Origin of the sequence: Nitratireductor sp. XY-223, assembly GCF_004959855.1 — a bacterium.
Classification (GTDB): Bacteria; Pseudomonadota; Alphaproteobacteria; order Rhizobiales; family Rhizobiaceae; genus Hoeflea_A.
This window is the reverse complement of record NZ_SPNT01000003.1, coordinates 1-56,798: the sequence shown is the minus strand read 5'-3', so window position 1 is coordinate 56,798 and position 56,798 is coordinate 1. Positions and strand designations below refer to the sequence as shown.

Genomic DNA, 56,798 nt, shown 5'->3' with positions numbered 1-56,798 from the left:
TTGTGAATAGAAAAAGAACGGCTTTAGCCGGCTGACAAAAAAAGCCCCGGCGCGGCCGGGGCTTGGAGACTCGAATATTGTTCGTGCTTAGGCGGCTTCATAGAGCTCAAGCACATAATCCCAGTTGATCAGGCTGTCGACAAAGGCCTCGAGATATTTCGGGCGCTCATTGCGATAGTCGATATAGTAGGAGTGTTCCCAGACATCGACGCCGAGGATCGGGGTCGCGCCGTGGACCAGCGGGTTTTCGCCGTTCGGCGTTTTCATGATTTCCAGCTTGCCGTCCTTGACCGCGATCCAGGCCCAGCCGGAACCGAACTGCGTCATGCCGGCATTGATGAAATCGGCGCGGAACTTGTCGTATCCGCCAAGGTCGGAATCGACGGCGGACGCAAGCTTTCCGGGCAAGGCGGTGCCGCCGCCGCCCTTTTTCATCCACTGCCAGAAATGCACATGGTTGTAGTGCTGGGCGGCGTTGTTGAAGAGACCGGCATTGCTGCCGAAGGACTGGCGCACGACGTCCTCGAGCGGAAGGCCGTCCATGCCCGCCTCGGCGGCCAGCTTGTTGCCGTTGTCGACATAGGCCTTGTGGTGCTTGTCGTGGTGATATTCCAGCGTCTCGCGCGACATATAAGGCGCCAGCGCTTCGTAGTCGTAGGGAAGATCCGGAAGTTCAAAAGCCATGTCGCTCTCCTTTTCAGGCCATCGGCCGGTTGTTGGTTTGGCGTGGAACATATGTCCGGCGGGCGTGTACGGCAAGGCAATGCCGGCGAAATTTCCGGCCGGGCGGACGATTCATATCTTCGGGCCGGCGTGCGCCCAGTCCCAGTAGAGCTCCCGCGCCCGACGGGCCACGGGCCCGGCCTGCAGTTCGCGGTCCTCGATGCGGATGATCGGCACGACCTTGGAATGGTTACCGGTCGAAAAGATTTCGTCCGCGTCCATGAAATCGTCCACATGCAGGCGGCTCTCGACCACCTCGTGGCCATCTTCCTTCAGCAGCTTCATGATGCGCTGGCGGGTGATCCCGGCAAGGAACGTCCCGTTCGGAACGGGTGTGAAAACGACGCCGTCCTTGACGAGAAAGACGTTGGAGGTGCCCGTCTCTGCGACATTGCCGAGCATGTCGAGCACCAGCGCGTTGTCGAAGCCGCGGGACTTGGCCTCGAGGATCGCCCGGCCGTTGTTGGGATAGAGGCAGCCGCTCTTCGCGTTGGTCGGCATGGTCTCCAGGGAGGGCCGGCGGAAAGGCGAGACGGTGACGGAAAAGCCGTTCGATGGGATCATCGGCGCCTCGTAGAGGCACAGGCAGAACCGCGTCGAATCGGGATCGGCGGGCACAGACATGTAGCCGCCGTGTTCGGCCCAGTACATCGGTCGTATGTAGACGGCCGTGTCGCCGCCGAACTTCTTCAGCCCGTCCTGCGACAGGCCGTGGATTTCCTCGGCCGACATGGTCGCGTTCAGACCAAGCGCCCGCGCCGAATCGTTGACGCGCGCGCTGTGCAGGTCGAGGTCCGGCGCGACGTTCTCGAACCAGCGCGCGCCGTCAAACACAGAGGTTCCCAGCCACATGGCGTGCGATCGCGGACCCACCAGCGGCACGTTTCCCTGATGCCAGTCGCCGTCGACATAGGTCCATGTCTCCGATTGAACGCTTGAAACGACTGTCATGGAAAACCCTCCGGCTGCTCGGCACCAAAACCTCCGGCCCACTGAAATCGATCGCGACCGCGAGGTCAATATCAGTCGATCGCCCGTGCGCTCTTGACGAACCGGACAAGCAGGCACATGCTGCAGCGCAAAATGAAAGGACGACTGCAATGCCTCCCGCAAACGGATATGCGGCTTATGTTTTCGACGCTTACGGCACTTTGTTCGACGTGCACGCTGCCGTGCGCCGCCATGCGGCCGATGTCGGCCCCGAGGGCCAGCTGCTCTCCGAGATCTGGCGCAACAAGCAGCTGGAATACTCCTGGGTGCGAGCCCTTATGGGAGCCTATGCCGATTTCTGGCAGTTGACGGAACAGGCGCTCGACTTCGCGCTGGCCCGGGTTCCGACGGTCGATCCGAAACACCGCGATGTGCTTCTCGAGGCCTATTGGAAGCTCGACTGCTACGAAGAGGTGCCATCGGTCCTCAAGGCGCTGAAGGACCGCGGGGCAAAGCTGGCTATCCTGTCGAACGGCTCGCCCGAAATGCTGGATTCCGCGGTGCGGAACGCGGCGCTCGATTCGGTGCTGGACGATGTCTTTTCCGTCGACGAACTGAAGACATTCAAGGCGACGCCCGCCGTTTACGAGATGGTGACGACCGCCTACCGGCTCTACCCGGACGCGGTCTCCTTCCAGTCATCCAACCGCTGGGACATTGCCGGCGCCAAGAAATTCGGCTTCCGAACCGTGTGGATCAACCGCGCCTCCAATCCCGACGAATACCGGGACTATTCGCCGGATGTCGTGCTGCCGAACCTGCAGCAGCTCTGACACAAAGCGCCGCCCTGTCCCGAAGCGCGGAGAATCAGATAAGGATTATCCGCAGGATTCGGGATGACGGATTTGGCGGGGAACAACAAACGAATATCCGGGCTGTCACGCCGCTCTTTTCTCATGGCGGCGTCATTGGCGCTCGCCGGATGCGTCGACCGCATGTCGCCGGAGGGCTTCGGCCAGGAAACCGCCCCTTCCCGGCAGCTCAACTATCCGATCGAACCCTACGACATCATGTACGGCGACGTGCGGGACGGGGAATACAAGGTCCGCCCGGTCCCCTACCGGCGGCTCAATCCCGACGATCTGAGACAGATCGTCCACGACCGCACGCTGGAGCCGGTCGGCACTGTCGTCATCGATACGCGGCACCGCTTTCTCTATGTGATCCTGGACGACCGGAAGGCAGTGCGCTACGGCATCGCAACCGGGCCCGGTTTCTCGGGCACGCGGGAAACGCTGATCGTCAATGGACGGGAAAGCTGGCCGGTCTCGCAGGACGTCCGCAAGACCGGATCGAAACCGGAGAAGACGGCCGGTCCGAACAGCCTTTACGGCGCGCGGGCGCTCTATCTCGGCAACGGCGTCGTCATCCACGGCACGTCCCATTGGCGGGAAATCGGCACGTCGGCCGAGGCCGGCGGCATCGCCATGCTCAATCAGGACGTGATGGACCTGGACCGGCGCGTCAAGCCCGGCGCACGCGTGGTTATCCTATAGACCCTTCTTCAGGCTTCCGAGGATACCGCGCACCAGGGCGCGGCCAAGCGAACTCGCCACGGAGCGGGCGGCGGATTTCATGGCCGCCTCGGCGACCGACTGGCGACGGCTGCCCGAGCGGCGGCGACGCGGGCGCTTCCTCCTCGACGAACGCTTGCGCCCGCGGTCATCGTAATCGTCGTCGTCATCGTCGTCCGGATCGCCGAAGCCGGGCAAGGTCCAGCGGCGGCTCTCCTGCAGTTCCTCGTCGTCCTCCTCCTCACGCCGGCGCCGTTCCTCCTCGGCCTTGGCGGCATCCTCGGCACGCTTGCGCAGGATCTCGAAGGCCGAATTGCGGTCGAGATCCTCGTCATAGACGCCCGCAACGGGACTCAGATCCATCGTGTTGCGGCGCTCGCCGTCCTTCAGCGGGCCGAGCCGCGAGGATGGCGGACGGATCAGCGTCCGCTGCACGATCGAGGGGACGCCCTTCGATTCAAGTGTCGAAACCAGCGCCTCGCCGACGCCCAGCTTCGTAATCGCCTCGAAACAGTCGAAATCGGGGTTGGGCCGGAAGGTCTCGGCGGCCGTCTTCACGGCCTTCTGCTCGCGCGGCGTATAGGCGCGCAGCGCGTGCTGGATGCGGTTGCCGAGCTGCGACAGCACCGATTCCGGCACGTCGAGCGGGTTCTGCGTGACAAAATAGACGCCGACCCCCTTCGAGCGGATCAGCCGGACCACCTGCTCAACGCGCTCGACCAGCACCTTCGGCGCCTCGTCGAACAGCAAATGCGCCTCGTCGAAGAAGAAGACCAGCCGCGGCTTGTCCGGATCGCCCACCTCGGGCAGTTCCTCGAACAATTCGGACAGCAGCCAAAGAAGGAATGTGCCGTAGAGGCGCGGGTTCATCATCAGCTTGTCGGCGGCCAGGACGCTGATGGCACCGCGCCCGTCGGGGGTGGTGCGCATCATGTCGCTGATCTTGAGCGCCGGCTCGCCGAAGAACTTCTCGGCGCCCTGCTGCTCGAGCACCAGCAGATCGCGCTGGATGGCGCCGATCGACTGTTTCGAGACATTGCCGTACGTGCTGGACAGTTCCTTGCTGTGTTCGCCCATATAGGAGAGCATCGCCTGCAGGTCCTTCAGATCGAGTAGCGTCAGACCACCCTCGTCGGCGATCTTGAAGGCGATGTTCAGAACGCCTTCCTGCGCATCGGTCATGTCCATCAGCCGGGCGAGCAACAGCGGTCCCATCTCGGTGAGCGTCGTGCGGACGCGGTGCCCCTTATCGCCGAAGAGGTCCCAGAAGATGACCGGAAACTCCTGGAATTCATAAGGATCGAGGCCGATTGTGGTTGCCCGCTTTTCCAGAAAGTCCTTGTATTCGCCCATGGCGGCTATGCCGGAGAGATCGCCCTTCACATCGGCGCAGAAAACCGGGACGCCGGCATTCGAGAAGCCTTCCGCGAGGATCTGCAGGGTCACGGTCTTTCCCGTGCCGGTCGCCCCGGTGATCAGCCCGTGCCGGTTGGCAAAACCGAGATCGAGATATTCGCCCTTGTCAACCGAATCGTCCGGTTTGCGGCTGGTTCCGATATAGAGTTTGCCATCCTCAAGCATGTCGCTGCCCCGTCCCTCATGTTCAAACCGTCTATTTATAGGAGGGCCGCGAACCGGGGACAATTGCGCAATTGATACACGAGCGCGATAATCGGCCGGCATACATGAAGCGTGTGGCAGGCTCCGCAAACCGGGGGGCCGTCCAAGGCCAGTATCAGGGAGAACGATCGATGGAAAAGGTGGTTGGTATTGGCGGTCTCTTTTTCCGGTCAAGGGACCCGAAGGCGCTCGCGGTGTGGTACGCGCAGCACCTGGGGGTCGACGAGGTACCGGGCAGCTACGATGAGGAATGCTGGCAACAGGAAGCCGGCGCAACGGTGTTCGCACCGTTCAAAGAGGACACCGAGTATTTCGGCCGTCCCGAGCAGCAGTGGATGATCAATTTCCGCGTCAGGAACCTTGATGCAATGGTCGACCAGCTGCGCGGTTCCGGCATCGCGGTGGAGGTGGACGGCGAAACCTATCCGAACGGCCGCTTCGCGCGGCTCCATGATCCGGATGGCAATCCAATCGAGCTTTGGGAGCCGGCCGACGCCAGCCTGCCGTGAAGGTGCTAGCGCAGACCTTCCAGCAGCGCCGGCAAATCGGCGACGGTGTCAATGATGTGATCGGCACCGGCGTCCTTGAGTCGGCGTGAAGCAACGGCCCGCAGTGTCGCCACCTCGTCCTGATCCAGCGCCGCCAGTTCCTCGACGGTCTTGCCGACATAGTTTCCCGACATCGCGACGCCCACGGTCAGGCATCCGGCGGCAACACCCTCGGCAATGCCGGGCTCCGTATCGTCGACCTTGACGATCTGTTTCGCGTCGGCGATGCCGAGATCCAGGCAGCATTTGTAGATGCCCATCGGCGTCGGCCGGCCGAAGGGAAGATCGTCCGAGCAGACGAGATTGTCGGGGCTGTAACCCTGTTGCGCGGCGACCGGCAGCACATGTTGCATGATGGAGCGTGTGTAGCCCGTGGTCGATCCGATCTTCAGGCCCCTGGCGCGCAGCACCGCCACCGCCTCGCCCGCGCCCGGCACCAGCGTGGCATAGCGCGCCGCGACCCGTTCGTTCATCGGCAGAAATTCGCGGTACAGGGCGTCGATTTCACCCTCCCCGGCCGGTCTTCCGTGAGCCTCACGCCAGGCCCCGGCAATGCGCGGGTTGTCCAGCATCGCCTTGATGTGATCGCGCTTGGGCAGGCCCATCGGCGCCCGCGCCTCATCGATGCTGACCTCCAAGCCATTGGCGGCGAACAATTCGGCAAATACGCCCATCGGCGCAAAGGAGCCGAAGTCCACCATCGTCCCCGCCCAGTCGAACACCGCTGCCTTGTAGTCCGCGCCCAAGGTTTCCTCCGGGAGATTGTCCATGGTCTGTTTACACTCCAACGGTAGGCTGCGCGATAGGCCCAGACGACCGCAATGCGCAGGACATCATGAAAACCACCCGTCGCTTCCTGCTGAAAGGTGCCGCAACGGCGCTGCTCGCATCGCCGGCGACGGCGCGCGCCCAGCTCACGGACAATCTGTTCGCCGAGCTGCGCGGTTCGCTCGACGCGGTCGATCTCGGCATGCGTCCGGGTGTTTCGGACGATCAGAGCAAGATGCTGGAGGCCATCCTCAAGGAGGCTTCGGCGGAGCGGAAGCCGGTATTTCTTCCCGCCGGAACCTATACGGTCTCGAACCTCAACCTTCCCGACTTCGTCAACCTGACCGGCGTTGCCGGGGCGACGCGGCTTGTCTATGGCGGCGGCGGGCACTTGCTTTCGGCGGAGAATGCGGAGCGCATACAGCTTACGGGGCTGACCATCGACGGCGACAATCGCTGGCTCGCCGACTATGCCGAGGCGATCGTGCAGATCGGCGGCACGGATGAGGTCGTCATCAGCGACTGCGCCATCGCCGGCAGCCGCAAGCACGCCATCGCGCTCACCGGGTGCGGCGGTTCGGTCACGCGATCGACGATCTCGGGCGCGGCGCTCGCGGCAATCTATTGCCTTGAGAGCAAAGGAATGAGATTTGCCGACAACGACATCCTCGACTGCGCCAACGGCGGAATCCTCGTACACCGCTGGAAGGCCGCCTATGACGGCAGCATCGTCACCGGCAACCGCATTGCCCGCATCTCGGCGCAGGCCGGCGGTACCGGGCAGTATGGCAACGGCATCAACGTTTTCCGGGCCGGAAACGTCCTGATCGCCAACAATTCGCTGAGCGACTGCGCATTCTCGGCCATCCGCTCCAACAGCGGCTCGGACGTCCAGATCATCGGCAACCAGTGCCACAACAGCGGCGAGACGGCCGTCTATTCGGAATTCTCGTTCCAGGGCGCGGTGGTCGCCAACAACCTGATCGACGGGGCCGCCAACGGCATCTCGATCGCCAATTTCAACGAGGGCGGCCGGCTGGCCACCGTCAGCGGCAATATCATTCGCAATCTCAGCACCGAGGGACCTTACATTCCGGACGGTTTCGGCTTCGGCTGGGGCATCGGCGTCGAGGCCGACATCGCGGTGACCGGCAATGTCATAGACAACGCACCGCGCGCCGGCATGCTGATCGGCTGGGGGCCCTATCTCCGCGGGGTCGCGGCCACGGGCAACGTCATCCGCGACAGCGCCATCGGCATCGCTGTCTCGGTCGTCGAAGGCGCAGCGGCCACGCAAATCAGCAACAATATCTTCCAGAACACGCCCCGCGGCGCCGTCATCGGCTACCGCTGGCAGGATGCGGTCACCAGGGATCTGACGCAATCGGGCGCCCGGGAATTCGCGCACTTGACAGTGTCCGGCAACTCGGTCCTTTAAGCCCACTTCCGACGTGTTCTAGACGCCCGCCACGCGGATCGTCGCCACCTCGATGCCATTCCAGTTCTTCAGCGTCCTGTTGGCCTGGGCCATCAAGGCGGCACGGGTTTCCCCGTCGGTATCAAGATAGCGTGCGATCAGTGCCGCGACCGTTGCGTCGACCGCGCGCTTCGTGCCGTCCTCGCATTTGACGGCAATGGAGATGCCCTCCTGCGGCAACACGGCGCAAAAGACGCCTTCCGCACCGGTCTTTGCGAAAATCCGTCCCGGCAGTGTTTTCATGAGCCGAGTGCAGGTCCGTTTGGTGCCGGCGACGAAAAACGGCTCGGCCATGCAGGCATCGATCAGCCGCGTGGCCGCCTTGGCGCGCAACGGCTCCAGCCCTTTTCCGGACGCCATTTTCGCAAATCCGCCCGCCAGGGCGGTCAGCGGAATGGCATAGGTCGGGATCGAGCAGCCGTCGGTGCCGCAATTGTCGACGCCGAAATGCGCGCCGGTGAGGTCCGCCATGACGTCCCGGATCATGCCCTGGATGGCATGGTCGTAATTGATGTAGCCGGCGTGATCGATGCCGAGATGGCAGGCCGCGCAAATGAAACCGGCGTGCTTTCCCGAACAGTTGTTGTGGAGCTGGCTGGGCTCCGCCCCGGTCTTTGCCAGCGCGATCATGGCATTCTGGTCCATGGGCCAGTGGCATCCGCACTCGAGCGCCGGTTCGCCCCTGTCCGCCGCCGCGAGCATCGACGCCGCCAGATCGGCGTGCTCGGGTTCGCCCGAATGGGAGGCGCAGGCGAGCGCCAGTTCCTTGTCGCCGAAACCGAACGCGTCGGCCGCACCGCTCTCGACCAGCGGCAGCGCCTGCATCGCCTTCACGGCGGAACGCGGAAACACCGGGGCGTCGACGTTGCCAAGCGAAAGCAAGGTCTTGCCATCGCTGTCAACGAACACCGCCGATCCGCGGTGCCTGCTTTCCACGCGCCCGCCCCGGGTGACTTCAACGATCACGGGATTTGTCATCAAATCGCCTCAAAGTCTGCATCCTGTTTTCAATAGCGGTTGTGGGACTCGCTGACAATCGCCCAATTGCCGGTGCTTGAACCACCGTCACAATCGGGCGCTACACCGGTATGCCGCATAAGGGCGATGCGCTGCGACCGGAGCAGAATACGCGTTGGCCGCGACCGATCCGGTGTGTGGACATCGCATGGCAATTGAAGTGTATTGTTAGACGGAAACTCAACCTGGAGGAAATACGCATGTACAGACTAACCGCCCTCGTCGGCGCTGTATTCCTTGCCTTTAGCCCCGGACTTGCCCAGGCCCAGCAGCCCGTGCCGGCGGCACCGGCGCCGTCCTATGAATATGTCCAGCAGGCAAGCTCGCTGCAGTTCGACGGCACCACGCTGACCCTCCAGGGCGTATCGCCCTCAACGGTCTTTTTCACCGACCGGCCCTACCGCCTAACCGGACTGGTCTCGACCGGGCAGTTCGCCGAACTGTGGAACGCGCCGGACGGCCCGTTCGCCTCCAATCCGCCCAATGCCGCAGTGTCCGTGCTCGGCAATATCAAGGACGCACCGGCGATCGTCGAACTGACCAGCGCCGAGATGGACGGCGTGCAAGTCAAATACGGCGTCAAGGTGCTGTCCGGCGAATTGCCGGAATCGGCCGATAATGTCGCGCTGTTCGTCGACCACGGTCCGAACCCGCACCGGCAACCGGTGTCCGGTCGTCACGTCGGCTACTATCCGTATCACCCGATCCCCGGCCCCTATTGCTATCACGCACCGCAGGATCCGGAGTGCCACTACCACCCCTACCATCCCTATCCGCCCTACCCGCCCTATCCGTACCACCCGTACTACTATCCGGGCGCGGCCTTTGCGGCAGGCGCGGCAGTGGGTGCAGCCGCGGCAAGCCAGCCGCAGGCAACCTATATCTACCCGATTCCGGCAGGTCCGATCCCGGCGCATTGCTACATCAACAGCGCCCACACCCGGATGATCTGCTCGGTGCCGATCAATTAGCGGCAACCACAGGAACGCAGGAACAGGGCCCGCGCGAGCGGGCCCTTTCATTTTCGGCTAGGTGTTGCGGCGGCTCAGCGCCTCTTCCCATTTAAGGGCATGGGTCACGATCTTCTCAAGATCGTCGTAACGCGGTGTCCAGGCGAGGCTTTCCCGGATGCGGTCGGCATTGGCGACAATGGTCACCGCATCGCCGGCACGGCGATCCGCCATGCGCACCTCGAAGTCCGAACCGCTGACGCGCTTGACCACGTCCACCACCTCAAGCACGGAATGGCCGTGGCCGTAGCCGCAATTGGCGACCAGGTTGTCGCCGCCCGAACGCAGATGCTGCAGGGCCAGATAATGGGCCTCCACCAGGTCGGTCACGTGGATGTAGTCGCGGATACATGTGCCGTCCGGCGTCGGATAGTCGGCGCCGAAGACCTGCATAAAGGGGCGCTTTGAGAGCGCCGCCTGCGTCGCAACCTTGATCAGATGGGTCGCGTCGCGGGTCGATTGCCCGGTGCGCCCCGCAGGGTCGGCGCCCGCAACATTGAAATAGCGCAGGCAGGCATAGGTGAGCGGGTGCGCGGAGGCCGCGTCGCGCAGCATCGTCTCCGTCATCAGCTTGGACGTGCCATAGGGTGACTCGGGATGCAGCGCGGCATCCTCCGACACGGTTTCCGCGGTTTCGGGTGTTCCGTAGACCGCAGCGGTGGAGGAGAAGATGAAATGCGGGACGCCCGCATCGACGCAGGCCTCGATGAGGGCGCGCGATTTGACCGTGTTGTTGAGGTAGTAGCCGAGCGGGTCGGTCACGGATTCCGGCACGACGATGGAGCCGGCGAAATGAAACACCGACTGCACGGCGTGTTCGCGCAGCACCGCGCCGACCGTATCCGGATCGCCGATATCGCCAACCACCAGATTGGCCTCCGAGGGCACAGCCCAGTCAAACCCGGTGGAGAGCCGGTCGATAACCACGACTTTCTCGCCGGCGTCGAGCAGGCGCCAGACCATATGGCTGCCGATATAGCCGGCGCCCCCGGTTACGAGCACGGACATGCATTCACCTCATCGCAGACAATTTCGAATCGTCGCGGCTACTGGTTAGCACAGGCAGCCGCCGGGCCGCGAGAGGCGTGGTCGAAGATCGGGTGCGCTAGCGCACCCGTTCCATGATGGAGACATAGTTGGCGACCGCGGCGCCGCCCATGTTGAATATGCCGCCGAGGGTCGCGCCGTCGACCTGGATGTCGCCGGCCTCGCCGCACAGCTGCATCGCGGTGAGCGCATGCATGGAAACGCCGGTGGCGCCAATCGGGTGTCCCTTGGACTTGAGGCCGCCGGACGGGTTGACCGGCAGGCGGCCGTCCTTGGCGGTCTCGCCCGACATTGCAACCGCCCCGCCCTCGCCGCGCTTGGCAAGGCCCATCGCCTCGTATTCGATCAGCTCGGCGATGGTGAAGCAGTCGTGGGTCTCGACGAAGGACAGGTCATCCAGGGACACGCCGCTGGTCTTGAAGGCGCGCTTCCAGCCCTCCTCGCAGCCGTCGAAAAGCAGGATGTCGCGCTTCGACATGGGCAGGAAATCCTGGACATGCTCGGCCGCGCGGAACATGACGGCGCGCGGCGCTTGCATCGCAGTCTCGAGTTCGGTCAGCACGATCGCCGCGGCGCCGTCGGAGACGAGCGAGCAGTCCGTGCGCTTCAGGGGGCCGGCGACGAATGGGTTCTTTTCGCTCTCGTTGCGACAGAAGTCGTAGCCGAGGTCCTTGCGCATCTGCGCATAGGGATTACCAACGCCGTTCTTGTGGTTCTTGGCGGCAAGCATCGCCAGCGCGTCGGACTGGTCGCCGTGGCGCTGGAAATAGGCGTGGGCGATCTTTCCGAACACGCCGGCAAATCCCGCCGGGATCTCGCCGTCTTCGGGAAGATACGAAGCCTTCTTCAGGTTCTCGCCGATTTGCGGACCCGGCGTCGTGGTCATCTGCTCGACGCCAACGACGAGGACATTACGGGCGCCGCCCGCCTTGATGGATTTCATGCCCTGATGAATGGCCGCCGAACCAGTGGCGCAGGCGTTTTCGACACGCGTTGCCGGCTTGAAGCGTAGCCTGTCATCGGCCTGCAGCACGAGGCTCGCGGTGAAATCCTGCTGGCTGAAACCGGCATTGAAATGGCCGAGCACGATCTCGTCGATGTCCTGCGCCTCAAGGCCGGCGTGCTCGATGGCGTTGGACGCGACGCCGACGATCAGGCTTTCAACCGTCTCGCCCTCCAGTTTTCCGAACTTCGAGTGCGCCCATCCGGTGATGCAAGCTGTCATGTCGCCGTCTCCGCCTGATGCCCGGGTTTGGTGTCCGGGCCGTTGATCCTGTCCGCCCATCATGATCCATACGGGCGGCCGCTTCAAACACAATAGGCCGTTCAAGGTCCTACCGGCCTATATTGTTCAAGGCTTAAAAATATCAAGGGGCGTTTGCAACCGAAATGTTGCAGCGCACACAGCGGTGACCTCGGGTTTGTCACTTTGGTTCGCAACCGATACCGTTTTTGTCCCGGTCCAGACCGTAGATATCCTTGCCGATGACCCTGACCGGCCCTTTGACATAAGCCGGACCGTTGCCGTTGCCGTCAGCGCAATCGACATCCGATGCTATCGGGACACAGGGCGTGTAGTTGGGATCGCACTCGTCAGTTTGAGCCGTTGCCGAGTTCGCAAGCAAGGTGAAGGCTACGATGCAAAATCGCGAAAACACTTATACAACCTCAGGTGCCGCAGTATGACGCCCTGAGGTTGTTGCGTAAAGCGATGCACCCGTCGAGGGTTAAGCAAACCTTCGCGAAATGCAAAGAATCAGCGGCTCAGTAGCCGCTGATCGCCTTCACTTCGAGGAAGTCTTCGAGGCCCCAGCGGCCGCCCTCACGGCCGTTGCCGGACTGCTTGTAGCCGCCGAATGGGCTGCCGGCGGGACGCTGGGCTCCATTGATCTGCACCATGCCGGCCCGCAACTGTTTCGCAACCCGCCTCGCCTTGGCCTGATCGGCCGTCTGCACATAGGCGGCAAGGCCGTAGGGCGTATCGTTGGCGATCGCGATCGCCTCTTCCTCGGTGTCGAACGGGATCATGGCAAGGACCGGGCCGAACACCTCTTCGCGTGCGATCGTCATGCCGTTGTCGACGTCGGCAAACACGGTCGGCCTGACAAAATAGCCTCTGTTGAGGCCATCGGGGCGGCCGGGTCCGCCGGCAACCAGGCGCGCGCCCTCGTCGATGGCCGTGTTGATGAGACCCTGCACCTTGTTGAACTGCGCTTCCGAGACCAGCGGGCCGATATGCCGGCCTTCCTGCGTCGGATCGCCGACCTCGACCTTGCCCGCATATTCGCCCGCCAGCCTGACGGCATCATTGTAGACGGAACGCTGAACCAGCATGCGGGTCGGCGCGTTGCAGGACTGGCCGGTGTTCTCCATGCAGCCGAATACGCCCTTCTTGATGGCGGTCTCGAGATCGGCGTCCTCGAAGACGATGTTCGGCGACTTGCCGCCGAGTTCGAGGGTCACGCGCTTCACCGTTTCGGCGGCGGCGCGCGACACGGCGGCGCCGGCTCTGGTCGAGCCGGTGAAGGACATCATGTCGATGTCCGGGTGGCGGGACATCGCCTCCCCGACCACAACGCCCTCGCCATTGACCAGATTGAAGACACCTTTGGGAAAACCGGCAGCGTCGATCATCTCGGCAAAGACGATGGCCGACAGCGGCGCGATCTCGCTCGGCTTCAACACGCATGTGCATCCAACGGCCAAGGCCGGCACGACCTTGAGCGCGATCTGGTTGACGGGCCAGTTCCACGGGGTGATCAGTCCGCACACGCCGATCGGCTCATGGACGATATGTTCGCCCTGGCTGTCGAGGTCTTCCTCGAAATGGTACTGCGACAGCGCCTGCAGGAAGCCCTCGACATGGAAGGGGCCGGAACCCGCCTGCCCGCCGCGCGCCAGCTTGATCGGCGCGCCCATCTCCACCGACACCGCCTGGGCCATCTCCTCGTTGCGCTCGTGCATGATCTCAAGCAGCCTCTCGATCAGCCTGATGCGTTCCTCGAGAGTTGTTTTGCTGAAGCTTTCGAACGCACGCCTGGCCGCGGCGACGGCGCGGTTGACGTCCTCTTCCGACCCGAGTGAGATCACCGCACAGGCCTCCTCGGTCGCGGGATTGATCACCTCGCAATCGTTCGGCCGGGCCGGCGCCACCCATTCACCGTCGATGTAGAATTCCGTTTTCCTCATCATGGCTCGCTTCTCCTGCGCTCCTCAATTTTCTGCGCCAAGGCTTAGCGCCTCCGCCACCAAAATCAATCAAATAAACAGCACCCATTTTCCGGTTGACCGAATTTTTTTTGATTCTCAGCCCGGATTATCCCGATATTGTCTCATGCTTGCACGAGCAGCCAAACCGGGAGAGCCTACCCGGACTGCAAATCTTCAGGCGGACGCCAGATTTTTATTGAATGAACGACCAATTAAAAATAAATACTGACCTTGCAGGGACACCACCAAGGCCGCGGATTGAAACGTCCGCCGGCACCGGGCTCCGGAATGCGCCGCAGAAATCCGGCGCGGCAACGGCGGAACTTCCGGACGCCGCCTAATAGGGGATCGAAATGCGCGACAGTCCAAACATTTTGATCATCATGGTCGATCAGCTCAACGGCACGCTGTTTCCGGACGGCCCTGCCGAATGGCTGCACACACCGCATCTTGACGCGCTGGCGGCGCGCTCGGCGCGCTTCGCCAACAACTACACCGCCTCTCCGCTTTGCGCGCCGGGACGTGCGTCCTTCATGTCCGGGCAACTGCCGAGCCGCACGCGGGTCTATGACAATGCGGCTGAATTTTCGTCAGACATCCCCACTTTTGCGCATCACCTGCGCCGCAACGGCTATCAAACCTGCCTGTCCGGCAAGATGCACTTCGTCGGACCGGATCAGTTGCACGGTTTCGAGGAGCGCCTGACGACGGACATCTACCCGGCCGATTTCGGCTGGACACCGGACTACCGCAAGCCCGGCGAGCGCATCGACTGGTGGTACCACAATCTGGGATCGGTGACCGGCGCCGGGATCGCCGAGATCAGCAACCAGATGGAATATGACGACGAGGTCGCCTTTCACGGCGTGCAAAAGCTCTACCAGCTGGCCCGGACCTCGGACGATCCCGCGGCGCGGCCCTGGTGCCTGACCGTCTCGTTCACGCATCCGCACGATCCCTATGTCGCACGCCGCAAATACTGGGACCTTTACGAGGACTGCCCGCACCTGGAACCCGCGGTCGCCCCGATCCCGTTCGACGCGCAGGACCCGCATTCCAAGCGCCTTTATCTCGCCAACGACTACAAGAATTTCGACATCACGCCGGAGGATGTGCGGCGGTCGCGGCGCGGCTATTTTGCCAATATCTCCTATCTGGACGACAAGGTCGGCGAACTGATCGGCGTGCTCGAGGCGACGCGCATGCTTGAGAACACGATCGTCATGTTCTGTTCCGATCACGGCGACATGCTGGGCGAGCGCGGGCTGTGGTTCAAGATGAGCTTCCTCGAGGGCGCATCGCGGGTGCCGCTGATGATCGCCGGCCCCGGCATCGATCCCGTCCTTGTTAAGGACCCGGTATCGAATCTCGATGTCGTTCCGACCCTCGCCGATCTTGCCGGGGCGGATCTCGAAGCGGTTCAGCCGTGGACCGACGGCGTGAGCCTCCTGCCGATACTCTCGGGGAAATCCCGCGGCGCGCCGGTTCTGATGGAATATGCGGCCGAGGGCTCCTACGCGCCGCTAGTCTGCATGCGGGACGGCCGCTTCAAATTCGTCCATTGCGAGCTCGATCCGCCACAGCTCTTTGACCTCGATGCCGATCCGAACGAACTGAACAACTTGGCCTCCGATCCGGAGCACGCGAGCGTTCTGGACGACTTCAAGTCCCGGGCCATGGCCCGCTGGAACATGGAGCGGTTCGACGCGGCGGTGCGCGAAAGCCAGGCACGGCGCTGGGTGGTCTACGAGGCGCTGCGCAACGGCGCCTACTATCCGTGGGACTACCAGCCGCTGCAGAAGGCCTCGGAACGGTACATGCGCAACCACATGGATCTCAACGACCTGGAGGAAAGCCAGCGCTTTCCCCGCGGCGAATAGAGCGAGCAGGCAATCATGAAAGCACAACCGGAAGCATCGCATTTCATCAACGGCGCCTTCGTGGAAGACACGGACGGCGCGGTCATCGAATGCATCTACCCGGCAACCGGCGAGGTCATCGCGCGGCTGCATTCGGCAACGCCGGCGATCATCGAGCAGGCCGTCAGCGCAGCGGTCGAGGGACAGAAGGTCTGGGCCAAGATGACCGGAACAGAACGCGGCCGCGTCCTGCGCCGCGCCGCCGACATCATCCGCGAACGCAACCAGGCGCTTTCGGAACTCGAGACCCACGACACCGGCAAGCCGCTGCAGGAAACGCTCGTGGTCGATGCCACGTCCGGTGCAGATGCGCTTGAATATTTCGGCGGGCTGGCTGCGGCCATCAACGGCGAATATATCGATCTCGGTGGCGATTTCGTCTACACGCGGCGCGAGCCGCTCGGCGTGTGCGTCGGGCTTGGCGCCTGGAACTATCCGACCCAGATCGCCTGCTGGAAAGGCGCCCCGGCCCTCGCCTGCGGCAACGCCATGATTTTCAAGCCGTCCGAGACGACGCCCCTGTGCGCCCTCGAAATTGCCGAGATCCTGCATGAGGCGGGCCTGCCGGCCGGCGTCTACAACGTCGTTCAGGGCTATGGCGACGTCGGCGCGGCGCTCACCACGCACCCGAATGTCGACAAGGTGTCGCTGACCGGGTCGGTTCCGACGGGCGAAAAGGTCATGGCCGCCGCAGCCGCAGGAATCCGGCATGTGACCATGGAACTCGGCGGCAAGTCGCCACTGATCGTCTTCGACGACGCCAATATGGACGATGCCGTCGGTGGCGCTCTGCTCGGCAATTTCTATTCGAGCGGCCAGGTGTGCTCCAACGGCACCCGCGTCTTCGTGCAGCGCGGCTGCATGGACGCGTTCATGGACAAGCTGATCACCCGCACCGAAGCAATCAGGATCGGCGATCCCCAGGACGAGGCGACACAGATGGGGCCGCTGGTCAGCGCCGCGCAGCGCGACAAGGTGATGGACTATATCGAGATCGGCAAGGCCGAGGGCGCGCGCCTGGCGACCGGCGGCAACCGGCTGACGCTGCAGGGCATGGAGAACGGTTTCTTTGTCGAGCCGACCGTTTTCGCCGACGTGACGGACGATATGCGCATCGCGCGCGAGGAGATCTTCGGACCGGTGATGAGCGTGCTCGCCTTCGACGAGGAAGACGAGGTCATCGCCCGCGCCAACGACACGGAATTCGGTCTTTCGGCGGGTGTTTTCACAAGCGACCTGTCGCGCGGCCACCGGGTGATCGCCGACATCAAGGCCGGAAGCTGCTGGATCAACACCTACAACCTGGCGCCGGTGGAGGCGCCCTTCGGCGGCTACAAGCGCTCCGGCGTGGGGCGCGAGAATTCGCGCGCGGCCATCGAATATTACAGTCAGATCAAGAGCGTCTACGTGGCCTCAGGGCCGGTCGACAGCCCCTACTGAAGACGTCGGGAAAGACACTGAGAATGCAAGCGGACTTTGTCATCGTCGGTTCGGGATCAGCGGGTTCGGCCATGGCCAGCCGGCTGTCGGAGGGCGGCCGGAACTCCGTCATCGTCATCGAATATGGCGGCTCCGACGTGGGGCCGTTTATCCAGATGCCGGCGGCGCTTTCCTATCCCATGAACATGGGGCTCTACGACTGGGGCTATCAGACAGAGCCGGAACCGCATCTCGGCGGTCGGCGGCTGGCAGCGCCCCGCGGCAAGGTGGTGGGCGGCTCGTCGTCCATCAACGGCATGGTCTATGTGCGCGGGCATGCGGAGGATTTCGACTCCTGGGAAGCCGAGGGCGCCGACGGCTGGTCCTATGCCGACGTCCTGCCCTATTTCCAGAAAATGGAGACGTCGCATGGCGGCCAAAATGGCTGGCGCGGCCATTCCGGGCCGCTGCACGTCCAGCGTGGCGAACGGCTCAACCCGCTGTTCCAGGCCTTTATCGAGGCCGGCGCGCAGGCCGGCTTCGAGCTCACCGACGACTACAACGGCGAGAAGCAGGAGGGCTTCGGCCCGATGGAGCAGACGATCTATCGCGGCAAGCGGTGGTCGGCGGCCAACGCCTATCTGAAGCCGGCGCTCAAACGTCCCAACCTGCAGCTCATCAGAGCCCTGGCGCGACGGATCGTCATCGAGGACGGTGTCGCGACCGGCGTTGAAATCCAGCGCGGCGGCAAACGCGAGACAATCCAGGCGTCCCGCGAGGTCATCGTCGCCGCATCGGCGTTCAACTCGCCGAAACTGCTGATGCTCTCCGGGATCGGCCCCGGCGTGCAGTTGCAGGAATTGGGCATCGACGTTGTCGCCGACCGGCCCGGCGTCGGCACCAACCTTCAGGACCACCTGGAACTCTACGTGCAGCAGGAATGCACCCAGCCGATCACGCTCTATTCGAAGATGAACCTGATCTCCAAGGGACTGATCGGGGCGGAGTGGCTGTTCTTCAAATCGGGCATCGGCGCGTCCAACCATTTCGAGGCGGCGGCGTTTCTAAGGTCCCGCCCGGGCGTCAAATATCCCGATATCCAGTACCATTTCCTGCCCGTGGCCATCCGTTACGACGGCACGGCACCTGCCAGGGCCCACGGCTTTCAGGCCCATGTCGGGCCGATGCGGTCAAAATCGCGCGGCCATGTCGCGCTGCGTTCGGCCGACCCGGCTGAGGCACCCGTCATCCGTTTCAACTATATGAGCGATCCTTCGGACTGGGAGGATTTCCGCCACTGCATCCGGCTCACCCGCGAGATTTTCAGGCAACCCGCCTTCGACGGCTATCGCGGCCGCGAGATCTCGCCCGGGGTCGACGTGCAGTCGGACGCGGAACTCGACGCCCACATCGCCGAACATGTCGAGAGTGCCTACCATCCGTGCGGCACCTGCCGGATGGGCCGGGCCGACGATCCGATGAGCGTCGTCGACCCGCAATGCCGGGTGATCGGCGTCGACCGGCTGCGTGTCGCCGATTCATCGATCTTCCCGACGATCACGAACGGCAATCTGAACGCACCGTCGATCATGGTCGGCGAAAAGGCCTCCGACCATATTCTCGACGTCCAGCCCCTGCCCCGTTCGAACCTGCAGCCGTGGATCAACCCGAACTGGGAGATTTCTGACCGGTAGGGAGCATCGCCCGCACGCCGGCAAGAAAGCCTTAACCATATTGGGGCAACTGTCGCTGCAGTGTGGTCGGCAACCTGCCGCATCGGGCGGCGAAAACCGGCAAGTGGCGGGATATCGATGACGATCGCGCATCACCAGCAGCACGCGGTGCCCGATGCCGCGCAGATCGACGGCATCAAGCGCACGGCCGCGAACGTGATCGCTTTCGCCGCGTTCTGCCTTCTGATGCTTTCGCTGCGGCCGTTTTTTTCCGTCAGCCAGATCCATCTCGTTCGGCAAGACGGCGACTCGCTCAACCAGATCGGCTTTCTGATCGCCGGTTTCGTGGCCGTGGCTGCGCTGCTCACGCTCGTCAATCGCCGTCTGTTGACGATCTTCGCCGCACCCGGCTGGATCGGCATCCTTTCGGTGCTGGCCATCTCGGTCGTCGTCGCACCGTTTCCGGAGGTGGCGCTGCGTTCCGTGCTTCTCACGCTCATCGGCATCATCATCGCCTCCAGCATTGTCCTTTTGCCGCCGGACGAACGCTCCTTCCAGCGCGTGTGCGCCGCCGCGATCCTGACGGTGCTTGCAGTCAGCTACCTCGGCGTCCTCCTCGCACCCGAGCTCGGTGTGCATGAGGCCGGCGGCGACGAGAGCCAGCATGCCGGCCTGTGGCGCGGTCACTTCACCCACAAGAACATTGCTGGTCCCGTCATGTCGGTGTTCGCCATGTTCGGCATCTATCTGTGGCGGTCCGGCTATCGTTTCCTCGGGCCGGCCATCACGCTGCTTGCGGTGTTCTTTGTCATCCAGACCGGGTCGAAGACCACCAACGGGTTGCTCCCGGTCTCGGTTTTCGTCGTGCTGGCGGGCCGCGCCTTCGGGCTGCCGCTGCTTACGATCTTGCTCTGGGCGGTCTCGGCGCTTTTCATCGCCCTGATCACCGTGGGGACGGTCTATTCTCCGATACTGGCGGAAATCATGAAGACATTCCTCGCCGATCCGAGCTACACCGGCCGGGTGACCCTGTGGGAGTACGGCATCGAGAACGTCACGAACAGTCCCCTGTTCGGCACGGGGTTCGACAGCTTCTGGGGCACGCCGGCGGTTACCGGGATCGAAAAGCCTTTCGAGCGGGGCTGGGATTTCCGCGGCATCGTCCACGGTCACAACAATTATATCGACATGGCCCTGACCACAGGGCTGGCCGGTTTCGCCGTTCTCATGTGGGCCCTTTACATCGCGCCGGCGGTGAATTTCGTGAAATCCTACAGGCTGCCGGGCAACCGCAACCTGGCCGACCTGTTCATGATGATCATCGTCTTCATGACCCTGCTCTCCTTCCTGGAGACATTTTTCCTGCGGCGCGTCGACCCGATCTGGCTAACCTGGGTAGTCGCAATCGTCGGCCTGCAGCTGACTTCGCGCTACCGGGCCACCTGAGCAACTCCGGGCCGGGGGTCCTCGTGTTTGAGCATGGTGAGGACGGCGGTTAAAATAACACGCCAGACGCTTGAATTTCCCACCGGAGATGTTAAGTGCAAGGCCCGGTCGCGACGACGCTTCGCGGCCCCGCTGGGGCGTAGCCAAGTGGTAAGGCAGCGGTTTTTGGTACCGCCATGCGCTGGTTCGAATCCAGCCGCCCCAGCCAGTTTTCCTCACTTCAGGACAGGATGTCCGTCGCACGCCTGCGACAGGCAATGATAAGGCTACCGTCCCCTGATCCTGGGATCGAGCGCGTCGCGCAGGCCGTCGCCGATATAGTTGACGCTCAGCACGGTCAGCGAAATCGCCAGGCCCGGCCACAGCACACGCTCGGGATATTGCTGCAGGTAATCGGTCGAATCGAACAACAGACGCCCCCAGGTCGGGAAGTCCGACGGAAAGCCGAGCCCGAGGAACGACAGCGCCGATTCCGTGATGATCGCGTTGGCGATGCCGAGGGTTGCGGAGACCGTGATCGGCGACAGGACATTCGGCAGGATGTGGCGCAGGATCATGCGGCGCGAGGGTGTGCCGATGGACCGCGAGGCGATGACGAACTCACGCTCTTTCAGCGCCAGCACGTCCCCGCGCACGATGCGCGCCGTCTGCATCCAGGAGGTGATGCCGATGACGAAGACAATCAGCATGAAGATGCCGGTCTCCGGGCCGAAGGCCGCGCGCAAGGTATCGCGGAACAGCATGATGATGACGAGGAGCAGCGGCAGCAGCGGCAATGCCAGGAACAGGTCCGTCAGGCGCATCAGCGGCCCGTCCAGGCGCTTGAAATAGCCGGCGACAACGCCGATCGCGGCGCCGAGGACGAGCGCCAGCAGCATGGCGGTGATGCCCACCGCCATCGACACCTGCCCGCCCTCCAGGACGCGGGCCAGCGTATCGCGGCCGAGCTGGTCGGTGCCGAGTGGATGGGCAAGGGTTGGTCCCGAGTTGCGCGCCCTGATGTCGATGTACTGGGCGTCGATCGTCCAGATATAGGGTCCGAGGGTGACCGCCAGCACCACGAAGATGAAGAATCCCATGCCCCAGACAGCGCCGCGGTGGGTCTTGAACTGGTCCCAGACGTTTCGCCACTGCGACTGGGGCGGCCGTGCCGCGGCAAGTGAATCGGGTGTCACGTCAGTCATAGCGGATCCTCGGGTCCAAGATGCCGTAGAGCACGTCGGCGACCAGATTGAAGACGATGATGAGCACGGCGAAGATGAAGGTCAGTGTCTGGACCGTCGGCAGATCGCCGCCCTGGATGGAGATGATCAGCAGCTGGCCGAGACCGTTCACCTTGAAGACCTGCTCGGTGATGATGGCGCCGCCGAAGATCTGCGGCACGCCGAGCGCAATCACGGTGACGACGGGGATCAGCGAGTTGCGCAATACGTGGATCATGACGACCGTGCGTTCGCGCAGACCCTTGGCGCGCGCCGTGCGCACATAGTCCTGGTTGAGATTGTCGAGCATCGAGGCGCGCATGAAACGGCTGATCTGCGCCGCGTTGAACAGCGCCAGAACGGCGACCGGCATGATCATCTGGCGGACCTGGAAGAGGAAGCTCTCCCAATCCGTCACCTGGTGGGTGGTGTCGTATATGGAGGGGAACCAACCGAGCCAGACGGAAAAGATGACGATCACCAGGACGCCGGTGAAGAAGGTCGGCACCGAAAACCCGACCATGGAGACGAAGGTACCGATCTGGTCGAACCAGCTGTACTGGCGATAGGCGGAAATAATGCCTATGGGCAGCGCGATCAGCACGCCGACGACATAGGACATGCCGACGACCCAAAGGGTCTGCGGCATGCGCTCGACGATGAGGTCCACGACCGGGGAGCGCGTCTGCCAGCTGAGCACGCGCAGGCGGTCGCCCGAACCCCAGCCGAACCACTGCTCGAGTATGTTGAGCGGCTCGTTGACGAAGAACTGCTTGCACCACAGGAGATAGCGGATGTAGATGGGATCGCCCAATCCCAGGGACTGCCGGATCTTCTCACGTACTTCCGGCGGGATCGTCAGCGGCAGGTTGGCTGTCGGATCGCTCGGCGCCAGGTCAAGCAACAGGAAAATAATAAGGCTGATCGCGATCAGCGTCGGTATCGCCAGCAGCAGCCGGCGAATGGAGTAGTTCAGCATCGCATTCGATTCTCAGTTCAAGGGCCGAAAGCCGCCCCGGCAGTGCCGAGGCGGCGTATGACCGTTACTGGGTCTTGGTGCGATACCAATCAGCAACATTCCAGAGCTCGGAGTCCCAGACATTCAGAACCACGCCTCCAAGCGTGTTAGAATGGGCCGAGACACGGCCGCGGTCGACGAGCGGAAGCATGATGTATTCCTGCATCAGCTTGTCGTTCATGGCCTTGGCGAGTTCGGCGCGCTCCTCGAGCTTGCCGGTCTGTGCCATCTTGGCCACCAGGGCATCGTATTCCTCGCTGCAATAGCGCGGCATGTTGTTGCCCTGCCACTGGGTTTCAGGCGTCGGTGCCTGTTTGCACTCCCAGTTCGCCATGTAGGCTTCGGGGTCGGTTCCGTCGAAGTTGTTGGCGTACATCTCAACATCCGCAAAAAACTTCTGGAACGTATCGGGGCTTCCCGGGTCGCCGCCGAAGAAGACCGACGCGTCGATGTTGCGCAGCTCGGTCTCGACACCGATCTCGGACCACCACTGCTTGATCAGCGCCTGGAAGTCCTGGCGCACGGCGTTGGTCGAGGTCTGGTAGAGGATCGACAGGCGGACACCGTCCTTGGCACGGATGCCATCGCCACCGGGCACCCAGCCGGCATCGTCGAGCAGCTTCTTGGCGCCCTCGATATCCTGGACGAGGCAGCCGTCATTGGCCGTCGACTTATAGATCGCCGGTGCCGGAAGCACGTTACAGCTCGGCTTGCCGGCAGCGCCGTATCCGATCTCGACGAGCAGCGCCCGGTCAATCGCCATGGACAGGGCCTGGCGGACGGCCGGATCCGATAGGAACGGATGCGGATGTGCCTTGGTGGACCGCGCGTCGCCGAGTGCCGGGCTCGGATCGGTCAGGTTGATCATGATGCGTTCGACCAGCGTGCCGAATGCGGAAACGACCGTGCCTTTGCCGGCGGCTTCCATGGCGCCGAGCACATCCGGCGCCAGCTGCATGTTCCAGGCGTAGTCGAACTCGCCGGTTTCAAGCACCGAGCGGCCGGCCGAGGCCGTGTCGCCGCCGCCCTTGAACGTGACCGTCGCAAAGGCCGGCTTGTCCGGATCGCGGTAATTCGGATTGGCTTCGAACGAAATCACGTCGTTCGGACGAAATTCGGTGACCCGGAACGGGCCGGTGCCCATCGGTCCGAAATTGGCGTCGGTGCATTCCGGCGCCTTGGCGCCGAGGCAGTCGGCGAACTGCGCGGCCTGGATGATCGGAGCCTGCGCACCGACGAACGGGCCGTAGGGGAACGGTTTCGGCACGCCGAACGTCACCGTCACGGTGAGGTCGTCGACCGCCTTGACGTCGGTCACGTCATTGTACTTCTCGCTCTGGGCGCAACCGCCAGCCGGGTCCGCGCAGTATTTCCAGGTGAAGACAACATCAGCCGACGTGACCGGGCTGCCGTCGGACCAGAGCAGGCCCTCCTTCAATTTCCAGTTGATGGTCGTGAGGTCCGCCGAGACGCCGCCATTGTCGACCGTCGGCACGGATTCAGCCAGCCACGGCACCATATTGCCGTCCTGGTCGTAGCGGGCCAGCGGCTCGACGACCAGCGATGCGGCCTCGAGTTCCTTGGTGCCGCCCGAAAGATAGGGATTCATCGTCGAGGGCGCCTGCCAGTAAATGATCTTCACCTCGCCGTCTGACCCGCGTTCGGCGAGCGCGGCGGGCGCGATCGCCACCGCGGCGGCCGCCCCAAGCAATAATGTTCTTACTCTCATTTTTCTTCCCCTTACACTCATGGTTTAACTGTTTCGCCGACGGTTGGTTCCGCGGTCTTTATCGCTGTATCTCCGACAAAGTGGCAGGCCGTATAGCGGCCCTTGTCCACCTGCCGGAATTCCGGTTCGATTTCATGGCAGATCTGCTCGGCCCTTGGGCAGCGCGTGCAGAAATTGCAGCCGACGGGCGCGTTGGACGGCGACGGAACATCGCCGGTCAGGATAATGTGCTTGCGCTGGCTCTCGCGCACCGGATCGGGTTCCGGAACGGCTGAAAGCAGGGCCTGCGTATAGGGATGCAGCGGCGCACCGTAGAGTTCGTCGCGCGGCGCCAGCTCGACGATCTTGCCGAGATACATCACCGCCACGCGATCGGCGATGTGGCGCACCATCGACAAGTCGTGGCTGATGAAGAGATAGGTCAGCCCGAACTGTTCCTGCAGGTCCTCCAGCAGGTTGACCACCTGTGCCTGGATGGAAACGTCGAGCGCGGCGATCGGTTCGTCGCAGACGATGAATTTGGGGTGCAGCGCGAGCGCCCGCGCAATGCCGATGCGCTGACGCTGGCCGCCGGAAAACTCATGCGGATACCGGTTTGCGAAACTGCGGTTGAGGCCGACCGCATCCATCAGTTCGTAGACGCGCTCGAGCCGCTCGGCACGCGAAAGGGACATATGCTCGACCAGCGGCTCGCCGATGATGCCGGCAACCGTCATGCGCGGGTTGAGGCTGGCCTGGGGGTCCTGGAAGATCATCTGCATCTTGGGCCGCAGGTGACGCAGTTTCTCCTTGTCGATGTCGCTGATGTCGGTGCCGTCAACAGTGATCGATCCGCCGGTGATGTCGTAGAGGCGAAGCACCGCGCGGCCTGCCGTCGACTTGCCGCAGCCGGACTCGCCGACGAGCCCAAGCGTCTCGCTTTCCCTGATATCGAGGGAGATGTCGTCGACGGCCTTGATGTCGCCGACGTGGCGGCGGAAGATCCCGGCATAGATCGGGAAATGCATTTTTAGGCCGCGGACCTGGACCAGCGGCGAAGCGCCCGCATCGCTCATCGCGGCTCTCCCGTTTCCGGATCCCAGAAACACGCGACGTCGTGACCGTCACCGACGCTGATCCGCGCGGGATCGGCGGCGAGGCAGCGGTCGAAAGCGTGGTTGCAGCGGGCGCTGTAGGAACAGCGTTGCGGCGGCGAAAACAGGATCGGCGGCTGTCCCTGGATGACCCGCAACCGTTCGGCCCGGCTGCCGCGAACGCTCGGCACCGTCTGCAGCAGCGCGCGCGTATAGGGATGCTGCGGGTTCTTGAACAATTCGATAACGGGGGCCAACTCGACGATCTGGCCGCCATACATCACCATGACCCGGTCGGCGATGCCGGCGATCACCCCGAGGTCGTGGGTGATCCAGACGATGGCCATGCCGAGCTTGTGGCGCAATTCCTTCATCAACTCGAGAATCTGCGCCTGAATGGTCACGTCCAGCGCCGTTGTCGGCTCGTCGGCGATCAACACCTTCGGATCGCACGAAAGCGCCATGGCGATCATAACACGCTGGCGCATGCCGCCCGAGAACTGATGCGGATAGTCCGAGAGCCTTTTTTCGGCGTCGGCGATGCCGACGAGCTCAAGCAATTCGACGGCGCGCTGGCGGGCTTCCCTTGTCGTCATGCCCATATGGTTGCGCAGCGGCTCCATCAGCTGGAAGCCCACCGTGAAAACCGGATTGAGCGAGGTCATCGGGTCCTGGAAGACAAAGCCGATGCCGGCGCCGCGCACCGCCCGCAATTCGTCCTCGGTGACGCGGAGCAGATCCATGCCGTCGAAATTGACATGGGCCCCGTCGACCGTTGCGGCCGTCGTTCCCAGAAGGCCGATCAGCGACATCATCGTGACGGATTTGCCGGAACCGCTCTCGCCAACGACGCCGAGAAGCTCGCCCGGCCTGAGATCAAAACTAACGGAGTTTACAGCGTGGATGGCGCCCTGGGCTGTTTCAAAAACGGTCCTCAAATCCTTGACATCAAGAACTGCCGCTCCGTCTTCAGACATCCGGTGCTCCGTACGCGCCGCCACCCATGCTCAACCCCTCACAGAACCGATAGTGAAGCAGAATGGCAATTTGAAACGACAAATGCAAATTGAAGTTGCGCCCTGCGCAACACTTTTTTCCGGCGGGGAAATCGAGCCGGCTTGTGCCGGTTATGCGATTCAATACAGCGCCTTGCCGTGGCGGATTGATGTGGACTCTAAACGGTGCGTCCGGCCGGGTTTTCCGCCGGCCGCGCCCTTCCCGCCCATTCATCGCCAGCCCCGGATCAACACTCCCAGTAAGGCGGCCTTCCGTATTTCGACAGAAGAAAATCGACAAGCACGGCGATTTTCGGCGGCGTGGCCGGGGCCGGCGGATAGACGGCCCAGAAATTGCCGGTCCGGGCGACCGGATAGTCTTCCATGACCGACACCAGCCGCCCCTCGCGCAGGTCCTCCCAGACATGCGCAACGGATTTTATGGACAGGCCGAGACCGCACATCGCCGCGTCATAGGCGAAGTCGCCGCTGTCGCCCGTTATCGCCGGTGAGATCGTGCAGGCGACCTCCCCGTTCGGCCCGTCGAAATACCAGATCGGCAGGGCGCTCATGCCGATGCAGGCATGATTCGCAAGGTCGGCCGGCGTCGCCGGAGCCCCGTGTCGCGTGATGTAGTCGGGCGACGCGCACAAAACCCGACGGTTGCCGCCCAGCTTGCGCGCCATGAGGCTCGAATCCGGGAGCGGCGCGCCACGGAACGCCAGGTCGAACCCCTCCCCGACAATGTCGACAATCCTGTCGGTGAAACTCATCTCGATGCGAATGTCGGGATACTGCTCCATGAATTCATTCAGATAAGGCAGGATGTGCTTGCGCCCGAAAAACGTGTTGCTCGATATGCGCAGCTGGCCGCGCGGCCGCGAGGCGCCGGCGTCGAGCAGATCGAAGGCGGTGTCGAGTTCGTCCAGGGCCGCCTTGCCGTGTGAAAGCAACAGGCGGCCGGGTTCGGTCAGCGACAGCTGCCGCGTCGTGCGCGCCATCAGTTGCGCGCCGGCCGCCTTTTCAAGCGCCGCCAGCCGGGCGCTCGCCGCCGAGGGCGAAAGGCCGAATTCGCGGCCGGCTTCGGAAAGGCTGCCAAGATCGGCAGCGCGAACGAAGAAGCGAAGATCGTCAAATCTCATTTTCCAAAAACTTCGAATAGTCTTGTTTAAATTATCCCAATTATACAATTATTCCGCAAATGCGATAGTCCGTCCGAACAATGAAAGGACAGACCATGCTGCACACCGGAGACAAATACGAAATCCGCGCGCGTCACGAGCGCAAGGAAGCGGTCGCAACGGCATTCAGGACACTGCGTCGTTGGATCAAGCATCAATCCGGACTGCGGTTCTGACGCGGTTCGGGCCCTGTGGAACGGGCGGCGCCGTGGCGATGGCAGCTGTCCGGTCCGCCGCTCTTTTGACACAGGCGGACCCCGGACGTAGTCTAACTAACAACTGTTAGTCATCGACACACGGGCCGCCCGCATTCACTCCGAATTTCGGCGGTCCGCCAATACGGACACGCCATGCCACAGACCACAAATCTTGCCGAACATAATCCCGCTGCGCCTCGAACCGGCCCGTTCCGGGAGGAGCACCGGATGCTGCGCGATCAGGTGCGACGCTTCGTCGAAGAGGAGATCAAGCCCCATGCCGATGCCTGGGAAGAGGACGGCATGGTGCCCCGCGCGGTGCTGCGCAAGATGGGCGAACTTGGCTTCTTCGGCATCCGTTACCCGATGGCCCATGGCGGTTCGGAAATGGACACGCTGGCCACCGTCGTGCTCGCCGAGGAACTCGGAAAATCCACCTATTCGGGGGTCGCGATCACCGCTCTCGTGCACACCGACATGGCCTCGGTGCACATCTATAATGGCGGATCGGACGAACAGAAGGCAGCGTATCTTCCGGGCGTCATTTCGGGCCAACTCATCACCGCCGTCGGCGTCACCGAGCCTGACGCCGGTTCCGACGTGAAGGGAATCCGCACGACCGCGCGCCGTGATGGCAACGAATACGTGCTCAACGGGTCGAAGATGTTCATCACCAACGGCGTGCATGCCGATCTCTACTGCATCGCCGCCAAGACCGGCGAAGACGAGCGACCGAGCCGCAACGTGACCATGTTCCTGGTACCGAAGGGGACGCCCGGCTTTTCCGTCGCCCGCGCGCTCGACAAGCACGGCTGGCGCTCATCCGATACGGCGGAGCTTTTGCTCGAGGACTGCCGGGTGCCGGCGGAAAACGTGCTCGGCGAGGAAGGCCATGGCTTCTACGCCATCATGCGGAACTTCCAGAACGAGCGCCTCGTCATCGGCGCCATGGCCGTCGGCGAATCCCAGGCGGCCCTCGACCTGACACTGGATTATGTGCGCACGAGAAAGGCCTTCGGCCGCGCCCTCTGGGACAAGCAGGCCATCCGGCAGCGTTTGTCGATGCTCGCGGCGCGGGTCGAGGCGGCAAGGCAGCTTGTCTATGCGACGGCGGAACGCGATGCCGCCGGCGAAGACGTGATCCGCGAGGTGTCGATGGTCAAGGCCCTGTGCGGGGAACTCGTCAACGATGTCATGTATGACTGCCTGCAGTTCCACGGCGGCACCGGCTATATGCGCGGCACGGCCATCGAGCGCATGGCCCGCGACGCAAGGGTCCAGACGATCGGCGGCGGCGCCACGGAAGTCATGCTGGAGGAAATCGCCAAACGCCTGTAAGGAGACGCCAGGAACCAGGCGGGGGAAAGCATGACGCAGCCGAAGATCTCAGACCGACAACCGACCGGAGGCGCAGAACGGCGCGGGTCCGCCTCGCGCCGCGAAATCCTCGACGCGGCAGCCCGGCTCTTTCAAAAGAACGGATACGGCAACACATCTTTGCGGGAACTCGCCAACGAGGTCGGTATGAAGGCCGGCAGCCTCTATTATCACTTTGCCTCCAAGGAACAGCTGGCGATCGAAGTGCTCGGCGCCGGGGTCAAGGGCGTCGCGCAAACCGTTTCGGCGCGGCTTGCCGAGGCCGGCGCGGACGCATCCGCATCGCAGCGTGTCTCGATCGCCATTCGCGCCCATCTCGACGCCATCCTGAACGACAGCGGCTACACATCCGCGCATATCAGGTGTTTTCCCTATACGCCCGCCGCCGTTCAGACGCAGCTCCGCAACGTGCGGCGAACTTATGAGGATATCTGGACCGGCCTGATCGACGATCTCCTCGGGCCGCAGCGCGACGAGCCGGATGCGCGCTATTTGAGACTTGCCGTGCTCGGCGCCCTCAACTGGTCGCTCGAATGGTTCGATCCGGCGCGCGACAGCGCCGAAGGCTTTGCCGAAATGGTCGAGAGAATGATCCTTGGGGCAACCCGGTCAGACGAGCATCACTGACCGAGTTCATCCTTCCACGGCGGGTTGGCGCCGGCGCGCGACACGGTCACGGCGGCGACCGAGACGGCGAGATTAAGCGCCGATTCGAGGTCCTCCTTGCCGATCGACCGCAACGCCTGCTTGGTCAGACAGCCCGCATCTTTGAGGCCGGCAAGCAGGCCCGCGTCGAAGCTGTCGCCGGCACCCACGGTGTCGACGACTGTGACCGGCCTTGCGGCGACCCGGACGGTGCCGGACGGGGTCGTTGCTTCGGCACCTTTCGCGCCCATGGTTTCCACGACAATGGAAACGCCGCCGGAGAGCCAGTCGGCCTTGACCGCGTCCGCCGCCCTTTCCGGCTCCAGCCAGGCGAGATCCTCGTCGGAAACCTTGACGATGTCGCTTTCGGCGATCATGCGCCTGATGCGGCGCCGGTGCGCATCGGCATCGGGGATGAAATTTGCCCGGATGTTGGGATCGAGCGAGATGACGCGCCGGTCGGCCTCGCGCGCGAGCAGCGCCTCGTAGGAGGACCCGCAGGGTTCGGGGATCAGGCTGATGGCGCCGAAATGCAGCGCTTCCACCCGGTCATCCAGTTCCGGCAGGGTGTCCGGCGTCAACATGCGGCCCGCCGTCTGTTCGTCATAGAAAGTGTATTGCGCATGGCCATCCGTCAGTTCGACAAAGGCGAGCGTCGTCGGCCGCGCGGAGCGCACGCAAAACGAGAAGTCGACACCGGATTTCTCCAGCGTCTCCTCGAGCTGGCGGCCGAACATGTCGGTCGAAAGACCCGAAAAGAAACCGGCATCCGCACCGAGCCGCCCGAGCGCGATCGCCGTGTTGAACACCGCGCCGCCGGCGACCGGCAGGAGTGCGCCCTCGCCGTCCGGCAGTTGGCGCGGCAGCATGTCGATGAGCGCCTCGCCGCAGCAGATAATCATGCGTTTCCCCTTGTCCGTCAGCCCCGCCCGGTAGACCCCGCCGCATCCCGTTCACGGCCGGGCAAAGCCGGCGGCACCATAGCCCAATTTAAATCGATTACAACCGCCGTATGATGCCAAATACCGGCTTGCGGGAACAATCGCGTCGATGCCCGCTACGAGCGAAATCCGCCAGTCGCGCGCGGTGGATTATTCCCTTGACGGCGGCGGGATTCCGGATTACCTACAGCCCGCATTGGCGGCGGCAAGCCGCTGCAAGTCGGAGTGTAGCGCAGCCTGGTAGCGCACCTCGTTCGGGACGAGGGGGTCGGAGGTTCAAATCCTCTCACTCCGACCAGTTTTCTCCAGCCAATCCCGCAGATCCGATGCAACCGGCGTTGTCCGCGGTTCTGCGCCTCCCTGCCCGTTACACTTTGCGACAAATTCCGCTTCCGCCGGCACACTTGTGGTGCATCTTGCTTCTATTGTCACACGCAACGCATTGACAGTGGGGCACCGATGCTGAGCCGAATACTGAACTCCCGTACCTTCTTCTGGGCGATCCTCGCGCTGCCGGGCACACCGATGGTCCTGGCGTTGGCGAGCGGCGAGGCTGCGCCGGACGGGCGGCCGGTGACGGAGATGCTCCTGCATCCGACGGGAGAATTCGCCGCGCGCTTCATGATCATCGCCATGCTGATCACGCCCTTGCGCATGCTGTTTCCAAAAGCCCGGTTCCTGACCTGGCTGGCACGCAGGCGCCGCTATCTCGGTGTCGCCGCCTTCTGCTACGCGCTGTTTCACACGGTGCTGTACATTGCCGACTTGGGATCGCTGCGGCTCATCCTGGCCGAATTCACGGCGCTCGGCATCTGGACCGGCTGGGCGGCGTTCGCGCTCTTCATCGTCCTTGCCGCCACCAGCAACGACGCCTCGCAGCGCGCCTTGATGCTGTGGTGGAAGCGCCTGCAGCGCCTGGTCTATCCCGCTGCGGTGCTGACGCTCGTTCACTGGATCTTCGTGCACAACAATCTCGGTCCGGCGCTCGTGCATTTCGTTCCGCTCGCGCTGCTGGAATCCTATCGCATCGTGCGAACAATCAAACCGCCCCGGCAGGCACTGGCTGCCGGACAGGCGCCGACCAAATAGGAAAGGACGACCCATGCAGAAATCAGCTTTTGCCGCGCTGGCGGCACTCGTCTCACTGGCCGCGGAACCGTCCTTCGCCACGGGCCTCTACACCTGTGAATCGGGTGACCAGTCCGGGTGGAAGACCGTAAGCGAACTGGAAGAAAAGATGGTATCGGAAGGTTGGCAGGTCCGCCGCATCAAGGAAGACGGCGGCTGTTACGAAGCCTACGGCACGACGCCCGATGGCGAACGCGTGGAAGCCTATTTCGACCCGGTGACGCTTGAGATGCTGCTCGTTGCCCGTCGCGGGGAGATTCTCTACCAGAAGCAGGACTGACCGCCGCGGTCCCTCCCCCGCGCGGAGCCATGCGCTGGACGGGTACGAGCCATTCGCAATGAGCGGTTCTCAACCCGGCCCTGTCGACTACATTTCTTCTTGCAAAAGGAGAAACGACGTGGCCCATCGCTCTTTCAGACCTGCCCGCGCCATATTCGACATATTCGGCGACATCCGCTCGGCCTCGCGGATCGCGCATGCCATCGAGACCGGCCGCCAGCCCGACCGGCGCGATCTCGAAAATCTCGGCATCGAGGATATTTTCGCACAGAAAAGCTGGGACGTGCAGAACCTGCGGTTCTGATTGTAAACCCCGCCAGACGGATCGTCCTGCGGCGCAGATATATATTTTCCAATGACCGGCGAAGCTGTCATTCGCCGGCACACACCTTGCATATCCGGATCGGGCCAACGGCCCTCCCCTGATGACCGGCACTGGTGGTACTTGTAAGTTCTTGTGTTTCGGATTTGTACTTTTTTGTACAAAATAAATAATAGTTTGCAATATCGCACGAAAACAAAGATCAAATATTTCAGGTTCGGCAAATCCGCCGACCCTTTCCGATGATCTGCAGAAGCAATATCTCTCTATATATCTGTTATCACTTCTAAAAATTCGAACTATGTGCGCTTGGAGCCCTTTCGAAGGCGCTTAACAATCCAACTATAGATTGCATAATCATACTTGGATTGCATACTATCGGTGCAGAATTCGAACGCCTCTGATGGCTGAAATACAGAATCGAGTCCGTTTTAACGAATTGGAAACCATGACTCGGGAAATATACATCCCGGTTGCTTGGATTTACTGATCCAATAGCATGACGCTCGGCAACCGTGTCGGCTTCAGCCCAACATGTTTCACTTTATTATCGATGGCTTTCGCCGTGGCGAAGGTGCACACCGAACCGGGCTGATTGCGCGCAGCCTCCGGGCGATCGCGTTCGCTCCGGGCTTGCCAAATGACACCCGGTGCTGAATGGAGCGATTGGATGGCAATGATATCGGGCAACGACCGTACGGGCCGCAAGGGCGGCAAATCAATCAGCGTCGGCACGAAAATCTACGCGATCGTCGGACTTTGCCTCGTGCTCATGTTCGCCGTCGCCGGAACCGGCATCTGGCAGATGCGCATGGTCGGCAAGGAGATCGAAGCGATCGCCGAGCGCGACACCGCAATGATTGCGAGCCTGACGAAACTGACCGTTCATCAGCTCGAACAGGCCATCGATTTCGAGCGTGGCATGCGGCTGGCCGAGGAACTCGACCGGCATCCCGAAATCCGGGGCGAGCTGGACGGCACCATCGAGCACTTCCGCAAATATGCCGCCCTCGTCGACAAGGAGTTTGTCGACACCATCGCCCTTGCCAAATACGCAACCGAGACATCGACGACTGCTGCGGAACGGAAGATCTTCGAGCACATAGCCGAAGACCTGACTGCACTGGCCGAGCTCCACAAGACGTTCGACACCGATGCGCTGAAAACACTCGAACTGGCCTCTAACGGTCAGTTGGAAGACGCGTTCGTGCTGATCGAAGGTGTCGAGGTACAGCAGACCAAACTCGACCACGATCTGGAAAACCTGCTTTTCGAGATCGAGGAATTCACCGTCGAGGCCGCGCTCACGGCCGAGGAGCACGAGAAATTCGCACAGCAGCTCATGACGTGGATCACAGTCATTGCGATGCTGGTTGCCGTCATCCTGTCCGTGCTGCTGGTGCGCCGCAGCGTCACCGGCCCGCTTCGGCAAATCGTCAGCGGGCTCGACGCGCTCAACAGGGACGACCTTTCCGTCGATGTGCGCGTTGCCAGCAATGACGAGATGGGCACAATCGCCGATTCCTACAGCGCCTTTAAGGACAACCTGATGCGGGCCCGCGAACTCGAGGCAGAGCAGAAGGCGCTGGAACAGCGGCAACGCGAGGAAGAGGAACGGGAAAGGCAGAAGAACGAGGAACGGGCCCGCGAGCAGAGCCAGGTGACGGAGTCCTTCAGCAATGCGATGACCAGCCTCGCCGCCAACGATCTGAGCTTCCGCATCGGCGGCGAATTTCCGCCTGCCTTCCAGTCGCTCAAGGACGATTTCAACAACGCGATGGATAAACTCTCCACCACGATGGAGGAAATCGGGTCTGCGTCGGAGCAGATGCTGTCGGGCTCCCGGGAGATCCATACCGCGGTCGACAGCCTGGCGCGCCGCAATGAGCAGCAGGCGGCGTCGGTCGAAGAGACCGCGGCCGCGGTCAGCGAGACAACGACGGCCATGAAATCGGCGAGCGAGCGGGCCGTAGAAGCAAGCGGCCTGGCCTCGGAGGCGCGGGACAATGCCGAAAAGTCCGGCCTTGTCGTACAGGACGCGATCAACGCGATGAAGAAGATCGAGGAATCCGCGGAGAAGATCACCAACATTATCGCCGTGATCGACGAGATCTCGTTCCAGACCAACCTATTGGCGCTCAATGCCGGGGTCGAGGCGGCGCGGGCCGGTGAAGCCGGCAAAGGTTTTGCCGTGGTCGCCCAAGAGGTTCGCGAACTGGCGCAGCGTTCCAGCGACGCAGCCAAGGAAATCAAGACGCTGATCGACTCCTCCGGCGAAGACGTCAAGGCCGGCGTGACGCTGGTCAACAAGACCGGCTCGGTGCTCGAAACGATTGTCTCGCAGGTCAAGGAAATCGATCTTCACGTGCAGTCGATCTCGGGTTCGGCCAAGGAACAGGCCGTCGGGCTCCAGGAAATCAACGGCGCGGTCAACAACATCGATGAGGGCACGCAACAAAATGCCGCCGTCTCGGAAGAGGCCTCGGCGGCAAGCCAGATGCTTGCCGAGGAAGTCGGCCGGGTGAACGTAATGCTGAGCGCATTCGACACCGGCAAAATGTCAGGGCTGGTCAAGCAAAAAACCGAAGAATCGGCCCTGAACGGCGCTGAGGGCAAATCGCCGCCACCGGTTCGTCTCGCAACGGGTTTCGACGGCAATGCGGCCATTGCTGCCGACAACGAGAACTGGGACGAATTCTGAAGCGGCTCGCCTTGAAGCCCGAAGCCGGCCCCCGTGGCCGGCTTTTTTGTTGGCATTTCCGTCCGCATCCGGCGAACATGACAGTGCCGCAGTGCGTTGCTGGTTTCAGCCGGCTGAAGAAGGAAGAATACCATGTCCGCAGATCTGATCTTCTACACCAACCCGATGTCGCGCGGGCGCATCGTGCGGTGGATGCTCGAGGAGACCGGCGCGCCCTACGAAACGCGGATCGTCGACTACGGCGCGGAGATGAAGGCGCCGGACTACCTGGCGGTCAATCCGATGGGAAAGGTGCCGACGGTGGTCCATGGCGATACCGTGGTCAGCGAATGCGCGGCGATCTGCGCCTACCTGGCCGATGCATTTCCCGACGCCCGGCTGGCGCCGCCGGTGGATCGTCGCGGCGCCTATTACCGTTGGCTGTTTTTTGCGGCCGGCCCCCTGGAAGCGGCGACCGTCAACCGCGCCTTGGGGTTCGAGGTACCGAGCGAACGGGAACGCACAGTCGGATACGGAAATTTCGCCCGGGTGATGGACACACTCGAAACGGCCGTGTCAGCATCGCGGTACATAGCCGGCGAAACATTCTCGGCGGCCGATGTCTATGTCGGCGTCCATGTCAGCTGGGGCCTGCAGTTCGAGACGATCGAAAACCGGCCGGCCTTCCGGGATTACCGTGGCCGGGTTACCGATCGGCCGGCCTTCCGCCGCGCCGCCGAACTGGACGACGCGGCAATGCCGAAGGCACAGGATTGATCAGGTCCTGCGGATTCCGATCCGCTTTCCGGGCCCGGTGGGACGCCCGGTTCCGTCCAGTGCGGACCACCGTCCAATCGCGACAGACCGCCGCAAGCGTTGCCGCGGGCGCTTAATCCACAGATGTTCCAACGGGTTTCGGTGCCGGCCTAAGCCCCCAATTTCAGCAATCGTTTCGCATCCGGCCTGAAATAACCACTGAATTATCCACAGGTGACTAGTTGGCGGAACAAATGGAGTTCAAAAGCGCCAGCGTCTGCTTCTCTGCTTCGTCCTGGGACACCAGAAACGACCGCAGAGGTGACATATTAGCCGGCAAATAAACTGGTCCTCGCCCGCTGCAAATATCAAATGAACGGCATTCTTCCAGGATGCCTGTGGCCAGTTCGGGAGCCTCCGATCCCGTCATCGCGCTGAGCGTCAGGCGATTGAGGCAGCCGACCGTTTCCTGGATCGCGGCTGAATCGATTCCCGGCGGAACGGCGTTGGCGTCGGTCGACGGCTGCGCGGCCGCGTCGTTCCTGGCCGCGGCCGCCGAAGCCTCAAGGCCGGCAATCGCAATTGCCATGTTCGAGGCCGCGGTCAGGATCCGTTCCTCGAGGACAAGCTGTTCTGACGGCTCCATGACCTTGGCGCGGGTCAGCGCGGTCAACAGATCGTCGCGGATGGTCCGAAACCCCTTCGCCGCGCCTTCGAGAGCCTGTTCGATCTGTTCCGTGTCGCCCTCGATCAACGCGAAATCGGAGAGCAATGAAACGGCGCCGAACAGCCCGTTCACCTCCGTCTCGCTCGCCTGCCACCGGACATCCGGAACAGCGCCGGCGGTGCCTTCCTCCAGCGCCTCCTGCGCCTGCCTCAGAACATCCATCGCCTCGCCGCCGTAGAGCGTCATATCCGCGGACAGCACGTCCAGCGGGTGCCTGGCCTGGCTTCCGGCCCGCTCGTAAATGTGCAACAGCTCGGATATGCGCAGGCCGATCGCCCCGAGGCGGTAGCGGTCCGCCACCAGCCGGTCGCTGTAGCCGCAATACTCCGCTTCATTCAATTTCGAAGCGCAGGACTGCGGGCACTGGGACACCTTCTGCGCAATCTGCTCGGCGCGCACGAACTGGCGTTCGGTTGCGGCTTCCAGCTCCGCGGCAGTGGTGGCGCCCGTACCGGCGTCGCAGAACGCTCCGGCTTTCATCGTCACGATCGCGGCGGGCCGTTGTCCGAGCCTGGCCAATATGTCGTCAAAGACGGCGGATCCGCCGGCCGGCCTCATCGTCTCGAAACGGTCACAGGCACCGCACTCGGCAGCCGCAAGCGGCGTGTGAAACAAGATTGCGGCCAACAAGGCGCCAATGCCGGCAATGTACATGCGCATGACAGTTCCCCCGATGTTTGTTCTATTAGGGCCCATCCGAAGCCGGATGTCGAACATTATTCGGCTCCGTGCCGGCCACCGCGCCCGATGCACCCCCGGGGCCGAGACGTCTTGCGCCTATTTGCCAATTTCGGCAACGAAGTCGACGAACAATGCCCTCAGCGTATTGGTGCCGGGATTGTCGGGCCAGACGGCATAGATGCCGAATGTCGGCACGGACCAGTCCGGCAGCACTTCGACAAGGCGGCCGGCCTCCAGCGGTGCGCGGGCGAGGAAATCCGGCAGCACGGTGATACCGCATCCCTCCTCGGCAAGACGCATCGCCGCGAATCCCGAATCGACCACCAGCCGGTTGTGCATGCGCAATTGGCGCCGTTCCCGGCCACCGCCTCCGCCGGTCAACGCGATCGTATAGGAGCGTCCGGTAAAGCCGATCATTTCAAGGCCCTCGAGTTCATCGGGGCCTTTTGGCACGTGCCGGCGCTTCAGATAGGCCAGCGAAGCGCAGAGGAACTGTTGCCCGTCAACGAGCTTGCGCGCCTTGAGGGACGAATCCCGCAGCGGCCCGATGCGGAAGGCCAGGTCGAACCCATCCTCCACAAGGTTGCGCCAGCGATCCGAAAAGTTGACGGAGATCTCGACCCTCGGGTGCAGTTTCATGAATTCGGCAACGCGCTTGACGAACAGCGCGTACTGGAAAACGGCGGGCGCGGTTATCTTCAGGCCGCCAGACGGGCTCCCGGCCTCCTGGCCAACGGCCTGATAGCCCTCCTCCGCGGCGCGCACCATCGCGTCGGCCGAACGCGCAAGGCGCCTGCCGGCTTCTGTCAGGCTGAGCCTGCGGGTCGAACGGTAGATCAGCGGCGTGTCGAGATGTCGCTCAAGCGCGGTCACGTGATGGCTGACAACCGAGGGCGAGATGCCGAGCCGTGTCGCGGCGGCACGGAACGATCCCGCTTCGGCGACCGCGGAAAACACGGCCATGGCCCTGAGATGATCGAGCATATCGATTCCATCAGATTATCGAACAATGAAATCCAATTAAATCATCTTATGCACATCCGGGCAACGCACCATATTGGCGGGCATCCGGCGCTGTGCCGGCCAACAAGGAAACAGACAGATGATTATTCGCACGCTCGCAGCATCCGCCCTGGCGCTTGTCCTGGCCTCGACCGCCGCCCCGGCCGCGGATACCGGGGAAATCGTCACCGGTGCCATGACCGAACTGATGGTCAACAAGAATGTCGGCGCGATCGACACCTATTTCGCCGAACCCTATGTCCAGCACAATCAGCAGGTTCCCACCGGGTTAGACGCGCTCAAGGGCCTGGCCGGCCAGGTCATTGCCGGCAATCCGGACTTCGAATACACGCTGATCCGATCCTTCGCCGATGGTGATACCGGCTTCGTCCACGGCATCTACACGGGCTTCGGGCCGGAGCCGCTTGTCGCCTTCGATGTCTTCCGCGTCGACGGCGGCAAAATCGTCGAACACTGGGACAATCTGCAGCCGGTCGCCGCACCGAATCCGTCCGGCCGCTCGCAGACGGACGGCCCGACCGATGCCACCGACCGGGACAAGACCGATGCCAACCGCGCGCTTGTCACGGAATTCATCAATGAGGTGCTGGTCGGCGGCGCCTATGACAGGATGCCGGCCTATTTCGACGGCGACAACTACATCCAGCACAATGCGAATATCGGCGACGGTCTGAGCGGCCTGGGGTCGGCGCTCGAGGAGATGGCCAAGGCCGGCATGAGCATGCGGTTCACGCGGAACCACCGGGTTCTTGCGGACGGCAATTTTGTCCTGGCGATGTCCGAGGGGGTTATCGGCGAAAAGCCGATGGCTTTCTACGATCTGTTCCGCGTCGAAAACGGCAAGATCGCCGAGCACTGGGACGTGATCGCACCGATCCTGCCGGCATCGGAAGCGGCAAATACGAACGGCAAGTTCTAGCAGTTTTCAGTTGGAGCCGGCGGCGATGGTTTCGCCGGCTCACAACTTCAGGTGCGCGAGCTCGTCGAGCAGATCAAGCAGCCTGTACATTTTTTTCGCACCGAACGATTTTTCCAGCTCGGCGTAGATGCGGTTGCTGGCAGGCGCTTTCTCGTCGATCAGCTGCCGGCCCTTGTCGGTAATCTGCACGAGGTGGCGGCGCCCGTCCGTCTCATGACGCTTGCGCGTCACCAGGCCGTTTTCCTCCAGGAACTTCAGAATACGCGTCAGGCTCGGCAGGAGCAGGCAGGACTTTTCGGCAATGTCCGTCGGGTCCATCCCGCCATCCTCGGCCAGGACGCGCAGCACCCGCCACTGCTGCTCCGTCACGCCGGCATCGGCGAGCATGGGCCGGATCTGACCCATCACCGTCTCGCGCGCCCGCAACAGCGCGATCGGCAATGCCCTTGATGTCGCGCGCAGCTTTTTGTCACTCATTTCACTGTCCCGGTGCTCGGCTTGATTGCCCCTTCACCATCACCGATCGTCATTCGCTTCGCAAGACTGTAGGCTTCGCATATCCACTTGACATCGTCGATCCAATATGATTAACATGTTAATTAATATCCAGGGAGGTTCAATCCGCAATGCCGCATCTATCGATCGAATATTCGGCAAATCTGGAATCGGAGATCGACATGGCCGCCTTTTGCGACCGCCTGCGTGAGGCGGCGATCGAGACGGGCGCTTTTGCGAAGGCGGGCATTCGCGTGCGCGCCATTCGCTGCGAGCACTACGCGATCGCCGACGGCAGCCCTGGGCACGGCTTCATCGACATGTCGGTGCGCCTGCGCGGCGGCCGCACCCTCGATGTGCGCAAGGCGGCAACCGAGGCGATTTTCGCAGCGGCGCGGGACCATCTGGCCGATCTCATCAAGACGCGGCCGATCGCCCTGTCGCTGGAAATGCGCGACATCGATCCGGAACTGAGCCCGAAACTGAATACGATCCGCGACCATATCGACGGCGCGTGAAGCTAGAGGAGCCAAGCGATGACCAACAATCAGCCCGGCCTCGACCAAAATCTGACGAAGCTCGAGGGCTATCTCGCCCGATTCCGGCAGGACGGCATTCGCAATCACATCGGCGGCACGAGCGTTGCGGCTTCCTCCGGTGAAACATTCGAGACCCGCTCGCCGGTCGACGACAGCCTGATCTGTGCCGTCGCCAAGGGCGGCGCGAAGGACATCGACGCGGCGGCAAAGGCAGCGAAGGACGCCTTTCCCGCCTGGCGCGACATGAAGGCGACGGAACGCAAGGCGATCCTCAACCGGATCGCCGACGCCATCGTCGAGCGGGCCGAGGAAATCGCCCTTTGCGAGTGCTGGGACACGGGCCAGGCGCTGCGCTTCATGTCGAAGGCGGCGTTGCGCGGGGCCGAGAATTTCCGCTTCTTCGCCGGGAAGGCGACGGCCGCGCGCGACGGTCAGGCCCTGCCCTCGGCAACGCTGATGAACATCACCACCCGCGTTCCGATCGGGCCGGTGGGCGTGATCACGCCTTGGAACACACCGTTCATGCTGTCGACATGGAAGATCGCACCGGCGCTCGCCGCCGGCTGCACGGTGGTGCACAAGCCGGCGGAATTCTCGCCGCTGACGGCGCGCATCCTGATGGAGATCGCCGACGAGGCCGGCCTGCCCAAGGGCGTGTGGAATCTCGTCAACGGTTTCGGCGAGGACGCCGGCAAGGCGCTGACCGAACATCCCGACATCAAGGCCATCGCCTTTGTCGGCGAAAGCCGCACCGGCTCGATGATCATGAAACAGGGGGCCGACACGCTGAAGCGCGTGCATTTCGAGCTTGGCGGCAAGAACCCCGTCGTCGTCTTCGACGATGCCGACCTCGACCGGGCGCTGGATGCCGCGGTCTTCATGATCTATTCGCTCAACGGCGAGCGCTGTACGTCGTCCAGCCGGCTGCTCGTGCAAAGCAGCATCGCGGATGAATTCCAGACCAGGCTCGTCGAACGGGTGAACAATATCCGCGTCGGCCATCCTTTGGATCCGGCCACCGAGATCGGACCGCTGATCCACAAGGTGCATTTCGACAAGGTCACGTCCTATTTCGACATCGCCCGCGAGGACGGCGCGACCATTGCCGCAGGCGGCACGGCGCCGGAGGGCAACGGCCACTTTGTGCGGCCGACCCTCTTCACCGATGCACGGCCCGACATGCGCATCGCCCAGGAGGAAATATTCGGCCCGGTGCTGACGGCAATTCCCTTCGACACCGAAGAGGAAGCGCTGGAAATCGCCAACGGTGTCGCCTACGGCCTCACCGGCTATGTGTGGACCAACGACATCACCCGGGCGCTGCGCTTCACCGAGAAGCTCGAGGCCGGAATGATCTGGGTGAATTCGGAGAATGTGCGCCACCTGCCGACGCCTTTCGGCGGCGTCAAGGCCAGCGGCATCGGCCGCGACGGCGGCGACTGGTCCTTCGAATTCTACATGGAGCAAAAGCATATCGGACTTGCTCTGGGTCAACACGCCATCCCGAAGCTCGGCGCAAGCTAGCCCTTTCGAGAAACCCAGGGAGGAGCAAATGGGAGAGATCGTCCTTTCCGCCAAGATCACCCACGTGCCGACCATGATCATGTCGGAGCAGCCGGGCCGCCTGCACGGCTGCCGCCAGCAGGCGATCGACGGCCACAAGGAAATCGCCCGCCGCGCCAGGGCGCTCGGCGCCGACACGATCGTCGTGCTGGACACGCACTGGTGCGTCAATGCCGGCTACCACATCAACGCCAACCACAGGTTCGAGGGCATTTTCACCAGCCACGAATTCCCGCAGTTCATCCAGGGCCTCGAATACGCCTATGAGGGCAACGCGGCGCTCGGCGACCTGATCGCGGAAAAGGCTTCCGCCAGGGGCGCCTTTACCCTGTCGCACCAGATCGACAGCCTCGACCTCGAATACGGCACGCTGGTGCCGATGCGCTACATGGCCAGCGAGGGCGATTTCAAGGTCGTGTCGGTGGCCGCCTGGTGCACGGTGCACAGTTACGAATCCTCGCGCAAGCTCGGCGAGGCAATCCGAGAGGCGGTCGAGGAAAGCGACTCCAAGGTGCTGCTCCTGGCGTCCGGATCGCTCAGCCACAAGATCTGGGGCAATGACGAATACGAGGCCAATAACGGCACCTTCACCATCTCGTCGGAGTTCAACCGCCAGGTGGACCTGCATGTCCTTGATCTGTGGCAGCAGGGCGAGATCGCGACATTCCTCAAAATGCTGCCGGAATATGCGGATTACTGCTGCGGCGAAGGCAGCATGCATGACACGGTCATGCTGTTCGCGGCGCTCGGCTGGGATCAGTATGCCGGCAAGGGCGAACTGATCGGCGAATATTTCCCGAGCTCCGGCACCGGCCAGGCCAACGTCGTCTTTCCGGTCCAGTAAGGCAAATCAGGAGACCAAACCATGCCAGTCCCCTCACCCGTCCTTTATCCGCCCTTCAACATCGTGCGCCTGAGCCATGTCGAATACGCGGTGACCGACCTTGACGCCTCGAAGGCCTTCTACGCCGACCTGCTCGGCCTGCAGGTGACCCACGAAGGCAATGACCGGGTTTATCTGCGCGCGCTGGAAGAACGCGGCCATCATTGCATCGCGCTGGTGAAATCGCAGACCCCGGCCGTCAACGTGCTCGGCTTCAAGCTTTTCGACGAGCCGGACCTCGACAAGGCGGCGGCCTTTTTCGAAGGCAGGAACCTGCCGGTTGAATGGGTGGAGAGGCCGTTCATGGGTCGCACGCTGCGCACGCGAGATCCGTGGGGCATCCCGATGGAGTTCTACGTAAAAATGGACCGGCTCGAGCCGATCCACCAGCACTACAAGCTCTATCACGGGGTGCGGCCGCTGCGCATCGACCATTTCAACATGTTCTCATCGAACGTCGATGAAGCCGTCGCATTTTATAACGAGATGGGGTTCCGCACGACGGAATACACGGACGACAAGGAAACCGGACGCATCTGGGCCGCGTGGATGCACCGCAAGGGCGGCGTCCACGATGTCGCCTTTACCAACGGGCTGGGACCGCGCCTGCACCACACGGCATTTTGGGTGCCGAACCCGCTCAACATCATCGATCTGCTCGATATCATGTCGACGACGGGCTATCTCGACAATATCGAGCGCGGCCCCGGCCGCCACGGCATATCCAACGCCTTCTTCCTCTATGTGCTCGACCCCGACGGCAACCGGATCGAGATCTACAATTCCGACTACCAGACGGTGGATCCGGATCTCGAGCCGATCCGCTGGGATCTCAAAGACCCGCAGCGCCAGACGCTGTGGGGCGCGCCGGCGCCCCGGTCGTGGTTCGAGGAAGGCAGCCTCTTTGACGGGGCGACCCCGGTCGAGAGCGACCTGAAATCCCAACCCATCATCGCGCCGTAGCGGCCGACAGCAAAGGGACGAATCTGAGATGACCGGCAAACTGGCCAGCTATTCGGTTGATGGCACGCGCTACTACGGCGCGGTCGAGGATGGCGGCATGGTCGCCCTGTCGCCTGATTTCCCGCAATGGCCGGACCTGCGCGCCGCGATCGAGGCGGACGGGCTGGACCGGCTGCTGGAGGCGGCGCAAGGCCGGTCGGTCACGCACAAGACCGGCACATTCGCCTTTGAAATCCCGCTTCCGAACCCGGAGAAGATCATCTGCGTCGGCGTCAACTTCCCCGACCGCAACGCCGAATACAAGGACGGCAAGGACCAGCCGGAGAACATGTCCCTGTTCATCCGTTTCCCGCGCTCCTTCACCGGCCACGACCGGCCGCTCATCCGGCCGAAGGCTTCCGACAAGCTGGACTATGAGGGCGAGATCGCCATCGTCATCGGCAAGGGCGGCCGGCATATTCCCCAGGCTAAGGCCTATGACCACATCGCGGCGATAAGCCTTTGCAACGAGGGAACGCTGCGCGACTGGGTCCGCCATGCCAAGTTCAACGTGACGCAGGGCAAGAATTTCGACCGGTCGGGCGCCCTCGGCCCATGGCTCGTGCCCTTCCGCGACCGCGCGCAGCTCGAGGATGTCCGCATTACCACGCGTGTGAATGGCGCGGTCCGCCAGGACGACCGCACCGGCCGGATGATCTTTCCGATACCGCGCCAGATCGCCTATATTTCGACATTCACGACGCTGGTGCCCGGCGATATCATCATCACCGGAACGCCGACCGGCGCAGGCGCACGGCTCGATCCGCCGCAGTTCCTGAAGCCGGGCGACGTGATCGAGGTGGAAGGCGAAGGCATCGGCATCCTGCGCAATACGGTCGAGGACGAGGAATGAGCCTGTCGAAGGACGAGATCGCGGCTGCCGCAGCCGACCTGTTCCAAGCCGAGAAAAGCGGCGCTCAGATCGGGCTTTTGTCACGGCGCCATCCCGACATGACGATGGACGATGCCTATGCGGTCCAGGCGGCGCTCGTGGAACGCAAGCGGCAAGCCGGCAGATCGATCGTCGGCTGGAAGATCGGCCTGACGTCCAAGGCAATGCAGGACGTACTGAAGATCGACATCCCCGACAGCGGCATCCTGTTCGACGATATGCTGTTCGAGGACGGCGGGACCGTCCCTCCCGGCCGCTTCATCCGGCCGCGCATCGAAGCCGAAATCGCATTCGCCATGAAGGCGCCGCTCTCGGGCACTTCCATCACCCGAGACGCGGTCCTCGCAGCAACGGACTATGTGGCCCCTTCCCTCGAAATCCTCGACACGCGCATCCTGCGGAGCGATCCCGAGACCGGCCAGCCGCGCTCGATCGTCGACACGATCGCCGACAACGCCGCCAATGCCGGCGTCGTGCTCGGAACACAGCGCCACGATCCGGCGGCTTTCGACCTGCGCTGGACCGGCGCCATCCTGATGCGCAACGGAGAGGTGGAGGAAACGGGCCTCGGTGCCGGCGTACTGAACGATCCTGTCGCCGGCATCGTCTGGCTGGTGGAGCGGCTTGCCGCCTACGACCAGTCTATCCGCGCCGGGGATGTGGTGCTATCAGGATCGTTCATACGTCCCGTCGAGGCCCGGCCCGGAGATCATTTCCACGCCGATTTCGGCCCGTTCGGCACCGTTACGCAGACTTTCGCTTGAAGAACAGGAACACTCGATGCCCGCACCCATAAATCCGTTTAAGGCCGCGCTGAAGAACGGCGAGTTGCAAATCGGCTGCTGGCTGTCGATGGCGAACCACTACGCGGCCGAGATTTCCGCAACGGCCGGATTCGACTGGCTGCTGATCGACAATGAACATGCGACCAACGATCTGCGTTCGACTCGCGATCAGCTCACCCTGATTGATGCCTCGGCGTCACACCCGGCGGTTCGTGTGCCGGTCGGCGAGGCGTGGATCATCAAGCAGATGCTCGATGCCGGCGCACAGACAATATTGGTGCCGATGGTGGAATCCGGCGAGCAGGCCGAGCAACTTGTGCGGGCCGTGCGTTACCCGCCGACAGGCATGCGCGGTGTCGGACCGACCACGGCGCGTGCTTCGAAGTTCGGCATGATCAAGGACTATATTCCGACGGCGGATGAGCAGATCTGTCTGCTTGTCCAGGTGGAAAACCGTGCCGGCCTCGCGGCGCTCGACGACATCCTCTCCGTCGACGGCGTTGACGGTGTCTTCATCGGGCCGGCCGATCTTGCTGCCGATCTTGGCCACCTCGGCAATCCGGGCGCACCAGATGTCCAAGCGGCCATCAAGGACACATTCGAACGTATCGCGCAGAGCGACAAGGCCTCCGGAACGCTGGCCACGGACCCGGCTTTCGCGAAGCATTGCATCGACCTCGGCGCCACCTTCGTGGCGACCGCCATGGATGTCACCCTGTTTGCGAATGCGATTCGCGGCGCAGCCGCGGAAGCGGAAAAGCTGCGCGGCTGACCGGTCTGCCCTAAACCGTCCGGATCCTATAAGACGCGCTGGCGCCAGCGGCCCTTGTCGGGGGTAACGTGGATCGGAATGGCGTTGGGCAGCGGAACCAGGTCCGGCTCCATGGCGACAAATTCGCTCGCCGCCTTCCACAGCCCGCCATGTGCGACGATCAGCGTGTTCGGGCCAAGCGCCACGGTGCGCTGCAGGGCATTCCACACGCGTTCGCAAAACGTGCGGTAGGTCTCGCCGTTCGGCGGATCGTATCGGCCGGCCCAGTACTGCGCCAGCCACGGCCCGTGCGGCTCGCCCTGGTGGTCGCCGAGATGGCACTCCATCAAATGGTCATCGAACGACAATTCCACGTCATGGTGGACGGCAACGGCCTCCGCCGTGTGACGCGCCCGCGACAGCGGACTGGCCACAATGCGCTCGATCGGCTCTTCCTTGAGCAATTCGGCCGCGTGCCAGGCCTGCGCGCGGCCTGTTTCGTTCAATTTTGAGTCATATTGCCCCTGCGTCCTATGCGTGCGGTTCCATTCCGTTTCACCGTGGCGTAGAAAGTAGAACGGATACTCAAAGGCCATTTGGCGTTCCTTCAAAAAATCATCGGGCGGGGCCGGGAAACACGGCCCCTCCCAATTCAAACCGTTTTCGGAGAGGACTGCACGCCGCATGCCGACCAACAAATCGATACCCCGCGACCGCGCGGCCTACACATTCTGGACGCCCGTCTCCATACGCTTCTCAGATCAGGACCCGATGGAGCATGTCAACAATGTCGCCATCACGGCTTTCCTGGAATCGGGCCGCGTGGGGCTTTTCGGACACATATTCGCCGACACCCGGCTTCCTTCGAAGGGGATCGTGCTCGCCCGGCTGACGGTCGACTATCTCCACGAGATCACCTTTCCCGGCTCCGTCGAGGTCGGCGGCATGCTCGCCGCTGCGGGCGATCGTTCGATGACCACGCATTACGCCATATTTCAGGGGGACACATGCTGCGTCGTGTCCGAATCGGTCAATGTGTTCTTCGATCCGGTGACCCGGCGGTCGACAGCACCGTCAGCGGAGATACGGGCCGTGTTGGAGCAAACCTTGTCGGGCCATTCCCGGTGACGCATGGCGTCACCGGGTAGGTTTCAGTGAGAGAGTGCCGTCAGCCACCTTTGCAGCCGGTCCCTTTCTGCGCGCAGTTCATCGATTTTCTCGAGGTTGCGCGCGCGGTCCACATCGGAATCGACACGGCCGTGCCGGCGGTCGATCTCGTCCTGAATCATTTGAAGCCTGGCTTCCAGGCCGGTGATTTCCTGCTGGGTTGTCATGGGTTTCCTCCTTTCGTCAGATAGGTTGAGACAACCAACGCGTTGAAAGCTCTCAGCTTTTGACAACGCAGGAGCATGCCCGGCACGTAGTGATCGATTGTGTCCACGCCAGATCCTGGCGATCACGTTTTCGCGAATAGCGTCGCGCGATTTAGGGATGTACGGCCTTGCGGCCGGCGTGACGCCGGACGAGCGCCGCACCCGTCGCAACAAGCGCAACACTCGCAAGGACGAGCGAGGATGAGAAACTGCCCGTCACCGCGTGGATCGCCCCGGCGAAGACCGGGCCGATCATCTGGCCGCCGGCAAAGGCGACCGTCAAAACACCGATATGGCGCATCACGTCATCGGCATGGGCGATGCGGTGCGCCTCCTTCATGCCCATCATGGTGATGATCATGAAGGTGCCTCCGACGCAGATACCGGCGATCATGATGGTGACGAGGTCGGGAAGAAGAACGGGAACCAGCAGACCAGCGGCCATGACGAACTGGCCGGCGGCCCAGATCTGCCGGTTGGAGAAGCGCGCCTGCAGGCGCGCCGCGAGCAGCGTCGAGAAAAACGCCGCCAGACCGAACACCGGCCAGGCAAGCCCGAACAGGAAGGGCGACGACACGATCTCGCGCGCCATGACCGGAAGATAGGTCGCCGGAATAATGTAGCCCATGCCGGCCGCGCCGTAGGCGACGACTGCAACCCAGTCGATCGGGCTGCGCCGCTCGGCGGCCTTCCCCGGACTGACCGGAGCCTTCGCGACCTCGGCGCCGACATTGGCGCTGACGGCCACGGCGGCGACCAGCGAAACCGCGCCGAACAGGATCCAGCCATCGGCGCTGCCAATGCCTGCGGCCATCAGGGCGAGCGCTCCGAGGCCGGCCAGGGCAATGCCCGCGCCGACACCGGAAAACACCCAGCCCTGGCCTTGCGCCCTGCCCGCCGCCGCCAGATGCTTCACATAGAAATTGCTGACGAGGACGAGCGTGAAGGCGCTGAGCACACCGCACAGGAAACGCAGGACCGACCACAGAATAAAATTGTCGGTGAACCCCGTCGCCAGCGTGCACAAGGCAATGAAGATCAGCGATAACCGGAGCGTCGTTTTTGGCGGAACCGGAAGGTAGGCCGCGCCGGCGGCACCGGCCAGGTAACCGACGAAATGGACCGATGCGAGAACGCCGCCACCGGAGATGTCGACAAGCCCGTCGGCCTGCATCATCGGCAACAGCGGCGTGAAGGCGAACCGGCCGATGCCCATGGCGATGGCCAGCGATGCCATGCCTATCGCAATGATACGGACCGTCGAATGGGTCATCGGGAACACCGCCATCATCGTTGAAACCGTGGGACTTGCACTAAAGGTAACAACGGCGATACATTTAGAAAAACGAATTAAAACGAATTCTGATTTCTCATTTGGAGATAGCAATGCAGGGTCTCGACCTGCGCGCGCTCGAAATATTCCGGACGGTGGCGGCCGAAGGCAGCATCTCTAAAGCGGCGGCCAGGCTGAACCGGGTCCAGTCGAACGTCAGCACCCGCATCAAGCAGCTGGAGGAGCAGTTGCAGAAAACGCTGTTCCTGCGCCGCAATCGCGGTCTGACACTGACTCCGGACGGCGAGTTGCTGCTTGCCTATGCCGAGCGGTTCCAGCAACTGACCATCGAGACCACCGAGGCGCTGAGGGACGGCCGCCCGAGCGGCGTGTTCCGGATCGGCGCCATGGAAAGCACCGCCGCCGCCCGCCTGCCTGAAATCCTGTCGCGCTACAACGCGCTGTATGCGGATGTCGACATAGAGCTCAAGACCGACACCGCGGGCGGTCTGGTCGAGCGCCTGCGCAACCACGACGTCGAAATCGCCTTTATCGCCGAGCCGGCTTCATTCGAGTGGGCCGAGGTACGACCGGTCTTTCAGGAAAAGCTCATCCTGGTCGCTCCGCATGATTTCCCACCGCTAGAAAACACGCGCGAAATCAGTGGCCGGACGGTCATCGCCTTCGAGGCCGGCTGCGCCTACCGCCGCTACCTGGAGCAGTGGCTGCTGGACAGCGGCATTGTCCCGGGCTCGATCATCGCGGTGAGTTCCTATCTCGCGATCCTCGCCGGTGTCGCGGCGGGCACCGGTTTCGCGGTCGTGCCGGAATCGGTCCTCGACATGGTCGCGACGGACGGGCGGTTCCGCCGCTACCCCCTGCCCGGCAAGCTTGCCGCGATCAGGACCTTGCTCACATGGCGATCGGACTATTCCTCCCGCAAGCTGGATGCCCTGACTGAGCTTCTACCTGCCGTATAGCTCTGGTCTCACCGGCATCGGAATATTCCGTACATAGGTGTACAAGATCGCACCGCATTTGGCCGCGGTGCAATCCCGAAACATCTATCGCTTGGCTTTGTTCGCCGCCTTGGCCAGCCTCTTCGCAAGGGCGCGGAAGCGGTTCATTTCGGTTGCCGTGGGGTCCTGCCCGGTAAAGCTGCGCACATAAGCCTCGGAATAGGACAGGCGCACGTCGAGGGGCTCCCGGACCCCGAGTGCGTAGTAGCCGATCTGCATGAAATAGATGACGCGGGCACGCACAAAGGACTCGGGCTCCTCGTATCCGTGCCTGGCGAACATGTCGGTGATCGCCGCGACACGGTCACTGTCCGCCCGGTCGACCAGTTCGCGGACCTTGGGCGAACGCCGTGCCCATTCCCGCACTGCGAAATCAAGGCCCGGATCGTAGACCGTCTCGTCGACCCAGCATTCGAACAGGTTGAAAACGGCCTCGACAATCGAGTGGGACGGCCGCCGCGCGCGTTCCACGATGCTGGTCGTGTTCTTGTATTCCCAGTGGTGCAGGAGCTGGTCGAGCAGATCGCGCCGGCTCTTGAAGAACCAGTAGAAACTGGAGCGGGAAACATCCAGCCTCTGCGCCAGCACCATCACCTTGATGCTGCCGACCCCCTCGTTGACGAGGATGTCCTTGGCGAGTTCCAGCCAGTCCTCGCGCGTCGTGCGCTTGCCGGTCTCGGTTTCCGTTCCGTCGATTTCAACGACGCTGCCGTTCGTCATGCGTCTCGATTCCATTTCTGTACATAGGTGTCTAGTACATTTTTCGGAATTAAGCTACAGTGACGAGTCTGGCAGGTCCATCGGGAGGCAAACATGGATCATTATCGTGTCGTTGTGATCGGCGGCGGCGTCGTCGGAGCTTCGGTCCTTTATCACCTGGCGAAATTCGGTTGGGATGACATCTGCCTCATCGAACGCTCGGTGCTCACGGCCGGTTCGTCCTGGCACGCGGCCGGCGGCGTTCACGCGCTGAACGCGGATCCGAACATGGCCGCACTGCAGGCCTACACGATCGACCTGTTGTCCGAGATCGAAAGGGAATCCGGCCAGTCCATCGGCATGCATATGACCGGCGGCATCACCGTCGCGTCGGTGCCGGACCGCTGGGAATGGCTGCAGTCGGCCTACCGGATCTTCCAGACGATCGGCATCGAGGACTGCCACCTGATGACGCCGGCGGAGATCAAGGAACGGTGTCCCATCATGGACACGACCGGCGTGATCGGCGGCCTGTGGGCCGACCGCGAGGGCTATGTCGACACCACCGGAACCGTCCAGGCCTATGCCGGCGCGGCCAAAAAACACGGCGCCAAGGTGATCGAGCACAATCGGGTCCTCGAACTGCACCAACGCCCCGATCACAGTTGGGACGTGGTGACGGAAAAGGGCACCCTGCACGCCGAGCACGTGGTCAATGCCGGCGGCCTGTGGGCCAAGCAGCTCGGCCGCATGGTGGGGCTGGAACTGCCGGTATCGCCGCTCGAACACCATTACCTGCTCACCGAGACCGTGCCGGAGATCGAGGCGCTCGACTTCGAACTGCCGATGATGGTGGATCTCGAGGGCTTTACTTATATGCGCCAGGACCAGAACGGTATGCTGGTCGGTATCTACGAGACCAATCCGCAGCACTGGAGCGTCGACGGCGCGCCCTGGGAATACGGGATCGAGCTTCTGCAGGAAAACACCGACCGGATCGCCGACGAGCTGGTCATGGCCTTCCAGCGCTACCCGGTGCTGGAGAGCGTCGGCGTCAAGAACTGGGTCAACGGCGCCTTCACCTTCTCGCCGGACGGCAACCCGCTGGTCGGCCCGGTGCGCGGGGTCAGGAACTACTGGCTCGCCTGCGGCGTCATGGCCGGCTTCCTGCAGGGCGGCGGCGTCGGCAAGACGCTGGCCGAATGGATGATCCACGGCGAACCGGAGGCCGATGCGTGGCCGATGGACATCGCCCGCTACGGCGATTTCGCCTCCAACCGGGAGTATATCAAGCAGACGACCGGCCAGTTCTATGCCCGCCGTTTCGTCATGACCTATCCGAACGAGCAGCTTCCTGCCGGGCGGCCGCTGAAGAAGGCGCCGGCCCATGACGCGATGGCCGCAAAGGGTGCGGTCTGGGGCTGCAGCTGGGGCCTCGAAGTGCCGCTCGTGTTCGCGCCGCAAGGCTTTGAAGAGACGCCGACGCTGCGGCGGTCCAATGCCTTCGATATCGTCGGCGAGGAATGCCGCGCGGTGCGCGACGGCGTCGGCCTCATCGATATCACCGGATTTTCCCGCTACGCGGTGACAGGCGAAGGGGTGGAGGCCTGGCTGAACCGGGTCATGGCCGGCCGCCTCCCCGACCCCGGCCGGGCCCGGCTCGCACCGATGCTCGGGCACGACGGGCGCCTCAAAGGCGACCTCACCATCTTCAACTGGGGTGACGGCACGTGGTGGATCATGGGATCCTACTATCTGCGCGAATGGCACATGCGCTGGTTCCACGGGCATATCGAGGCCGGCGAGGACGTTCGCGTGCGCGATATTTCGGACGACATGGTCGGCTTCGCGCTTTGCGGTCCGAAATCGCGCGATGTGCTGGCCGCCCTCACCCATGAGGATGTCGGCCACAAGGCGTTGCCCTTCATGGGCTGCAGGACGCTCGATGTCGGCCTCATCCGGGCGAAGGTCGGGCGGCTTTCGGTGACCGGCGAACTCGGTTTCGAGATCAACTGCCAGGCGAGTGAACACATTACCCTGCGCGAGACGCTTCTGGCCGCCGGTGCGGAACACGACATGCACGAGTTCGGCTACTACGCGCTCAATTCGCTGCGGCTCGAAAAGAGCTTCGGCATCTGGTCGGCGGAATTCACCCAGGCCTATACCCCGGGCATGACCGGCATGGACCGCTGGATCGATTTCGACAAGGGCGATTTCATCGGGCGCGACGGAGCGCTGAAGGAAAAGCAGCAGAACACGGCGCCGCAGAAGCTGGTGACGCTGGAAATCGACGCGGACGATGCCGACACCTCCGGATACGAGCCGGTGTGGAACGGCGACAGGCGCGTCGGGTTCGTGACCTCGGGCGGCTTTGGCCATTGCATTCAAAAGAGCCTCGCCATGGCGCTCATTGACCCGCAGGCGGCGGAGGTCGGCTCGGAACTGACGGTCCACGTGGTCGGCCGCGAGCGCGGGGCGCGGGTCGTCGCGCCGAGCCCGTTCGATCCGCACGGTGAAAGGATGCGCCTGTGACCGCCGCACAAGAGGCCCAGAGCCGTCGTCGCGGCCGGCGGCGGCATCAGCAGGACGCCGGCAAGGGCGACGAGAACGGCGCCTATTACAGCCACATCCGCAACACGCTGCCGCGGGTGGAGGTTCTGTCCGCGGACGAGGTCGAGGCCATCCACCGCACGTCATTGCGGGTCCTGCAGGAACTCGGCATGCGCGTCCTCAACGACGAGGCGCGCCAGATCCTGGCCAAGGCCGGCTGCGACGTCCGCGACGACATGATGGTGCATTTTCCGGGTGACCTCGTCACCGAGTTTGTGGCGAAGGCGCCCCGCTCGATGGCCTGGAACGGCGGCGACGGCAACAGGATCGACATCAACAAGGAATCGCTGCATTTCGGACCCGGAGCCGGCTGTCCCAATGTCACCGACACCGAGCGCGGCCGCCGGGCCGGCACGCTGCAGGACTATGTCGACTTCACCCGGCTGCAGCAGCATTTCGACATCATTCCCTTCCTCGCGCCGTCGATCGAACCGCAGGACGTGCCGATCCACGAGCGTCATCTCATTGCCGGCAAGGTGCAGCTTGAGAATTCGAACAAGGTGCCGTGGGTCTATGCGCGCGGCAGCGGACAGGTGCTCGATTCCTTCGAGATGATCCGCATTGCCCGCGGGCTGACCGAGGCGGCCTTCAGGGAACGCATCTGGACCTACACGGTCATCAATACGAACTCGCCGCGCCAGATCGACATTCCCATGGCGCAGGGCATCATCGATTTCGCCCGCTGGGGGCAGCCGTCGGTCATCACGCCGTTTTGCCTCTCCGGCGCCATGGCGCCGATCACCGAGGCCGGCTCGCTGACGCTGAGCCATGCCGAGGCGATGGCCGGCATCGTGCTGGCGCAGGCGGTCAACCCCGGCGCGCCGGTGATCTACGGTGCGTTCTCGTCGAACGTGAACATGAAATCGGGGGCGCCTGTTTTCGGCACGCCCGAGCATATCCGCACCAATTTCGGCGCCGGCCAGCTGGCGCGCCATGTCGGCATTCCGTGGCGGTCGGCGACGGGCACCGCCGGCAACGCGCCGGATGTGCAGAGCGCCGCCGAAACGCAGCTTGGCCTTTGGGGCGCCAATCTCGTCTTCCACTCGGCCGGCTGGCTGGAGGGCGGCCTGACGATTTCCTATGAGAAGTTCATCATGGACCTCGAGGTCTGTCAGACCATCGCCCAGGCGATGAAACCCGTCGAGGCGACCGCGGACGCGATCGGCTTCGACGCCATCGCAGAGGTCAAGCCGGGCGGGCACTTCTTCGAGGCGCAGCAGACCATGGCGCGCTATTCCAGCCAGTTCTACGAGCCGCTGATCCGCGACTGGACGAATTTCGGCCAGTGGGAGGAAGCCGGCGGCCTGCAGACGGTCGAGCAGGCGCACGCCATGTGGAAGAAGGCGCTGGCGGAGTTCGCGCCCTCGCCGCTGGCGGCGGACCGTAGCGAAGCGATTTCGGAATTCGTCGAGCGGCGCATCCGCGAGGGCGGCGCACCGCCCGTCGACTAGATTTAGGAGGTAATTGATGGTCCAGACAACCGATGCCGTCATCATCGGCGCAGGCATCATCGGCGCGGCGACCGCGCTGGAACTCAACCGCAAGGGCATCCGCACCGTCTCGGTCGACAAGAACCCGGCCGCCGGTTACGGCTCGACCAGCGGCTCCTGCGCCATCATCCGCGTCCACTATTCGACGCTCGAGGGGACGGCCTTCGCCTACGAGGGCTACCACTACTGGCGCGACTGGGCCGACTACCTGGCGGCCGAGGACGAGCGCGGCCTCGCCGAGTTCCGCGAGACGGGCTGCCTTGTCATGTGCACCGAGCAGAACGGTAACATGCGCAAACACACCGAGCTGTGCGAACAGCTCGATATCCCCTTCGAGCGCTGGAACGCCGCGAAGATCCTCGAACGGCTGCCGATCTACGATCTCACGAGCTATTTCCCGGCAAAGCGCCTGGACAATCCGGATTTCGGCAAGCCGGGCACCGGCACCGTCGAGGAGGCAGTGCATTTCCCCACCGCCGGCTACATCACCGACCCGCAACTGGCGACGCACAACCTTCAGCGCGCCGCGGAGGCGGCCGGCGGCACGTTCCTGTTCAACCGCGCCGTCACTGAAATTACGCAATCGGGCGGGCGCGTCAGCGGCGTGACGCTCGACGACGGCACCGAGATCCACGCCCCGGTGGTCATCAATGTCGCCGGGCCACATTCGGCCAAGGTCAATGCCATGGCCGGCGCGCTGGACGACATGACGATCGCCACCAATGCGCTGAGACAGGAGGTCGTCCACGTTCCGGCGCCGGAGGGCTTCGACTTCTTCGGCAGCGCGTTCGTCACCTCCGACAGCGACATCGCCTGCTACTGCCGGCCCGAAAAGGGCAATTTCATCCTGATCGGCAGCGAGGACCCCGAGTGCGACCCGCGCGAATGGGTCGATCCGGACGACTACGACAGGAATTTCACCGACCAGTGGACGGTCCAGGCGCAGCGCTACGCGCAGCGGGTGCCGAGCCTCGGCATTCCGGGCCGGACCAGGGGCGTCGTCGATCTCTACGACGTCTCCGACGACTGGATCCCCATCTACGACAGGTCGCAGATCCCCGGCTACTACATGGCCATCGGCTCGAGCGGCAACCAGTTCAAGAACGCCCCCATCGCAGGCAAGATGATGGCGGCGCTCGTCGAATACTGCGAGGCGGGCAACGACCACGATGCAAACCCCCTGCAGTTCGACCTGCCCTACATCGGCCGCACCGTCGATGTCGGCTTTTATTCGCGCAAGCGCGAGATCAACAGGGAAAGCAGTTTCTCGGTGCTGGGGTAGTGGGTGACGGCGTCGGCCTCACCAAGCGCCAAGATTTGTGGAAATTGTCAAATACCCATGGTTGTGGGTAAGCTTCGCCGCCACAGGAAAATGGGGATGGACGTGGGCGAAGGCAAGAAATACTCGGTCGCTTGGGACACATTCAAAACGCTGCGCCCACTCCTCGCGGTGGTGGTATTTATAATCGGCTTGATCGGCATCGAAGTCTGGAATTGGGTGTTTGAAGATGGTGTGCCATCTGACCCCGAAATCCGTTCTGCAATGGTAAGAAATTTCGCCTTGATTGGACTGGGATTTATCGGATTGCCGTTGGCCGTGTGGCGAACGTACACCGCGCACCGACAGGCCGCGGAAGCCGCGCGACAAGGTGAGCGCACCGAGCGACAATTGGCACTCACTTCTGAACAGTTGAAGGTAACAGCGGAGAGCAATCACGCGGAGTTGCTTCAGCGTTCTGCCGATCTTCTTGATATGAAAGACAAAGAAAGAAACAATACCGCCGTCGCCTTTCTCATAGCTTTGGCAGAGGACGAAGCAAGCAGCTATTCGACAGTGGCACTTTCCCTGCTTAAGTCGATTGTTAACGAGCATGAATACGAGATTGGAAGCCCAAGCCACCTTTGGAAGGCTCTGGAGTGGTTGGATGAAACCGCACGCCGTAGCGATACTCAGTTTCGAACGCTTAAAGTGACAATAAATAACAATCCAGAGTACGGAATATTCTTTAAGAACATATTTGGCATAAGATATGTCGGAGGCTTGTATTGGGGATGTCCCGTTCTCTGTTGAAAAAGGAACGGGCAGCGTTGCGGTTTCATGATTAGGCGGCCTGCGCCATGTCGTCAACCTGGTTGCTGTCGCCCGATCCTGCGCCATGTCTGTGGAGA

52 protein-coding genes and 2 tRNA genes are annotated in these 56,798 nt (G+C 62.8%); 32 read left to right on the top strand and 22 right to left on the bottom strand.

Features of this window, described 5'->3' with window-relative positions; genetic code table 11:
- Positions 1–87 precede the first annotated feature (87 nt).
- Positions 88–684: a superoxide dismutase gene (locus E4M07_RS11865; protein WP_136658568.1), complete on the bottom strand. Its 597-nt coding sequence runs from the start codon at positions 682–684 to the stop codon at positions 88–90.
- Positions 685–795: 111 nt separating this feature from the next.
- Positions 796–1,674 carry a branched-chain amino acid aminotransferase gene (locus E4M07_RS11860; protein WP_136658567.1) on the bottom strand — a complete coding sequence of 293 codons (879 nt, stop codon included), beginning with the start codon at positions 1,672–1,674 and terminating at the stop codon, positions 796–798.
- A 149-nt stretch (positions 1,675–1,823) separates the two neighbouring features.
- Between E4M07_RS11860 and E4M07_RS11855 the strand changes: the two genes are divergently transcribed.
- Together E4M07_RS11855 and E4M07_RS11850 are read left to right on the top strand one after the other, a co-directional pair.
- The gene (locus E4M07_RS11855; RefSeq protein ID WP_136658566.1) at positions 1,824–2,486 is read left to right on the top strand and encodes a haloacid dehalogenase type II; all 663 of its coding nucleotides are present in this window, start codon (positions 1,824–1,826) and stop codon (positions 2,484–2,486) included.
- 63 nt (positions 2,487–2,549) lie between these two features.
- Positions 2,550–3,209: a L,D-transpeptidase gene (locus E4M07_RS11850; protein ID WP_136658565.1), complete on the top strand. Its 660-nt coding sequence runs from the start codon at positions 2,550–2,552 to the stop codon at positions 3,207–3,209.
- On the opposite strand, the gene E4M07_RS11845 is transcribed toward E4M07_RS11850, so the two are convergent.
- The gene (locus E4M07_RS11845; RefSeq protein WP_136658564.1) at positions 3,204–4,808 is read right to left on the bottom strand and encodes a helicase HerA-like C-terminal domain-containing protein; all 1,605 of its coding nucleotides are present in this window, start codon (positions 4,806–4,808) and stop codon (positions 3,204–3,206) included. The genes E4M07_RS11850 and E4M07_RS11845 overlap by 6 nt on opposite strands.
- Before the next feature lie 170 nt (positions 4,809–4,978).
- Between E4M07_RS11845 and E4M07_RS11840 the strand changes: the two genes are divergently transcribed.
- Positions 4,979–5,356 (top strand): VOC family protein, encoded by a 378-nt coding sequence (locus tag E4M07_RS11840; RefSeq protein WP_136658563.1) that lies wholly within the window; start codon positions 4,979–4,981, stop codon positions 5,354–5,356.
- A gap of 5 nt (positions 5,357–5,361) precedes the next feature.
- Here the strand turns inward: E4M07_RS11840 and phnX are convergent, their stop codons facing one another.
- Positions 5,362–6,165 carry a phosphonoacetaldehyde hydrolase gene (gene phnX, locus E4M07_RS11835; RefSeq protein ID WP_136658562.1) on the bottom strand — a complete coding sequence of 268 codons (804 nt, stop codon included), beginning with the start codon at positions 6,163–6,165 and terminating at the stop codon, positions 5,362–5,364.
- A 65-nt stretch (positions 6,166–6,230) separates the two neighbouring features.
- Here phnX and E4M07_RS11830 point away from each other — a divergent pair, with 65 nt between their 5' ends.
- Positions 6,231–7,601 carry a TIGR03808 family TAT-translocated repetitive protein gene (locus E4M07_RS11830; protein WP_136658561.1) on the top strand — a complete coding sequence of 457 codons (1,371 nt, stop codon included), beginning with the start codon at positions 6,231–6,233 and terminating at the stop codon, positions 7,599–7,601.
- 18 nt (positions 7,602–7,619) lie between these two features.
- On the opposite strand, the gene E4M07_RS11825 is transcribed toward E4M07_RS11830, so the two are convergent.
- Positions 7,620–8,618 (bottom strand): asparaginase, encoded by a 999-nt coding sequence (locus tag E4M07_RS11825; RefSeq protein ID WP_136658560.1) that lies wholly within the window; start codon positions 8,616–8,618, stop codon positions 7,620–7,622.
- Between the two features lie 239 nt (positions 8,619–8,857).
- On the opposite strand from E4M07_RS11825, the gene E4M07_RS11820 reads away from it, so the two are divergent.
- Positions 8,858–9,628, top strand: a complete 771-nt coding sequence (locus E4M07_RS11820) for a hypothetical protein (RefSeq protein ID WP_136658559.1) — start codon at positions 8,858–8,860, stop codon at positions 9,626–9,628.
- Between the two features lie 57 nt (positions 9,629–9,685).
- Here E4M07_RS11820 and galE read toward each other — a convergent pair whose 3' ends face one another.
- From galE to E4M07_RS11800, 3 genes are all read right to left on the bottom strand, one after another.
- Entirely contained in the window at positions 9,686–10,675 is a 990-nt protein-coding gene (gene galE, locus E4M07_RS11815; protein WP_136658558.1) for a UDP-glucose 4-epimerase GalE, read from the bottom strand.
- Between the two features lie 97 nt (positions 10,676–10,772).
- A complete protein-coding gene (locus tag E4M07_RS11810; protein ID WP_136658557.1) occupies positions 10,773–11,939 on the bottom strand; it encodes an acetyl-CoA acetyltransferase in 1,167 nt (388 codons plus the stop codon).
- Positions 11,940–12,478: 539 nt separating this feature from the next.
- Entirely contained in the window at positions 12,479–13,906 is a 1,428-nt protein-coding gene (locus E4M07_RS11800) for an aldehyde dehydrogenase family protein (protein ID WP_136658556.1), read from the bottom strand.
- Positions 13,907–14,277: 371 nt separating this feature from the next.
- Here E4M07_RS11800 and betC point away from each other — a divergent pair, with 371 nt between their 5' ends.
- From betC to E4M07_RS11775, 5 genes are all read left to right on the top strand, one after another.
- Positions 14,278–15,804 carry a choline-sulfatase gene (gene betC, locus E4M07_RS11795; protein WP_136658555.1) on the top strand — a complete coding sequence of 509 codons (1,527 nt, stop codon included), beginning with the start codon at positions 14,278–14,280 and terminating at the stop codon, positions 15,802–15,804.
- Positions 15,805–15,819: 15 nt separating this feature from the next.
- Positions 15,820–17,283, top strand: coding sequence for a betaine-aldehyde dehydrogenase (gene betB, locus E4M07_RS11790; RefSeq protein ID WP_136658554.1), 1,464 nt, complete (start codon positions 15,820–15,822; stop codon positions 17,281–17,283).
- A 23-nt stretch (positions 17,284–17,306) separates the two neighbouring features.
- The gene (gene betA, locus E4M07_RS11785) at positions 17,307–18,956 is read left to right on the top strand and encodes a choline dehydrogenase (protein ID WP_136658553.1); all 1,650 of its coding nucleotides are present in this window, start codon (positions 17,307–17,309) and stop codon (positions 18,954–18,956) included.
- A gap of 117 nt (positions 18,957–19,073) precedes the next feature.
- Positions 19,074–20,381: an O-antigen ligase gene (locus E4M07_RS11780; protein ID WP_136658552.1), complete on the top strand. Its 1,308-nt coding sequence runs from the start codon at positions 19,074–19,076 to the stop codon at positions 20,379–20,381.
- Positions 20,382–20,514: 133 nt separating this feature from the next.
- Positions 20,515–20,589, top strand: a tRNA-Gln gene (locus E4M07_RS11775).
- Between the two features lie 58 nt (positions 20,590–20,647).
- Here E4M07_RS11775 and E4M07_RS11770 read toward each other — a convergent pair.
- The 6 genes from E4M07_RS11770 to E4M07_RS11745 all read right to left on the bottom strand — a co-directional run bounded on the left by E4M07_RS11770 (position 20,648) and on the right by E4M07_RS11745 (position 27,540).
- Positions 20,648–21,565, bottom strand: coding sequence for an ABC transporter permease (locus tag E4M07_RS11770; RefSeq protein WP_136658551.1), 918 nt, complete (start codon positions 21,563–21,565; stop codon positions 20,648–20,650).
- Entirely contained in the window at positions 21,558–22,562 is a 1,005-nt protein-coding gene (locus E4M07_RS11765; protein WP_136658550.1) for an ABC transporter permease, read from the bottom strand. Before E4M07_RS11765 ends, E4M07_RS11770 begins: the two co-directional genes overlap by 8 nt.
- Positions 22,563–22,626: 64 nt before the next feature.
- The gene (locus E4M07_RS11760) at positions 22,627–24,330 is read right to left on the bottom strand and encodes a peptide ABC transporter substrate-binding protein (protein WP_136658549.1); all 1,704 of its coding nucleotides are present in this window, start codon (positions 24,328–24,330) and stop codon (positions 22,627–22,629) included.
- 17 nt (positions 24,331–24,347) lie between these two features.
- The gene (locus E4M07_RS11755; RefSeq protein ID WP_136658548.1) at positions 24,348–25,385 is read right to left on the bottom strand and encodes an ABC transporter ATP-binding protein; all 1,038 of its coding nucleotides are present in this window, start codon (positions 25,383–25,385) and stop codon (positions 24,348–24,350) included.
- The gene (locus tag E4M07_RS11750) at positions 25,382–26,380 is read right to left on the bottom strand and encodes an ABC transporter ATP-binding protein (RefSeq protein ID WP_136658547.1); all 999 of its coding nucleotides are present in this window, start codon (positions 26,378–26,380) and stop codon (positions 25,382–25,384) included. Before E4M07_RS11750 ends, E4M07_RS11755 begins: the two co-directional genes overlap by 4 nt.
- Positions 26,381–26,646: 266 nt before the next feature.
- Positions 26,647–27,540, bottom strand: a complete 894-nt coding sequence (locus E4M07_RS11745) for a LysR family transcriptional regulator (RefSeq protein WP_136658546.1) — start codon at positions 27,538–27,540, stop codon at positions 26,647–26,649.
- A 464-nt stretch (positions 27,541–28,004) separates the two neighbouring features.
- On the opposite strand from E4M07_RS11745, the gene E4M07_RS11740 reads away from it, so the two are divergent.
- A complete protein-coding gene (locus tag E4M07_RS11740) occupies positions 28,005–29,114 on the top strand; it encodes an acyl-CoA dehydrogenase family protein (protein WP_246660435.1) in 1,110 nt (369 codons plus the stop codon).
- A 30-nt stretch (positions 29,115–29,144) separates the two neighbouring features.
- Positions 29,145–29,780, top strand: coding sequence for a TetR/AcrR family transcriptional regulator (locus E4M07_RS11735; protein WP_136658544.1), 636 nt, complete (start codon positions 29,145–29,147; stop codon positions 29,778–29,780).
- Here the strand turns inward: E4M07_RS11735 and E4M07_RS11730 are convergent.
- Complete coding sequence (locus tag E4M07_RS11730) at positions 29,774–30,700, bottom strand: carbohydrate kinase (RefSeq protein WP_136658543.1); 927 nt, start codon at positions 30,698–30,700, stop codon at positions 29,774–29,776. The genes E4M07_RS11735 and E4M07_RS11730 overlap by 7 nt on opposite strands.
- Before the next feature lie 260 nt (positions 30,701–30,960).
- On the opposite strand from E4M07_RS11730, the gene E4M07_RS11725 reads away from it, so the two are divergent.
- From E4M07_RS11725 to E4M07_RS11700, 6 genes are all read left to right on the top strand, one after another.
- Positions 30,961–31,037 (top strand) — tRNA-Pro (locus tag E4M07_RS11725).
- Between the two features lie 161 nt (positions 31,038–31,198).
- Complete coding sequence (locus tag E4M07_RS11720; RefSeq protein ID WP_246660434.1) at positions 31,199–31,828, top strand: ferric reductase-like transmembrane domain-containing protein; 630 nt, start codon at positions 31,199–31,201, stop codon at positions 31,826–31,828.
- A gap of 13 nt (positions 31,829–31,841) precedes the next feature.
- Positions 31,842–32,147 (top strand): PepSY domain-containing protein, encoded by a 306-nt coding sequence (locus E4M07_RS11715; protein WP_136658542.1) that lies wholly within the window; start codon positions 31,842–31,844, stop codon positions 32,145–32,147.
- A 118-nt stretch (positions 32,148–32,265) separates the two neighbouring features.
- A complete protein-coding gene (locus E4M07_RS11710) occupies positions 32,266–32,451 on the top strand; it encodes a hypothetical protein (RefSeq protein ID WP_136658541.1) in 186 nt (61 codons plus the stop codon).
- A 688-nt stretch (positions 32,452–33,139) separates the two neighbouring features.
- Positions 33,140–35,170, top strand: a complete 2,031-nt coding sequence (locus E4M07_RS11705) for a HAMP domain-containing methyl-accepting chemotaxis protein (protein ID WP_169054190.1) — start codon at positions 33,140–33,142, stop codon at positions 35,168–35,170.
- Between the two features lie 132 nt (positions 35,171–35,302).
- Positions 35,303–35,926, top strand: a complete 624-nt coding sequence (locus E4M07_RS11700) for a glutathione S-transferase family protein (RefSeq protein WP_136658539.1) — start codon at positions 35,303–35,305, stop codon at positions 35,924–35,926.
- Between the two features lie 217 nt (positions 35,927–36,143).
- On the opposite strand, the gene E4M07_RS11695 is transcribed toward E4M07_RS11700, so the two are convergent.
- Together E4M07_RS11695 and E4M07_RS11690 are read right to left on the bottom strand one after the other, a co-directional pair.
- Entirely contained in the window at positions 36,144–37,292 is a 1,149-nt protein-coding gene (locus E4M07_RS11695) for a hypothetical protein (RefSeq protein WP_136658538.1), read from the bottom strand.
- A 117-nt stretch (positions 37,293–37,409) separates the two neighbouring features.
- A complete protein-coding gene (locus tag E4M07_RS11690; protein ID WP_136658537.1) occupies positions 37,410–38,297 on the bottom strand; it encodes a LysR family transcriptional regulator in 888 nt (295 codons plus the stop codon).
- Positions 38,298–38,415: 118 nt separating this feature from the next.
- On the opposite strand from E4M07_RS11690, the gene E4M07_RS11685 reads away from it, so the two are divergent.
- Positions 38,416–39,255, top strand: coding sequence for a nuclear transport factor 2 family protein (locus E4M07_RS11685; protein ID WP_206057234.1), 840 nt, complete (start codon positions 38,416–38,418; stop codon positions 39,253–39,255).
- 39 nt (positions 39,256–39,294) lie between these two features.
- On the opposite strand, the gene hpaR is transcribed toward E4M07_RS11685, so the two are convergent.
- Positions 39,295–39,732 (bottom strand): homoprotocatechuate degradation operon regulator HpaR, encoded by a 438-nt coding sequence (hpaR, locus tag E4M07_RS11680; RefSeq protein ID WP_136658536.1) that lies wholly within the window; start codon positions 39,730–39,732, stop codon positions 39,295–39,297.
- A gap of 149 nt (positions 39,733–39,881) precedes the next feature.
- Here hpaR and E4M07_RS11675 point away from each other — a divergent pair, with 149 nt between their 5' ends.
- Genes E4M07_RS11675 through E4M07_RS11645 form a run of 7 tightly spaced genes read left to right on the top strand, consistent with a single transcriptional unit; the run spans position 39,882 to position 46,186 of the window.
- On the top strand, positions 39,882–40,268 hold the full coding sequence (locus E4M07_RS11675) for a 5-carboxymethyl-2-hydroxymuconate Delta-isomerase (RefSeq protein ID WP_136658535.1): 387 nt from the start codon (positions 39,882–39,884) through the stop codon (positions 40,266–40,268).
- A gap of 18 nt (positions 40,269–40,286) precedes the next feature.
- The gene (gene hpaE, locus E4M07_RS11670) at positions 40,287–41,813 is read left to right on the top strand and encodes a 5-carboxymethyl-2-hydroxymuconate semialdehyde dehydrogenase (RefSeq protein WP_136658534.1); all 1,527 of its coding nucleotides are present in this window, start codon (positions 40,287–40,289) and stop codon (positions 41,811–41,813) included.
- 28 nt (positions 41,814–41,841) lie between these two features.
- Positions 41,842–42,696: a 3,4-dihydroxyphenylacetate 2,3-dioxygenase gene (gene hpaD, locus E4M07_RS11665; RefSeq protein WP_136658533.1), complete on the top strand. Its 855-nt coding sequence runs from the start codon at positions 41,842–41,844 to the stop codon at positions 42,694–42,696.
- A 21-nt stretch (positions 42,697–42,717) separates the two neighbouring features.
- Positions 42,718–43,698, top strand: coding sequence for a 3,4-dihydroxyphenylacetate 2,3-dioxygenase (gene hpaD, locus E4M07_RS11660; RefSeq protein ID WP_136658532.1), 981 nt, complete (start codon positions 42,718–42,720; stop codon positions 43,696–43,698).
- Positions 43,699–43,726: 28 nt separating this feature from the next.
- The gene (locus E4M07_RS11655) at positions 43,727–44,590 is read left to right on the top strand and encodes a fumarylacetoacetate hydrolase family protein (RefSeq protein WP_136658531.1); all 864 of its coding nucleotides are present in this window, start codon (positions 43,727–43,729) and stop codon (positions 44,588–44,590) included.
- On the top strand, positions 44,587–45,393 hold the full coding sequence (gene hpaH, locus E4M07_RS11650) for a 2-oxo-hept-4-ene-1,7-dioate hydratase (RefSeq protein WP_206057233.1): 807 nt from the start codon (positions 44,587–44,589) through the stop codon (positions 45,391–45,393). The genes E4M07_RS11655 and hpaH overlap by 4 nt, the downstream gene beginning before the upstream one ends.
- A 16-nt stretch (positions 45,394–45,409) precedes the next feature.
- Positions 45,410–46,186: an HpcH/HpaI aldolase/citrate lyase family protein gene (locus tag E4M07_RS11645; protein WP_136658530.1), complete on the top strand. Its 777-nt coding sequence runs from the start codon at positions 45,410–45,412 to the stop codon at positions 46,184–46,186.
- 26 nt (positions 46,187–46,212) lie between these two features.
- Here E4M07_RS11645 and E4M07_RS11640 read toward each other — a convergent pair whose 3' ends face one another.
- Positions 46,213–46,761 (bottom strand): histidine phosphatase family protein, encoded by a 549-nt coding sequence (locus E4M07_RS11640; RefSeq protein WP_169054189.1) that lies wholly within the window; start codon positions 46,759–46,761, stop codon positions 46,213–46,215.
- 88 nt (positions 46,762–46,849) lie between these two features.
- Between E4M07_RS11640 and E4M07_RS11635 the strand changes: the two genes are divergently transcribed.
- A complete protein-coding gene (locus tag E4M07_RS11635) occupies positions 46,850–47,293 on the top strand; it encodes a thioesterase family protein (protein WP_136658528.1) in 444 nt (147 codons plus the stop codon).
- Positions 47,294–47,316: 23 nt separating this feature from the next.
- Here E4M07_RS11635 and E4M07_RS11630 read toward each other — a convergent pair whose 3' ends face one another.
- Entirely contained in the window at positions 47,317–47,499 is a 183-nt protein-coding gene (locus tag E4M07_RS11630) for a hypothetical protein (RefSeq protein ID WP_136658527.1), read from the bottom strand.
- Between the two features lie 151 nt (positions 47,500–47,650).
- Positions 47,651–48,811 carry a YbfB/YjiJ family MFS transporter gene (locus tag E4M07_RS11625; protein ID WP_169054188.1) on the bottom strand — a complete coding sequence of 387 codons (1,161 nt, stop codon included), beginning with the start codon at positions 48,809–48,811 and terminating at the stop codon, positions 47,651–47,653.
- Positions 48,812–48,924: 113 nt separating this feature from the next.
- Between E4M07_RS11625 and E4M07_RS11620 the strand changes: the two genes are divergently transcribed.
- Positions 48,925–49,791: a LysR family transcriptional regulator gene (locus E4M07_RS11620; RefSeq protein ID WP_136658525.1), complete on the top strand. Its 867-nt coding sequence runs from the start codon at positions 48,925–48,927 to the stop codon at positions 49,789–49,791.
- Positions 49,792–49,875: 84 nt separating this feature from the next.
- Here the strand turns inward: E4M07_RS11620 and E4M07_RS11615 are convergent, their stop codons facing one another.
- Positions 49,876–50,550 carry a TetR/AcrR family transcriptional regulator gene (locus E4M07_RS11615; protein ID WP_136658524.1) on the bottom strand — a complete coding sequence of 225 codons (675 nt, stop codon included), beginning with the start codon at positions 50,548–50,550 and terminating at the stop codon, positions 49,876–49,878.
- Between the two features lie 93 nt (positions 50,551–50,643).
- Here E4M07_RS11615 and E4M07_RS11610 point away from each other — a divergent pair, with 93 nt between their 5' ends.
- The 4 genes from E4M07_RS11610 to E4M07_RS11595 all read left to right on the top strand — a co-directional run bounded on the left by E4M07_RS11610 (position 50,644) and on the right by E4M07_RS11595 (position 56,700).
- Positions 50,644–53,061, top strand: coding sequence for an FAD-dependent oxidoreductase (locus E4M07_RS11610; protein ID WP_136658523.1), 2,418 nt, complete (start codon positions 50,644–50,646; stop codon positions 53,059–53,061).
- Entirely contained in the window at positions 53,058–54,590 is a 1,533-nt protein-coding gene (locus E4M07_RS11605) for a trimethylamine methyltransferase family protein (protein WP_136658522.1), read from the top strand. The genes E4M07_RS11610 and E4M07_RS11605 overlap by 4 nt, the downstream gene beginning before the upstream one ends.
- 16 nt (positions 54,591–54,606) lie before the next feature.
- Entirely contained in the window at positions 54,607–55,911 is a 1,305-nt protein-coding gene (locus tag E4M07_RS11600) for an FAD-dependent oxidoreductase (RefSeq protein WP_136658521.1), read from the top strand.
- Between the two features lie 96 nt (positions 55,912–56,007).
- The gene (locus E4M07_RS11595) at positions 56,008–56,700 is read left to right on the top strand and encodes a hypothetical protein (protein WP_136658520.1); all 693 of its coding nucleotides are present in this window, start codon (positions 56,008–56,010) and stop codon (positions 56,698–56,700) included.
- The last annotated feature ends 98 nt before the right edge of the window (positions 56,701–56,798 follow it).

Coding starts and splice junctions, on each gene's coding strand:
- betC (WP_136658555.1), top strand. CDS start 14,278: ATGCGCGACAGTCCAAACATTTTGATCATCATGGTCGATCAGCTCAAC.
- E4M07_RS11600 (WP_136658521.1), top strand. CDS start 54,607: ATGGTCCAGACAACCGATGCCGTCATCATCGGCGCAGGCATCATCGGC.
- E4M07_RS11740 (WP_246660435.1), top strand. CDS start 28,005: ATGCTGCGCGATCAGGTGCGACGCTTCGTCGAAGAGGAGATCAAGCCC.
- E4M07_RS11685 (WP_206057234.1), top strand. CDS start 38,416: ATGATTATTCGCACGCTCGCAGCATCCGCCCTGGCGCTTGTCCTGGCC.
- E4M07_RS11765 (WP_136658550.1), bottom strand. CDS start 22,562: ATGCTGAACTACTCCATTCGCCGGCTGCTGCTGGCGATACCGACGCTG.
- E4M07_RS11720 (WP_246660434.1), top strand. CDS start 31,199: ATGCTGAGCCGAATACTGAACTCCCGTACCTTCTTCTGGGCGATCCTC.
- E4M07_RS11620 (WP_136658525.1), top strand. CDS start 48,925: ATGCAGGGTCTCGACCTGCGCGCGCTCGAAATATTCCGGACGGTGGCG.
- E4M07_RS11825 (WP_136658560.1), bottom strand. CDS start 8,618: ATGACAAATCCCGTGATCGTTGAAGTCACCCGGGGCGGGCGCGTGGAA.
- E4M07_RS11640 (WP_169054189.1), bottom strand. CDS start 46,761: ATGGCCTTTGAGTATCCGTTCTACTTTCTACGCCACGGTGAAACGGAA.
- phnX (WP_136658562.1), bottom strand. CDS start 6,165: ATGGACAATCTCCCGGAGGAAACCTTGGGCGCGGACTACAAGGCAGCG.
- betB (WP_136658554.1), top strand. CDS start 15,820: ATGAAAGCACAACCGGAAGCATCGCATTTCATCAACGGCGCCTTCGTG.
- E4M07_RS11595 (WP_136658520.1), top strand. CDS start 56,008: ATGGACGTGGGCGAAGGCAAGAAATACTCGGTCGCTTGGGACACATTC.
- galE (WP_136658558.1), bottom strand. CDS start 10,675: ATGTCCGTGCTCGTAACCGGGGGCGCCGGCTATATCGGCAGCCATATG.
- E4M07_RS11690 (WP_136658537.1), bottom strand. CDS start 38,297: ATGCTCGATCATCTCAGGGCCATGGCCGTGTTTTCCGCGGTCGCCGAA.
- E4M07_RS11735 (WP_136658544.1), top strand. CDS start 29,145: ATGACGCAGCCGAAGATCTCAGACCGACAACCGACCGGAGGCGCAGAA.
- E4M07_RS11645 (WP_136658530.1), top strand. CDS start 45,410: ATGCCCGCACCCATAAATCCGTTTAAGGCCGCGCTGAAGAACGGCGAG.
- E4M07_RS11855 (WP_136658566.1), top strand. CDS start 1,824: ATGCCTCCCGCAAACGGATATGCGGCTTATGTTTTCGACGCTTACGGC.
- E4M07_RS11770 (WP_136658551.1), bottom strand. CDS start 21,565: ATGACTGACGTGACACCCGATTCACTTGCCGCGGCACGGCCGCCCCAG.
- hpaE (WP_136658534.1), top strand. CDS start 40,287: ATGACCAACAATCAGCCCGGCCTCGACCAAAATCTGACGAAGCTCGAG.
- E4M07_RS11845 (WP_136658564.1), bottom strand. CDS start 4,808: ATGCTTGAGGATGGCAAACTCTATATCGGAACCAGCCGCAAACCGGAC.
- E4M07_RS11830 (WP_136658561.1), top strand. CDS start 6,231: ATGAAAACCACCCGTCGCTTCCTGCTGAAAGGTGCCGCAACGGCGCTG.
- E4M07_RS11850 (WP_136658565.1), top strand. CDS start 2,550: ATGACGGATTTGGCGGGGAACAACAAACGAATATCCGGGCTGTCACGC.
- E4M07_RS11705 (WP_169054190.1), top strand. CDS start 33,140: ATGGCAATGATATCGGGCAACGACCGTACGGGCCGCAAGGGCGGCAAA.
- E4M07_RS11675 (WP_136658535.1), top strand. CDS start 39,882: ATGCCGCATCTATCGATCGAATATTCGGCAAATCTGGAATCGGAGATC.
- E4M07_RS11865 (WP_136658568.1), bottom strand. CDS start 684: ATGGCTTTTGAACTTCCGGATCTTCCCTACGACTACGAAGCGCTGGCG.
- E4M07_RS11745 (WP_136658546.1), bottom strand. CDS start 27,540: ATGAGATTTGACGATCTTCGCTTCTTCGTTCGCGCTGCCGATCTTGGC.
- E4M07_RS11820 (WP_136658559.1), top strand. CDS start 8,858: ATGTACAGACTAACCGCCCTCGTCGGCGCTGTATTCCTTGCCTTTAGC.
- E4M07_RS11860 (WP_136658567.1), bottom strand. CDS start 1,674: ATGACAGTCGTTTCAAGCGTTCAATCGGAGACATGGACCTATGTCGAC.
- E4M07_RS11630 (WP_136658527.1), bottom strand. CDS start 47,499: ATGACAACCCAGCAGGAAATCACCGGCCTGGAAGCCAGGCTTCAAATG.
- E4M07_RS11755 (WP_136658548.1), bottom strand. CDS start 25,385: ATGAGCGATGCGGGCGCTTCGCCGCTGGTCCAGGTCCGCGGCCTAAAA.
- E4M07_RS11730 (WP_136658543.1), bottom strand. CDS start 30,700: ATGATTATCTGCTGCGGCGAGGCGCTCATCGACATGCTGCCGCGCCAA.
- E4M07_RS11695 (WP_136658538.1), bottom strand. CDS start 37,292: ATGCGCATGTACATTGCCGGCATTGGCGCCTTGTTGGCCGCAATCTTG.
- E4M07_RS11810 (WP_136658557.1), bottom strand. CDS start 11,939: ATGACAGCTTGCATCACCGGATGGGCGCACTCGAAGTTCGGAAAACTG.
- E4M07_RS11635 (WP_136658528.1), top strand. CDS start 46,850: ATGCCGACCAACAAATCGATACCCCGCGACCGCGCGGCCTACACATTC.
- E4M07_RS11760 (WP_136658549.1), bottom strand. CDS start 24,330: ATGAGAGTAAGAACATTATTGCTTGGGGCGGCCGCCGCGGTGGCGATC.
- E4M07_RS11615 (WP_136658524.1), bottom strand. CDS start 50,550: ATGACGAACGGCAGCGTCGTTGAAATCGACGGAACGGAAACCGAGACC.
- E4M07_RS11800 (WP_136658556.1), bottom strand. CDS start 13,906: ATGATGAGGAAAACGGAATTCTACATCGACGGTGAATGGGTGGCGCCG.
- hpaR (WP_136658536.1), bottom strand. CDS start 39,732: ATGAGTGACAAAAAGCTGCGCGCGACATCAAGGGCATTGCCGATCGCG.
- hpaD (WP_136658532.1), top strand. CDS start 42,718: ATGCCAGTCCCCTCACCCGTCCTTTATCCGCCCTTCAACATCGTGCGC.
- E4M07_RS11700 (WP_136658539.1), top strand. CDS start 35,303: ATGTCCGCAGATCTGATCTTCTACACCAACCCGATGTCGCGCGGGCGC.
- E4M07_RS11715 (WP_136658542.1), top strand. CDS start 31,842: ATGCAGAAATCAGCTTTTGCCGCGCTGGCGGCACTCGTCTCACTGGCC.
- E4M07_RS11750 (WP_136658547.1), bottom strand. CDS start 26,380: ATGTCTGAAGACGGAGCGGCAGTTCTTGATGTCAAGGATTTGAGGACC.
- E4M07_RS11840 (WP_136658563.1), top strand. CDS start 4,979: ATGGAAAAGGTGGTTGGTATTGGCGGTCTCTTTTTCCGGTCAAGGGAC.
- hpaD (WP_136658533.1), top strand. CDS start 41,842: ATGGGAGAGATCGTCCTTTCCGCCAAGATCACCCACGTGCCGACCATG.
- hpaH (WP_206057233.1), top strand. CDS start 44,587: ATGAGCCTGTCGAAGGACGAGATCGCGGCTGCCGCAGCCGACCTGTTC.
- betA (WP_136658553.1), top strand. CDS start 17,307: ATGCAAGCGGACTTTGTCATCGTCGGTTCGGGATCAGCGGGTTCGGCC.
- E4M07_RS11655 (WP_136658531.1), top strand. CDS start 43,727: ATGACCGGCAAACTGGCCAGCTATTCGGTTGATGGCACGCGCTACTAC.
- E4M07_RS11625 (WP_169054188.1), bottom strand. CDS start 48,811: ATGACCCATTCGACGGTCCGTATCATTGCGATAGGCATGGCATCGCTG.
- E4M07_RS11780 (WP_136658552.1), top strand. CDS start 19,074: ATGACGATCGCGCATCACCAGCAGCACGCGGTGCCCGATGCCGCGCAG.
- E4M07_RS11610 (WP_136658523.1), top strand. CDS start 50,644: ATGGATCATTATCGTGTCGTTGTGATCGGCGGCGGCGTCGTCGGAGCT.